We start from the raw sequence: 57,671 nt of genomic DNA, 5'->3' as shown, positions 1-57,671 counted from the left end.
GTCCACCTTCCGCGGCGATCGCGACATCGCGGTGGGCAACCTGATCGGCTCCAGCGTCTACAACCTGACCCTGATCCTCGGCGTCCCGGTGCTGGTGGCCAACGGATCCGGCCCGATCGAGACCCATCTGCTGCACATCGACCTGCCGATCATGGTGGCGGTCTGCCTGCTCTGCGTCCCGCTGTTCCTCACCGGACGCCGACTCTCCCGTCCCGAAGGCACTCTGATGGTCGCCGGCTACGTGGTCTACCTCGGCTGCCTGCTGGTCGCCCGCACCTGACCCGGCTCGCCGGCCAGCGCCGTCACCCGTCCAGCCACCTCGGACGCCGCCGCGCCGCGTCCGACCGCGACCCCGGCCAGAAACGCACTGAGCGGCGCGCCCGGACGCGACGGCCCGTGCGCCACCGCGGACACCATGGCCAGCAGGACTTCCTCGTGATCGAGGACGACGCCTGGCTCCACCCCGAGCTCGGCGGCGACATCGGTCAGCCACTCCCGCATGCGGTCCATCCGCGCCGGATCATCCCTGTGCATGGGCCTATCCTCCCCTGCCGCCACCACGCGCGGAACCTCTAACGTGGTGTCATGCCAACCGCTTCATCCGACTCACCGCAGTACCCCACGGCGACGTCCGTCGACGACTTCCGGCGCAACCTGGACGCCGTCCGAGCCCGGATCGCGGCGGCCGCCGAGCGGGCCGGACGCCCGTCCGGCGAGGTGCGGCTGCTGCCGGTCAGCAAGACCGTGCCCGAAGAGCGGGTGCGCAACGCCATCGCCGCCGGCATGCACCAGCTCGGTGAGAACAAGGTGCAAGAGGCGAAGCGCAAGCACGCCAACCTGATCGACGAAGACGTCGCCTGGTCGGTGATCGGCCACCTGCAGACCAACAAGGCCCGCGACGTCGCCGCCTTCGCCGCCGAGTTCCAGGCCCTGGACAGCCTGCGGGTCGCCGAAGCGCTGGATCGCCGCCTCCAGGCGGCCGGGCGTTCCCTCGACGTCTACGTGCAGGTGAACACCTCCGCCGAAGAGTCCAAGTACGGCCTGGCTCCCGATGAGGTGCCGGCGTTCCTCCGCCAACTGCCCCACTACGCCAGCCTCAAGGTGCAGGGCCTGATGACCCTCGCTCTGTTCAGCTCGGACGTCGCACGCGTCCGCGCCTGCTTCGTCCGGCTGCGGACGCTGCGCGACCGCGTCCGCGAGACCGATGAGGCCCTGATCGGACCCGGCGAGCTGTCGATGGGCATGTCCGGCGACTACGAGGTCGCCATCGAAGAGGGGGCCACCTGCGTCCGGGTCGGACAGGCCATCTTCGGCGCCCGCACCCTGAACGAGGATCACTATTGGCCTGTGGGGTAGACCCAGCGCCCCGGCCCGGCCGAGACGGCCGATGTCGCCGTGGTCATCGACGTGATCCGGGCGTTCACCACGGCACCCTGGTGCCTGTCCCGTGGTGCGAACCGCCTCTTGCTCGCCCCCGATATCGACACGGCAGTGGCCGCGCGAGACGAGCGATACCACGATGCCCTGCTGATCAAGGACGGCCCGCCGGATCCCCGATTCGACCTGCCGAACGCGCCCGGCCGCATCGCTCGGGAGAACCTCACCGGTCGCACCGTCGTCCAGGTGACCGGCAACGGCACCCGTGGCGCACACGCCGTCCGTTCGGTTCCGGTGGTGTTCTGCGCGTCCTTCGTCACCGCGGCCGCGACGGTGCGTGCGATCGCGGGATCGGACGCCGCACGCGTCCTGCTGGTGCCGACCGAAGGCGACGAGGACGTCGCCTTGGCCGACTACCTCACCAGGTTGCTCACCGCAGACCGTCCTGACCGGATCGATCCGGCGCCGTACCTGGACCGCGTCCGGCGATCCACCGCAGGACGGGAGACCTTGGCCCGCGGCGGCGACCCGGCCTATCCGGGCGTGGACGCCGACGACCTGGACCGTTGCCTCGACGTCGACGCCTTCGACCGCGCCCTGCGAGCGACCGTGCACGAGGACCTGTTGGCCGTCACCCTCTGCTGACGCCGACGACGTCGCCCTGCTTCGGTGTCCTTCACCGGGTTTGAACCACGGAAAGGACGCCGAACCAGGGCGATGTCGCGAGGTGTGATCACGCCGGGCGATGCCAGCGCTGAGCCGATCCGCATCGTCGGCTCCGATCCTTCGGTTGATTTGATCACGGAAAATGCACCAAAAAATGGCAGGGCATCGCGCCTGCAACTGTGCATTGCTGAAGGTTCAGCGAGTATTTTCGGCTGTGACCGAACTCGCAGTACATACCCGAACAGGAGGCAATGGTGCAGGTCGGCTCGGATCGCGCCCGACGCACGTTGGCGTTCCTGCGGCATCGGATCTCGTCGGGAGAGTGGCCGATCAACTCCAAGATTCCGACCGAACCCGAACTGATGCAGCTGATCGGGGTCGGCAAGACCACCGTGCGCGAGGCCGTCCGTTCGCTGGCCAGCGTCGGCATGCTCGAACCGATGCCGGGCATCGGCACCTTCGTCCGCTCCCGGATGCCGGTGAGCTCGGTGCTGACCGACTACCTCTCCGAGTTCGGCGCCGCCGACCTGCTCGGCTATCGGCGGGCGCTCGAACTGGAGGCGGCCCAGCAGGCGGCCCGGCATCGCACCGACGAGCAGTTGGCGGCGATGCGGCACGCGCTCGACAACCCGGCGACGGCACCCGAGCAACCGTTCGGACGCGACCATGGCAAGGCTCCTGGACAGTTCCATTTCCTGGTGATGGAGGCCAGCGGCAACACGCTGCTGGTCGGGTTGTATGCGGGGGTGGTCACCGCGCTGCGCCAGGCGCTCCACTCCGGCACCGTCGTCCATGCCACGGACGCCGAGACCCGGCTGAGCGAGCATCGGGTGCTGTTGGCCGCCTTGGAGGCCGGCGACATCGCCGCCGCCGCGCACGCCATGGCGCAGCACATCGAGCGCGATCTGGTCCCGGCCGAGCAGGCCTGACTCAACCAGCGGTGGCCGGCGGGAGCACGGCCCGCAGCCCGTCCACGATTCCGTCCCGCCAGCAGGCGTAGTCGTGGCCGCCGTTGAACTCGGCGTAGTCGTGCCGGACGTCGGCCGCAGCGAGCCGGTGGTGCAGTTCCCGGTTCGGCCCGAGCAGCACCCACTCCTGGCGTCCGACCTCGAGATAGCCGCGCGCCGACGCCGGCATGGCACCGGCCCGCTCGGCCAGGCCCTCCTGCCACAGGGACGCCGACTGGGCCACGAAGCCGCCCACGGCGTCCGGGCGTTCGGCGGCGGTGAGCAACGCGACCGCACCACCCAGGCTCTGCCCGGCGACGACCCGGTCGGCGGCGTCCGTTCCGGCGTCATGGCCGGCTACAGCCCAGGGCAGCAGGACGTCGGCGAGCCAGTCCGGCATGCCCCCCGACCCGTTCAGCTCGGCCCAGCGCCGCAGCCGGTCGCCGCCCGGCACCAGCAGCACCAGCGGGGGCCGGATCAGCCCGTCGGCGATCACGTTGTCGATCATCGCCGGCAGGCTCTGCTCGCCCACCCACATCTCGCCGTCCAACGCGATCAGCACCGGACCGCCGGCGACGAACTCGGCCGGCCGGTAGACCCAGGGACGGCGTCCGTCCAGTTCATGCTCGGTGAGCACTCCGCGCAGCGGTCCGCGCGGCTTCAGCCAGCGCTGCGCCGGGGCGTCGGGCAGCTCGACCACCGACACCGTGTTGCCCACCCGGTTGCGCATCGTGGACGGGTTGAGCGGGTCGGGCAGTCCCCGGTCGAGCGCCGCCCGCAGCGACACCTGTTCGGCCAGGTCACGCCAGGGCGCCGGACGGCCCGGACGCTTCGGCACAACGGCGTACGAGGCACGCCAATCGCCCGGCATCCGGTAGCTCAGGTGCCACAGATCGGTGCCGCGTAGCCGCTCCATCAGGCTGCGGTCCAGGTCGCGCTCGTCGGTGAGCCGGTTGACGAACAGCAGCACCTCGTCGGCGTCGGCGTCGGCCCACCAGAAGGTGACGAGCCACTCGTCGCCGTCGCGTTCGATCATCGGTGAGCGCGGCTCGGCCTGGAACGCCGCGACCACGCCGGCCGGGGTAGGCACCCGCGGTGCCGGTGCCGGACGCCGCACCTTCGGCGGCGTCCGAGGCGCCCCCGGCGCGGGCATGGCGCTCATTCGTCACCCGCCGGAATCACCAGCGGACGGCCGGTCTCCGGGTCGGCCAGCACCCGGCAAGGCAGCCCGTAGACGTCCTCGATGAGCTGCGCGGTGACGATCTCGGTCGGCTCACCCTGCGCCACGATCCGGCCGTCCTTCATCACCAGCAGCTGGGTGGCGTACCGGAACGCCAAGTGCAGATCGTGCAGCACCACCACCACCGTGTAGCCGTCGCGCTGCAGGCTGCGGGTGAGCCGCAGCACCTCCACCTGGTGCGCGACGTCGAGATAGGTGGTGGGCTCGTCGAGCAGCAGGATCGGGGTCTGCTGGGCGAGCGCCATCGCGATCCACACCCGCTGCCGCTGCCCGCCGGACAGCTGGCTGACCTGACGGTCGGCCAGGTCGGTGACTCCGGCCCGGCGCATCGCCTCGTCGACCGCGGCCGCGTCGGTGTCGCTCCACTGCCGGAAGATGCCCTGGTGCGGGTAGCGTCCGCGGGCCACCAGGTCGGTGACGGTGATGCCGTCCGGGGCGACCGGAGACTGGGGCAGCAGCCCGAGCCGGCGGGCCACCTGCCGGGTCGGGTAGTGGCCGATCGGCTTGCCGTCCAGCTCGACCGTGCCGGCCCGGGCCGGCACCATCCGGGCCAGGGCCCGCAGCAGCGTCGACTTGCCGCAGCCGTTGGGGCCGACGATGACCGTCAGCTCGCCGGCCGGCAGGTCGACGTCCAGCCCCTCGATCACCAGGCGTTCGCCGTAGCCGACGCCCAGATTGCGGGCGCGCAGCGGTGCCGGCGCGGTGATCGGCTCGACCATGCTCACGGAGGTCATCGTGCTCCCTTTCGCCACTGGCTGCCCAGCAGCCAGATCAGGTATCCGCCGCCCAGCACGCCGGTGACCACCCCGACGGCCAGCTGGGTGGGGGCGAACAGACGTTGCGCGACCAGATCGGACGCCAGCACCAGCATCGCGCCCAGCAACGCCGCCGTGCCCAGGCCGATGCCCGACGTCCGGGTCAGCCGACGGGCGATCTGCGGCGCGGCGAGCGCGATGAAGTTGATCGGGCCGGCCGCCGCGGTCGCGACCGCGACCAGCGCCACCCCGACCACCACCAGCAGGGCGCGGACCCATTCCACCCGGACGCCGAGCGCGGCCGCCAGGTCGTCGCCCAGCACCAGCGCCCCCAGCGGCCGGGCCAGCAGGCCGGCGGCCGGCAGCAGCAACGCCAGCGCCCCCCCGACCAGCAGCACCCGCGGCCAGGTGGTGGCGTTGAACGATCCGGCCAGCCACTGCCCGGCCGTCTGCGCGGAGGTCAGCGAGGCCCGCACCAGCAGCAGGTTGTTCACCCCCTGCAGCACGGCGGCGATGCCGATGCCGACCAGGATCAGGCGTCCGCCGGTCAGCCCGCGCCGCCAGGCCAGCAGGTAGACGACCGCGGCCGTGATCGCGCCACCGACCAGCGCACCGACGGCGGTCTGTGCCGGCCCGGCCCCGATCACGATGATCGCGATCAGCGCCCCGGTGGCCGACCCGGTGGTGAAGCCGATCACGTCCGGACTGCCCAGCGGGTTGTCCGACAGCGACTGGAAGATGGCGCCCGAGACGGCGAGGGCCGCGCCGACCAGCATCGCCGCCAGCACCCGCGGCGCCCGCTGGCCACGGACGAAGAACTGGGCCAGCGGATCGCCGCCGACGCCGAACAAGGCCCGCAGGGCCTGGCCCAGATTCAGCGGATAGTCGCCGATCAGCAGCCCGACCGCACCCAGCGCCAGCAGCGCGGCGACCGCGCCCAGCGCGACCGCGATCGTCCGGCGTTCGACCAGCATCGTGGCCGACCCGAACTGCAGCCGGCGATAGCCGGGACGTCGGCCCTGCGCCAGCCCCGTCGTACTCATAGCGCCTCGATCCGGGGACGCCGGACGATCAGCACGAAGGCCGGTCCGCCCAGGATGGCGGCGACCACGCCGACCGGCACCTCGCCCGGCAGCACCACCAGCCGGGCCACGATGTCGGCGACCAGCAGCAGCACCGGCGCGGCCAGTGCGGTGCCGGGCAGCACCAGCCGCTGGTCGGGGCCGAACACGGCCCTGGCCAGGTAGGGAACCCCGAGTCCGACGAACATGATCGGACCGGCCGCCGCGGTGGCGGCACCGGCCAACGCGGTCACCGCCACCACCGCCAGACCCCGGACCAGCCCGACCCGGACGCCGAGCGCGCGCCCCGCGTCCTCACCCAACGCCAGCACGTTGAGCGCGGGCGCCAGGCAGCAGGCCAGCACCAGGCCGGCGGCGATGAATCCGCCGGTGGTCAGCAGCACCGGAAAGCCTCGGCCCTCGACCGACCCGGCCGCCCAGAACCGGAACTCGTTGAAGGCGTTCGCGTTGGCGAGAATGACGGTCTGCACCAGCGACGCCACCGTCATGCTGATCGCCACCCCGGCCAGCGCCAGCCGCACCGGCGACGGCGAGGCGTGCCCGGCCATCCCGAGCAGATAGACGCCGACCGCGGCGACGGCGGCCCCGGCGAACGCGAACCACAGATAGAAGCCGATCCCGCTGACCCCGGTGACGGCCACCGCGAGCACCACCGCCAGGGACGCCCCAGCGTTGATCCCGAGAATGCCGGGGTCGGCGAGCGGGTTGCGGGTGAGCGACTGCATAAGCGCCCCGGCCACGCCCAGCGCGGCACCGACCACCACCAGCACCAGGGTGCGGGGCAGCCGCTGGTCGAGGACGACGACGGCGTCGAAGCTGCCGTCCGGCTGCCTCAGCAACTCCCAGACCCGGCCGGGCGGGATCGGGTTCGAACCCACCCCCAGCGAGAACAGCATGCCGAGGGCGAGCAGACCGGCGGCCACCACGAAGGCGAGACCGGCCCGTGCGGCGCCGGCGGGGGCGCTCGCCGGACGGGTGCGCACGATGGTGCTCGACAAGGCTCAGGCCTGGGACGCCGCGCGGCGCCTCCGGAGCAGCACGATCGCCAGGCCCGCGGCCACCACCACCACCGCACCGGCCAACGCCCAGATTCCGATGCTCGGCCCGGAGCCGGCAGCCGCCGGTGTCGCCGACGGAGTCGACGAGGGCGTGGCAGCCGGCGACGAGGCGCCGACGGCGGCAGCCGTCCAACCGAGCAGCACACCGTCGGCGTCCAGGACGGCGAACCGGTGCTCGCCGGCGGCCAACCCGGTGGTGGCGACGTTCACGGTGCCGTTCGCGGCGACCTGCTGCCAGCCGAGCGGGGTCGGCTCGGAGTAGGCATAGACGAACGCCCATTCGCCGGCGTAGTCGGTGCCGACGGTGAGCACCGCCTGCTCGCCGTTCACCGCGACGGTCACCTTTCCAGCCTTGTCAGCGGCCAGCGTGTCGGCCGCGGGGGCTCTGGGTGCGGTGGCCGGCTGATTGGCGGCACCGGAGGTCGGCGCGACCACCACGCCCGGCGACGTCGTCGAGGTGGTGCCACCGGTCGTCCCCGGCTTGGTGGTGGACGAGGAGTTGGTCGTGCCGCCGCTGTTGCCGTTGTTGCCGGTCTGCTTCGAACCGGACGAGGCGGCCACGACGGTGAAGCTCGGGCTGCGGTTGGTGTAGCCCTTGGTGCCCTTGCCCGGATTCTTCGGATCGATGTATGCCGAGGCCAGGAACCGCAGCGAGTGGGTGCCCTTCTTCAGGTTGCTGGGCAGCCGAAACGACCCGCTCACCACCCCCGAAGCGGGGATCTTCTGGGTGTGGTACACGCAGGCACCGTGCGAGGTGCTGCCGCAGGCACGTCCATCGTCGATCTTGACGTAGAGCGTCTCGCCCTTGGGGAACCCGCGGACGGTGAACCGGATCACCTCGCCGGCTTTCAGACTGCGCGGCGAGACGCTGGAACTGGTGCCCGGCGTGTTCGAGCCGGGGCCACCGGGCGGGACGGCCTCGGCGGCCGGCACGCTTGGCAGTGCCAGCGCGACGCCGAACAGCAGCGCGACGCCCCAGCGCAGACCTCGGATCATCGGGTTCGTCATCGGGCCACTCTCCTTGGCTTGGTCGCCAGTCGTCGGACGGCGAGCCCGCCCGCGGTCAGCACCGCGATCGCGGCCCCGATCAGCACCGCTTCCAGCGAACCGCCGGCGGTCTGCGCGGGCGCGGCTTGCGGGTTGACGGCACCCGCGCCGGCTCCGGTGTCGGTCGGGGGGTTCGGGACGCCGTCGATCGGGGCGGGTAGCGGTGTGGTGGCCACGGTGCCCTTGCTGGCTTCCACCCAACCGAGGACGGCGCCGTCGGCGTTCACCGCGACGATCCGGTGCCGGCCGTCCGCCAGATCTTTCAGGTCCACGGTGAACGCCTTCGCCGAGTTCAGCTGCACCCAGCCGGCGCGGGCGATGCTGGCCCCGCTATAGAGATAGACGTACACCCAGCGTTTGGCCGCACTCTTCGGCACGGTGACGGTGATCTTGGTGCCGTCGGCGGTCGCCGTGGCGTCCCCGTTGCTCAGCGCGGTCAGCTGACTGGCCCGCGCCACCGGCGCCTCAGGGATGGTGGTGGGCGCCGACGAGCTGTCGTCGGTCTCCGTCGTGGTCGTCGTGGTGGTGGTCGTCGTCACGTTCTGGACGGCCGTCACCGGCGTGGGCGTGGCGGTCTTCGGTCCGGCCACGGTCAGCGACGTCCAGCCGAGCAGCTTCCCGTACTCGCCGTCATTGCCGGACTGGACCGACAGCTTGCTGGTGCCGGTCGGCAGCGTCACCCCGGTCAGGCTGGCCACCGCGCGTCCGTCGGCGTCGGTACGGAACCAGGTCGTTCCCCACGGGCTGGTCGGCGATCCGTCGGCGTAGGTGTTCAGATACACCCAGTCTCCGGCGCCGGCGCCCGGAACGGTCACCGTCAGGCGCTTCGCAGTCTTGGTCACCGTCACCCCGTTGCGGGACGACGAGGTCAGGTCCTCGGTGGCTTCGACCGGATCGGGCATCCCGGTCGGCCGGTAGTCGCCGACCACGAACTCCGACGACGGCACGGTGCGCGTGACGTCCCCGTCCTTCAGCGATCCGGTCAGGAAGCGCAAGGTGTGCGCGCCTTGGGGGAAGGCAGGGGTGGAGCCGTTCGGGGCACTGGTGGTGCCGTCCGGCAGTTGCAGGTCGATGTCGAAGGTGCCGTCGGACGCCTTGGCCTCGATGATCGTCCAGATCGTCCGGTTGCTGTGGATGGCATCGTTCACCCGGCTGTAGTTGCCATCGTCGATCTTGATCGCGATGGTCGAGCCGCCACGCTTCTGATCGGGGTGGCAGAAGCCGCTCCCGGTCACATGCAGGGTGCCGCCGACGGCGACCCGTGGCTCGGCGATGGTCACCACCGGGCTGACGGACGTCGGGGTGCAGGTGACCTCTTCGTCCGGTTGCTCGACGTAGGGGACGCCGCCGACCACCAGCGGCGCGGAGGTCACGTTGCGGACGGTGTCGTTGACCCCGAACTTCCCGGTCAGGAACTGCACGGTCAGCAGCTGGCCGGCCCGCAGACCCGCAGGGGCGTCCATCTCGATCTCGAAGTCGCCGTCGGCGCCCGGCTCGATCAGGTTCGGGTGGGACGCCGTCCCGGCCGGGGCGAGCAGCTTCCAGATGGTCGGATCGTCCTTGCCGCCGGGAGCGACGACGCCGGCACCGGTGCGGGCGTATTGACCGCCGGCATGGTTCAGCTTCAGGGCGATCGTGGAGGCACCGGTGCCGGCCTGGTCGGTCCAGTGGATGCCCTTGATCCTGATCGTAGACCCGGACGCCGTGGCCACCTCGCTCTGCACCCAGGCGATGGCACCACCGGCGGTCACCGTGCTGTGCGCCCAACTCGGCGGCTGCCTTGCCGGGTCGTCCGGGGTCGAGTCGGCGGCCACGGTGATGTCGCCGGCACCTGAGCGGATGACGTCCTCATCGAGCATCGACCCGGTCAGCAGCCGGACGTTGTGGTTCTGTCCGACTGCCCAGGACGCGTTGCTGTTGGCGGTCGTCGGGTACGGCACGCGCAGCGTCCATTCCCCGTTGGCGTCGGCCTGGACGACCGCGTAGATCGTCTTGTTGAGCTGTACCACACCGGTCACCGGATGCTTCACCTCGACAGTGGTGGAAACACCGCCATCGTCGAGCTTGACCGCGATGATCGAGCCGGCGTCGCCGGCCTTGTTCCGCCATCCGGTGCCGCTGATCACCAGCGGCTCGCCGACCACCCAGGTCGTCGGCACCCAGTAGACGGCGCCGGGATCGGACGCCACCTCGTACCGGGTGCCCTCCTTGGCCGCCGTCGCGTCCAGGTCGGTCAGGGCGGCGGCGACCCGCTTCGCGGTCGGCTCCGCGGACGCCGTCGGCACCGGTTTCGCCGAGGCACTCGGTGTGGCCGACGCACTCGCGCTGGCGGTGGCGGACGGCTCGGGATCGGCTGGTGCCGAGATCTCGGCGGACGGGGTGGGTTCCGGCGTCTCGTCAGCCAGCGCCGACGATGCGAGGATGGACTGCCCCAGGCCCAGCATGGTCAGCGCCAGCGCCGCCGCGAGCCAACTCCGGGCCCGCCGAGCGGGCTTCGGGGGCGTATGCATCGACTTCCTGCTGCTCATCCGAGCGCCTTGCGAACGTCGTCGACCAGGTGGTTCATCAGCAGCGGTCCCCCGGTGGAGGTCCAGGCCGAGCCGTCGACGAGAATGATCTGCTTCTTCCGGTAGGCGTTGAGCTGGGTGAAGCCGGGCACCTGCTCGGCAGCCTGCAGCGCCTTCCGGGCGCCCTCCAGGTCGGCCGTGCCGCCGGCCTTGGGATTGCTCACGCTGGAACCGCCGAGCGTGCCGAAGAACATGTAGTCGGCGTCGATCCGCTGCAGGTTCTCCAGCGAGACCGGTTCGGTGTGACCGCGCCCGAAGGCGTCCTGGGTGGGCGGACGCCGCAGCCCCAGGTCGACCAACGCCTGCCCAGGCGGCAGTTCCTTCAAGATCAGCGCGGGGGCCGTCCCCTGCCAGCGGACGATCGAGAACGTCTTGTCGGCCATCGCACCGAGCGTCGCCTTGGTGGCCTCCACCTTGGCCCGATAGTCGGCGATCACCTGTTCGCCCTGGTCGACCATGCCCAGCGCGGCCGCGACGTTGCGGAAGTTGGTCTGCCATTCGCCGCCCGCGTAGCCGGTGTAGACGACCGGGGCGATCTGTTCGAGCGCGTCGACCACGTCTGGGTTGTTGTTGACGCTGGTGCCGTCGACCAGGATCAGGTCGGGCCGCGCCGCCCCGATCGCCTCGAAGTTGGGCTGTCCGATGCCACCCAGCAACGGCAGGTCGCCGGCCACGTCGACCAGATAGTTGGGGACGCCGGACTGACCGCGACCGGACACCGTGCCGATCGGCGTCACGCCGAGTGCCAGGACGCCGTCCAGGGTGGGTTCGCTGAGCGGCACCACCCGTTGCGGCCGCGCCGGCACCTCGACCTGCGCGCCGGTGACGTCGGTCACGGTACGGGCCTGCACCACTGTCGGGGTCGGCTCCGGGGCACCGGCACAGCCGACAACCGCGACCGCAAGCACGGTCAGCAGGCACACCACACCGACCACGCGGGCAGCGGTCGAACCGAACGTCAAGGCGCACACATCCTGGTCTACGAAAGGGATTTACCAGCTGTTAGCAAGGTAAGGCTTACCTAAATCTACAAAACATCCGATCTTCGTGCCCAGTCGCCCCGGAGGCTGAGACGTCCACGCCGCATGACGTCGACCTCGACCGCGGCGGTGGCGACGCCCCGGCCGGAACGCTAAGCGAAGCTGGTCCGCTTCGGCACCCCCGACGAGTTGGTGATCGCCTGGCAGCACGACGACGGCACGGCCGGCACCATGCAACGCAAATCCGAGGACTGACCCCGTCGCACCGGGTGCCGCCGGCGGAAGCTGTGACACCATCGGGCGATGACGCGAGACCTGGACGCGTTGCCGAAGGCGCACCTCCACCTGCATTTCACCGGGTCAATGAGCGTCTCCTCGCTGCACCAGCTCGCCGAACTGGCCCAGATCGGGCTGCATGACTCTCTGGTGGACGCCGGGGGCGTGCTGGTTCCGCGCGATCAGCGGGGCTGGTTCCGGTTCCAGCGGCTGTACGAGATGGCTCGCGACGTCGTCCGCAGCGAGGACGCGATGCGTTTCATCGTCGCCCAGGCTGCCCGCGACGACGCGGCCGAGGGTTCGCGCCGGCTCGAGCTTCAGGTCGATCCGTCCAGCTATGCGCCGCACGTGGGCGGGCTGGCCGCGGCCCTGGAGATCGTCCTGGACGAGGCCCGCCGGGCCTCCGCCGAGACCGGGGTCCAGGTGGCGATCGTGGTGGCCGCGAGCCGCGTCCGGCACCCGTTGGACGCCCGCACCATCGCCCGGCTGGCCGCCCGGCACGCCGGCGAGAACGGGGTGATCGCCTTCGGCCTGAGCAACAACGAGCGGTCCGGGGTGACCGCCGACTGGGAGCCGGCCTTCCGGATCGCCCGCAACGCGGGCCTGCCCGGCGTCCCGCACGGCGGCGAGCTGCGGGGACCCCGGCATCTGCGGCAGGTGGTGGAGCATCTGCGTCCGGCCCGGATCGGTCACGGCGTACGGAGCGCCGAGGACCCGGCGCTGCTCGACGACCTGATCGCGGCCGGAATCGCGCTGGAGGTGTGCCCGGCGTCGAATGTGCATCTCGGCATCTACCCGGAGATCGGCGACGTGCCGCTGCGCCGTCTGGTGGACGCCGGCGCCACCGTCGCGCTGGGTGCCGACGACCCGCTGCTGTTCCGCTCCCGGCTCACCGACCAGTACCGGCTGGCCCGGGAACGGCTCGGATTCAGCGATTCCGAACTGGCCGAGCTGGCCCGCGGCAGCATCCGCGCCAGCCTCGCTGCCGATGCCGACAAGGCGCGCTGGCTGGCCGAGGTGGACGACTGGCTGAACAGCCCCGAGATGTCAACGGGTGGGACTCCAGAGTAACAATCGTGGAACGCCACCTGGTTCGACTGACGGGCCGGGGTGGGTCCACAAGGCTGGGATCATGTCCACCGATGTCACCGCTGCTGCGGTCAATCTGCGTCTCGCCCTGATCGGCCTGTCTGTTCCGATGCAGGCCGAAGAGGCCACCAGCGCCCAGCTGGTCGCGCCGATCCTGGCCCGCCAGCGCGAGCTCAGCCGCCGCCTCTCCGACCGACTATGTGCCGTCGACCAGCGCATTCAGGCCTTTCTGGACGACTATCTGACCGACGTTCCGCCGACCGGCGACGACCCTGACAGCACCGGCCCGAAGTTGCCCCGGCGCACCCTGGTGCTCGATCAGCCGGGTCTGGCCAGGGCCCTGTCGCTGCCCGTCAACGGGGACTCGTTCAGTTCTCCGCTGCTGTCCAGCTACCGGCTCGCCAACGGCGTCCTGCACAACCCGGCCAACGACCGCCGGACCACCGCCGGCGTCTTCCATCTCTCAGAGGGCGGGCTGCCCATCCCGGATGACAAGAGCGCCGTCCCCAAGGCGGTGTTCGCCCGGCTGCTCACCGAGGCGTTCCGCCCGCCCCAGACCGACCTGGTACTGCCCTATCTGTCGAAGACCGACCATCCGGCGGCCTGCTTCGTATCGCTGCTGCTGCGGCCGCTGGTCTCGCCCGGCGTCCCCGGCTACGCCACCGAGCGCCGGATGGAGACCCGGTTCATCGTGCCCGGCGGCCTGGTGGCCAACCTCGACTTCGTCGAAGGCATCTTCGGCAACGGCGGCGACCCCTATCTGCCCGAGCACGACGCCTCGCTCGACCCCGGGACCTGGACCGGCACCACCGGCTGCGTGATCCTCGCCCCGCACCTGACCACGCTCACCAAGAAGAGCCTCGGCCTGCCGCACGTCGACGAGGCCACCGACCGTCAGAAGCGGGACGGCATGTGCTGGTCGAGCCCCGACGAGCGGTACAACGGCGGCCAGGCCTTCAAGGTGTGCGCGCGGGACGCCCGCGGCGTGATGGTCACGGTGATCGCCGACAACTACTTCGGGTACTGCAAGAAGGAGGTCAAGACCCAGATCTCCTACTCGGCGAACCTGTTCGGCAACGTAGAGGAAGAGCACGCCGGCGGCGCCCTGGTCTTCCCCTCCTACAACCTGGGCGGCGGCTACACCGACGAGTCCGCAAGCGACGACTACCGGCTGGAGGACGTGCTGGCCCGCAACCCGAAGCGTTTCGCCCGGCAGCCCGAGGGTCACGCGATCGACCTGGAACATCCGCAGCATGTCCTGGTGCCGGCCCGGCCCCGGTACTCGCTGAGCACCATGACGGTGTCCTGGAACACCCCGGCCGGCGAGCGCTCCATCCGGCTGCGCGCCGACAAGGTCTACTTCGGCCCCAACGGCTACCGGGTGCAGTTGGCCCAGTCGCCGTCCGACCCGAAGCACTGGGATCTGAAGGCCACCGTGGCCACGGCGACCTCGTGCCACAAGCCGTGCACCGTCTCGGGCGGCGGCAAATCGGAGATCTCCAAGGCGATCACCGACGCCTTCATCTTCGGCAACGCCTATGTCGCCGACTACGAGGCCGATCTGGAGACCGTCGAGGCGATCCTGGCCCGCGACTACTCCGACCGGTTCGCCGATCCGGCGCTGCGCGGCACCGACACCCGCGCGATCCTGTCCAACCGGCGCTCGATGGGCAGCGTGATCAAGCTGCTCACCCCGTCCGAGACCGACTTCACCGCCGAGTACAACGAATGGCTGGAGAGCATTCCGCCGCACGTGAAAGAGCTCGTCTTCGTCGTGAAGCGGTTCCATCGCCCGAAGTGGGGCAATGATTGGCGGAGCCATTTCACCGTCGGCATCATGAACGGCCGGCAGGGCAACGCGTTGCGGCTGAACGGCGAGCGGATCAACGTCAACATGCTGCGGGTCGGCTTCGACACCGACGGCTCGTGGCGCCTGTTCGGGCTGCGGCACGACTTCAACCCGGCCGTGAAGGTGCAGACCGAGGACGACATCACCGCCTCGATCGTCGGCCCGGCGCATCTGACCGGACGTCCGGGGCCGGTGGTCGGGTTGTCCCGCAAGTACGTCCAGAACTGCGAGAACCTGCTGTTCCAGCGTCCGGACGACGCCATTCACCGCGGCTACGACAAGCAGACCGAGCGCGACATCGCCGGGCCGGACAACTTCCTGTCCAATTTCGAGCCGCTGACCCGGTTCGACGCCCGCGAGATGCGGGACGAGGCGGTGGCGTTCAGCGCCTTCACCGCCCCGATGGCGCAGCTGCTGGCCCGCTTCGCCGACGAGCCGGACGACGCCAGCCCCGGCTATGTGGTGTCGTCGGCCAACCCCCGGCTGGTGAAGGGCAAGCCGTCGAAGAACCCGCGCTACCTGCAGCGGCGTCCGGACGTGACGAACGCCGCCGCCACCGCGGCCGCCGACCTGGCTATGCATCTGGCCGCCAAGCTGCCCGCCGACGCCCCACTGCCGGTGCCGGTCGACGTGGTCGCCGCCGGACGCCGCAACAACCCGCCGGACGACGGGGTGCCGCCGCTGTGCTCGTTCAACCCGCTGCACTACCTGGAGCTGCCCGAGCTGTTCATGGAGTACATCAGCTCGATGACCGGCAAGTCGCCGTCCACCACGGGCGCCGGCTCGGAAGGGGCGCTGACCAAAGGCCCGTTCAACGCGATGCCGGCGATCATCGACCTGAACGCGGCGCTGTTGTCCTACGTGCTGACCGGCTACGACGGCTGGGTGTCCTGCGCCGGCTATGTCGGCCCGAACGTCCGGGTCGATCACGACATCTCGATGCTGGTGCCCGAGCTGTTCTCCCGGATGACCGACGAGGAGCGGTCGGCGCGCAATCTGATCGCCGAGGGCCACCTGGAGCGGGTGGAGGACTTCGAGCACAACGGCCACCTGGTCCGGGCCAGCCGGCTCGGCTACCGGATGACGCAGAACTTCGCCCGCACGTACTTCGGCCGGATCTTCCTGCACCCGCATGTGGTGTTCACGCCGGAGATGCTGCGCCCCGAGCTGCAAGATCTGGACATCTACGCCCAGAGCATGGATGTGATCGTCGAGACCCACCGCCGGGTCGCGCAGGCCTACTTCGACGACGGCACCGTGTCGATGGCGATCCCGCCGCTGCGGGCGCTGCTGGAGATCATGGCGTTCGGGAAGACCGCCGACGGACACGAGCTCGACTCCCCCGAGGTGCGCGGGCTGTTCGATCGGGGGACCGTGCTGGCGTCCGATTGGTACGCGGCCCGGCTGGATTCCAAGCAGCAGTGGGCGGTCCGGCGGGCCCAGGCCGTGGTCGACCGGCTGGAGGGCTTCGCCGCCCACCCGGAGAACACCGAGGCCTGCGAGCGGCTGGACATCGCGACCCGGATCGACGCGGCGCACGCCGAGCTGGCCCGGTTCTCCAGCGACGACTACCGCGCCGCCCTGGTCGGCGCGCTGGGACGCCAGCCACTCGACTGACCCAATCCCCCGCTGGTCGAGCGTGTCGAGACTCTCGTCCGCGATTTCAGCGAAAGGGCCGCGTCGGTACCCGCTCCGACGTGGCCCGGTCGCTACATTTCGCCCTAGAAGTCGGGTTCCCCTGGGAGTGACATGAGCTACCAACTGGCGTTCTGGGCCTATCCGGACGGCCGGCGCAGCAACCGCGTGGCGGATCGGCGCACCTACCTGAAGCTGATCAAGGGCCGCCGGGTCACCGATGTGGCACCGCTGGACACCGACCGGGTGCTCGATGAGTTGGCGATCGTCTACGGCACCTGGCGGCGCACCGACACCTACCACTTCTCGCACCCCACCCACGGCTCGTTCGACGTCTGGATCGCCGGCGGCACCTTCGTGGTGCTGACCTTCCACAACGTCAAGGACCTGACCGTGATGGACCCCGCGATCCAGACCCTGGACGCCCTCGGCGTCCCGCTCTACGACCCGCAGGTCGACCGTCGCTTCCCCTGGGTCGCCCGCACCGTCTGAGCTCACTCGCCCGACGTCATCCCGTCGAACGCCGGGATCTCCGCGCCGAGCTAGGGCCGTTTCCGCCATCCAATAGCAGATTTGCTATACTTTCTCCATGAAGGGCATCGGTGCGCAGCTCGTCCGCGAAGGGCGCAAGCGTCGCGGAATAACCCAGGCTCAATTGGCGGCGCTGGCCGGAACCACGCAGTCGGCGATCGCTCGCCTCGAGTCCGGAGGCACCGCTCCCAGCCTCGACGACGTCATTCGCTACCTTCGGCTGATGGATCTCGATCTCGACCTCATGCTGGTCGAGCGCGACGAATCCGACTGGAGCCTCACCTTCCCGTTGCTCGAACTCACCCCCGAGCAACGGCTCGCCCACCACGACAGCGTCGTGCGGGGCTTCGAGGAATTGCGGGCCGCCCGTGTCACGGCATAACCAGGATTCGCCGGGCGTCCTGAGGGTTCTCGCCGAGCATGACGTCCGCTTCGTGCTGATCGGTGGTCTGGCCGCCGTCCTGCAAGGCTCGCCGTACCCCACCGAGGACGTCGACATCACACCCGAACAGACCATTCGGAATCTGGAACGGCTCTCGGCAGCGCTCACCGCGCTCGGCGCCCGGGTCTACACGCAGAGCGAGCCGGACGGCCTGCCGTTCTCTCACGACGCCGAGTCACTGGCCGGAAGCTCGGTCTGGAACCTGGTCACGAACCTCGGACGTCTCGACATCTCCTTCGTCCCCGACGGCACCACCGGCTTTGCCGATCTGACCCGCAGCGCATTGACGATCGCCATTCGGGGAACCGACGTCCGGGTCGCTGATCTCGCCGATGTCATTCGCTCCAAGCAGGCCGCGAACCGTCCGAAAGACCAGCGCGTGCTGATGACCCTGCGCGAAATCCTGGCCCACCGCAAAGCCGACTGAGCACTGCCGGTCTCCCCTCTTGCCGGTCAGGGCCGCTGCTGGCTCGCCGGCGCCGGTCGCAGCAGGTAGCAGGCGTCCGCGTAGCCGCTGCCGTTCCAGCCGTGACAAGCCAGGACGGCGTCCAGGCCGGTGGCGATCACCGGGTCCTGCGCTGGCACCGGGAGGGCCGGGGTCGCCGACCACAGCCCGTTGCGTGGGTCGTACAGGTGCCCGCCGAGCGAGATCATGCCAGCGGTGACGATCGGCAGGTTCCGCTGGTAGGCGCCGGCCTTGACCCAGAACGGGCCCGGCTCGGCGTCCGTCTCCACCTTCGTCGCCTCCTCGGTTGCCGGGTCGAACACCCAGTTCACGGACGCATCCCGCGGCCACGCTGCCCGGTCACCGACCGCGACGGGTACTGGGCGCTGCTCAATCGCCAGGCTCGTTCGGACGCCGACCACGCCGCTGGCCAGGTCGACGGTCGCGACGCCGACACCCTGGCCCTCGTCCGGCCAGGAGACCACCAGCTTCCCGCCGGCCACGACGGCTCCGTAGACGGTGCTCGACATGGCCAGGCGGGTGACGTGGGTCGCCCAGGTCGCGGCGTCCGGGTCGTAGCTGTAGAACCTCGCCCGATCGGTGCCGACGCAACTGCTGGCCGTACCGGGACAGACCGACCAGGGGTAGGCCACGACCCGGTTCCCGATCACGCCGGCGACGGACGCCGAGTCAGGAGGCGCCGGCAGTGTCCGCCAGCGGTCGGCGTCCGCGTCGTAGCCGAGGAATGCGTCGCCCTGCAGCAGATAGACGGTGTGCCCGAGGGTGACGGACGCCGGGTACGGGCCGGCCTGGCCGAACCCCTGGCGCAACGGGATGGGGGCGGCGGCGATCGGCGTCCAGCTGTCGGAGGCCGGACGATACCGGGCGCCATCGCGCAGCCGGACGTCGTCGTCAGGGCAATCGGACGCGTCGGCGCAGGGCGGCGCGGTGGTGCCACCCAGCAGCAGGAACGAGTCGTCCACCCAGGCGGTGATCGCGTCGCGGCGTCCCGGCAAGGGGTCGGACGCTGTCGGCGTCCACTCCCCGGTCGCGCCGGCGACGCCGCTGGTGACTGCCGGTGACACGGTGGGCACCCCCTGGGTGTGGTACTGCAGCAGCAGGCTGGCCAGGACGGCGACAGTGGCCAGCGCGGCACCGCTCGCCACCAGCACCCTTCGGGAGCCGGGCCGACGCACCCGGACATCGGGGACGCCGGGGGCGGCGGTCGCCGGCTCGGGCCCGATCAGGGCACGCAGTTCCGCCCGCGCCCGTGGCGACAACCCCTCCTCGGCGTCCCGCAGGGGGTCGGCCCGCCGTAGCAGTGTGGTCAGTCGCATGTCATTCACCCTTCAGCTTGTCGAATTCGATCCGGAGCGCGGTGCGAGCCCGGTGCAGCCGCACCCAGACTGCGCCGACCGAACAGCCGGCCAGGGCCGCGCATTCGGCACCGCTCAGGCCGTCCCAGTAGTGGCTGGTCAGCAGTTCGCGTTGCGCCGGCGGCAGGGCGTCCAAGGCCGCCTCGATCTGCTCGCCCCATCGCTCGTGGGGTTCGTCCAGACGCCCGAGACCGGCGTCTATCAGGCGTTTCCGGACGTCCGCCGACCGCTGCGTGGCGCGGTGATGGGCCATGGTGAGGTTCCGGGCGGTGACAAACAGCCAGGCTGAATCCGGCACCCCTGCGCCGACCCGCTCCCAGGCGATCCGGAACACCTCGGCGGTGACGTCCTCGGCGACGCCGCGGTCGCCGGTTCGGCGCAGCACGAACGCAACCAGCCGCGGATGCTCCTGGGTATACACGGCGACGAACCGCGCCCGCGTCCGGTCGTCGACCGACCGCCGCCGGCTCACCGAGCGGTCCACCGCGTCCGGACCGGCCGGCTCGACGATTGCTTCCACACCCTCTACATGTCGCTCAGCGGCGAAACCTTACGCACCCCGCCACTCACCGATCGCGCGATCCGTGACCGATGACAGGAAACGTCCACCACTTTCGGGAAATAGCCCGAAAGTCGTCATCGATCCCGAAACCAGTCACCGATCGCGCGATCGGTGACCCAGGGTGGCCGGTGGCCGGTGGCCGGTGAACCCAGGGTGGCGCGTGGCAGCTACCCAGGGTGGCCGGCGACCCCGGAAAGTGGCGGGTCGACGCTCAGACCCGCGGCGGCAGTGCGGCGGCTGTGGCCAGGGCGGCCGGGTCGTCGGCGCCGTCGATGATCGCGGTCACCGCTTGCAGCAGCGGCAGCCGGTCGATCAGGCCCTCGCGCTGCTGCACCAGGGTCAGCGCCAGGCCGGCGGCCGGGACGCCTTCGACGGTCTGCTCGGCCGCCTCCATCGCCGCCAGCGCCTCTTTGGCACCCTCGCCTCGACCGATCCGGACGCCGTACACCTTGTTCCGTCCGGACAGCCCGGTGACCTCCAGGTCGCCGACGCCGGCCAGTCCGAATGCGGTCTCCGGACGCGCACCCAGCTCGGTGGACACGATCGACATCTCCCGCACCGCCTGAGCGAAGATCGCCGACTTCAGGTTGTGATGCGGGAAGCCGGTGCCCTCTTCCAACCCGTCGGCCAGACCGAGCGCGATCGCGTAGACGTTCTTCATCGGCGCGCACACCTCGACGCCGACCTCATCGGTGGTCGGCTCGATCCGGTACACGTCGGTGGAGATCTCCCGTGCCATCCGTACCGCCGTCGCCTCGTCCAACGAGCCGTAGATGGTCGCGGTCGGCTTGCCCTGCGCCACCTCGTTGGCCTTGCACGGCCCGCCCACCCCGACGATCGGCGGCAGCGCGACACCCTTGCCGGCGGCGATGGCGCGAATGGCGTCCGGGAGAAGCTGGATCCGGCCGGACGGGTCGGTCCAGAACCCCTTCGAGGTACACAGCAGCACCGACGCCTTCGAGATCGCCCCGAGGGCCATCTCGGTGACCTTCGGCACACCGACCGATGCCACCGCGACGAACACCGCGTCGGCACCCTCCAGGGCCTCGTCCAACTGCGCGGACCGGTACAGCTTGGTGCCCGGCGCCAGCGGGACGTTGGTCCGCGGGTGCGGCTTGCCCGCCTCGCAGGCGTCCAGCAGATGATCGTCCAGCCAGGTGCCCCACAGCCGGGTCTCCCAGCCGGCCTGGGTGAGCGGGGTGGCCAGCGCCGACCCCATCGCTCCGGCACCGAGAATCGTGATGACCGCCATGGTCAGCCTTCCTTTCGTGGTTGTTGGCCGTAGGTGGCCATGTCCTTCACCGCCGACGCCATCTCCGGTGCGGACACCAGTCTGATCGGCGCGCCGGTGGCCATGGCCCGCAGGTGGATCTCGCAGATGTATTCCAGGTAAGGCAACAACGACAAGGACTTCTGCAGTGTCGCTCCGATGGTGATGGCGCCGTGGTTGGCCATCAGCGCCCCCGAACGCCCGTCGAGCGCGGCGGCCACATTGGCCGCCAGCTGGTCGGTGCCGAACAGCGCGAACGGAGCCACCCGCACCGATCCGCCGAACAACGCCGAGTAGGCGTGCGACGGCGGAATCTCGTCCACCACCACACCGAGCGCGCTCGAGGCGGGGGCGTGATTGTGGGTGATCGCACCGGCACCGGTGGCGGCGTACACGGCCAGGTGCAGCGGCAGCTCGCTGGACGGCTGCAGCGCGCCGTCCAGCACCGTCCCGGCCAGGTCGGTGACCACGACGTCCGCCGCGGTCATCGATTCGTACGCCACCCCGCTGGGCGAGATCGCCACCCGGTCGCCGACCCGGACCGACACGTTGCCGGCGGTGCCGACCACCAGCCGCTCGCGCTGCAGGAACAGGCAGCCCTCGACGATCTGTGCCCGCTCGTCCGCCATCAGCATCCGGGTCACCTCACGGCCTCAGGATGTACTTGCTGCCCACGCCGCGGGACATGTCCTCCAGCGATTCCACCAGCGCCTCCAGCGGCCGCACCTCGGTGCACAGCGTCATGCCGTCGAATTTGCCGGACGACAGCAGATGGACGGCGGTCTGCACATAGCGCGGGGTGTGGTGATAGACGCCGATCAGTTTGTATTCCAGGTAGTGCATCGCGCCGGCGTCCACCGAGAACATCGCACCCACCTTGGGGCCGCCGAACAGCACCGCGGTGCCGCCGGGACGCAGGCATTGCACGGTCTGCTCCCACACCTCGGGCAGTCCGACGGCCTCGATCGCGACGTCGGCGCCGCGTCCGTGCGGGGTGACCGCGCGGATCGCCGCGGCCTTGTCGGCGATGCTCTCACAGCCGTCCAGATTGACCGTGACGGACGCCCCGGCCGCCTCGGCCTGCGCCAGGCGTCCGGCCGACATGTCCGCCGAGATCACCGTCGCCCCGCGCAACTGAGCGAGCCGGATGTACATCTGGCCGATCGGGCCGGCGCCGTTGACCACCACGGTGTCGCCCAGCGCGATGCCGCTCTCGGCCATGCCGTGCACCACCGTCGACAGCGGCTCCAGCGGCGCGGCCGCCTCGAACGGCAGCGAGTCGGGAATCTCGTAGGTGTTCCGCTCGACGATCGCCTTCGGAATCACGATCTGCTCGGCGAAGGCGCCGTTGAGGTATTGCAGGTTCTCGCACAGCGACTCGCGTCCGATGGTGCAGGCCCAGCAAGAGCCGCACGGACAGGTGTTGGCCGCCACCACCCGCTGGCCGGGCGCGAATGTGGTGACCCCCTCGCCGACCTCGGTGACCACCCCGGCGAACTCGTGACCGAACCGGGCCGGCAGGGTGCCGGTCGGGAACAGCGTCGGGTGGCCGCGCCGGTAGCTCTTCAGATCGGTGCCGCAGGTGGCGGCCGCCTTGATCTCGACCGCGACCTCGCCGGGGCCGGGACGGCCGGGTTCGACGTCCTCCAACCGCAGGTCGCCGGGTCCGTGGAACATGTAGGCACGCACTGTGCGGCTCCTTGAGCACTCGTGCGGGAGGCGCCGAGACCGGCGCCTCCCGCGATTGTGGTTCTCAGCCGGGATGCCGCTCCATGAAGGCGTGGATGTCCTCGTTCACCTCACGCAGCGCCGGGTAGAGCTTCTTCTGGATGTCGGCCACCTCACCGTACAGCTCGTAGTTGGCCTGGTCGGGCTCGGTGGTGTCGCCGAACTGCGCCATCTTCTCGGCGTAGACGGCGATGTCCGGCTCGCCGTGGACGCCGGTCACCGACATCGCCGCCACCGCCGCACCCATGGCGGAGATCTCGTCCTCCAGGCAGGCGGTGATCGGGACGCCCATCGCGTCGGTCATGATCTGCCGCCACAGCGGGCTGCGGGTGCCGCCGCCCATCGCCCGGATCTGGGTGACCTTGGTGCCGGTATCGGCCTCCAGACCCTCCAGGCCGTTGCGCATCTCGATGCCGATCGCCTCAAGGATGGAGCGGTACATGGCCGAACGCTTGTGGATGCCGCGCCAGCCGACGACGGCACCGCGGGCGACCGGATCCCAGTGCGGGGTCTGCACGGCGTTCCAGTACGGCATCGTGATCAGGCCCAGCGAACCCACCGGCAGCGCAACCGCGCCGGCCTCCAGCTCCGGGTCGGGTGCCGCGCCAAGCGCCGGGTTGCCCAGCGCCTCCCGGAACCAGGTGGCCAGGTAGGCGCCCGAACTGACCAGCAGCTCGAAGTCGTACCAGTCCGGGATGCCCGCGGCCAACGTCCGATAGGCCTTGCCGTAGGCGTAATTGGGGCCGTGCACGCCGGCCACCACGGCCGTGCCCAGGTTGAGGTACATGGTGTCGGCGGACACCGCCGCCGCACCCACACCGGCCGCCTGGCCGTCGCCCATGCCGGCGACCAGCGGAATCGTGTGATCCAGGCCCCAGCTGTGGGCGATCGCCGGATCGACCTCGGCGATGATCTCGCCCGGCTTCTTCAGCTCGCTCATCTGGTCGCGGCGGACGCCGGCGATCTCCAGCAGACCGGGGTCGTAGTCCTGCTTGGCGATGTCGAACAGGCCGAGGGAATCGGCACAGGCCACCGAGCTCACCCATTGGCCGGTCAGCTTGAAGACCAGGTAGCCGTGGACGTCGACGACCTTGTACGCCTCGGGCAGGATCTCGGGCTGGTTCTCCTTCACCCAGGCCAGCTTGTACAGCGCCGGGGTGATGTCGGCGGGCTTGCCGGAGAGGGCATGGATCTCGGGGGTGCCGTAGCGGCGGATCTGGTCGGCGGCCCGGCCGTCCATCCAGATGATGCCGGAACGCAGCGGCACGCCATCTTCGTCGAAGGGTGCGAAGGTCTCGCGCTGATGGGTCATCGCCATGGCAGCGATCCGCTTGCGCTGCTTCTTCTTCAGCCCGGCGATCGCCGTGCCGACGGTCGCGTTGGTGGTGTTCCACCAGTCCAGGGGATCGTGCTCGTAGAAGCTGGTCCGCGGGTTGCTCAGCGGGAACTCCAGCTTGGCCTGGGACAGCACATTGCCGTTCGGGTCGACGATGATCGCCTTGGTGGACGTCGTCGAGGTATCGATCGCAATGACCAACGGGTCGCTATTGCTCATCTGGTGCTCCCTGTCCCGGCTCAACACTGAGCCGACCGTGTTCCCGGACGCCCGACGCTCGTTGTCGGGACGCCTCTGCTGGCACCAATCTAGGTGCGGGCCCGTTCCTCACGTAAGGGTGTTCTCAGCAAACCCATACTGAAAGGTTTTTCACATATCCGATGTGAAAACCCGCGGCGAACAGCCGTGGCGGCCGGCTCAGCTCGCAGCCAGCCGGAGCAGCCGTCCGCCGGGACCGTCGGTCAGCACCCAGATCGACCCGTCGGCGTCTGCGCGACCTCGCGGACGCGGTCGCAGAAATCCCATGCGTCGGCCTTGGCCGCCGTCGCGCCGATGAAGGCGTCCCCCTTCCACTGGATGAACTGGCTGCCGGAGTAGATCGTCAGGCGGCGTCCGCCTCGGCGTCGAGGTGCGCGGCGAGCGCGCGTCCGGCCTCGCGGGAGGCCTGCTCGGCCTGCTGCTGCAGGCTGTCGGCCAGCTCGACCAGACCGGCCATCGCCGGGCTGACCCGTGCCAAAGTCAGTTCCCGCTCGATCACGGTCAGGTCGGCACCCCACACCTCGCCGACGATCCGGCGCAGGTAGCCGATGCTGTGGTCCCAGCCCTCCTTCGGCGTCCCCGGCCCGTAGCCGCCGCCACGGGTGACCACCAGCACGGTCGGCGTGCCGTCCAGCAGCCGGGTGCCGGTCGGGGCACCGGCGATCGCCAGGTCGATCCAGGTCTTGACGTGCTGCGAGACGCCCCAGTTGTACAGCGGCAGGGCGAGCACCACGGCGTCGGCCGCAACCAGTTCGCCGGCGAGCTCCTTGGCCAGCGCCTGCGCGGCGACCTGTTCGGGAGTCCGGGACGCCTCGGGGGTGAAGTTGGCGCCCACCGCGGTCGCCCACACGTCGGAGGGCAGCGGATCGGCACCGATGTGCCGGGTGCGAATCGCCTCGTCGGGGCGGCCCGCGGCGAACTCGGCGACCACGAGGTCGGCCAGCGCGCTGCTGGCCGAACGCGGGCCCTGGATGCTGGCGTCGATACGGAGAAGGGTCATCGGAGCCTCCTGGTGGAACAGTGGATTTGAAGATTCAAATCCACTGTAGCCGCTACGATTTGAATGTTCAAATGAGTACCCTGTGCGCATGTCCGAGCAGACGCCGCAGGAGCCGCCGTGGCTCACCGACGATCAGCTGCGCGACTGGCAGTCGGTGGTGGCGCTGATGATGACCCTGCCGCCAGCATTGGACGCCCAGCTGAAACGCGATTCGGGCCTGAACAGCTTCGAGTACCACATCCTCGCCGGCCTCAACGATCGTCCGGGTGGAGCACTCGGGATGACCGAGTTGGCCGTCCACGCCCAGGGCTCGCCGTCGCGGCTGTCGCACGCCGTCGCGCGCCTGGAACGCGCGGGCTGGATCGAGCGGCGCAGCGGCCAGGCCCGCTGTGTGAACGCCCACATCACCCCCGCCGGACGTCGCAAGCTGGTCGAGGCGGCACCGGCACATGTGCGCGAGGTGCGCCGACTGGTCATCGACGTCCTCACACCGGAGGAATTGATCTGCCTCGGCGAGGCGGCCAGGCGGGTTGCCGGACAGGTGGCGCCGGCCTGGGTGGACGCCATCGCCCGCCGTCACGTGCCTGATTGCTGAACCCGGCACGATCGGAGGGCTCCCGTCGCCAAATCTCGCCTTCGGGCCGATTGTGCTCGCCGTAACGTCGGTTGGCTACGGTATCCCCCATGTCTGAGTCACGCGCGCCCGAGTCAGCCCCATCGCCGCTCACCCCGGCAGACGAGACGCCCGCCATCGGGCCGCACCGTCAGGGAGTCGAATTCCCGCAGACCCACCCGCTCGCGTTGGCGCCGGTGACCGCGCCTCCGCACACCGTCGACGGGTTCGTGAAGGAGTTCCTGCACGAACTGAACACCGACCTCGGCGTCGCGCTGTCCCGCTCGTCGATCAACGACCAGTACACCGCACTGGCCCACACCGTCCGCAATTACCTGACCGCCCGCTGGCTGGAGACCAGCCGCAAGCAGCGTGAGAACCACCCCAAGTCGGTGGCCTACCTGTCGGCGGAATACCTGCTGGGCCGCCAGCTGGGCAACAACCTGCTGGCCGCCAACCTCAACGACGTCGCAGAGAAGGCCCTGCACGCCTGCGGCCTCAGCCTGACCCGGCTGCGCGCCCAAGAGGTGGAGCCTGGTCTCGGCAACGGCGGCCTGGGACGCCTCGCGGCCTGCTTCATCGATTCGCTGGCCACCATGAACGTGCCCTGCATCGGCTACGGCATCCGCTATGAGTACGGCATCTTCCGGCAGACCTTCGTCGACGGCGAACAGGTCGAGCAGCCCGACTCGTGGCTGGCCCTGGGCAACCCCTGGGAGATCGCCCACCCCGAGTCGGCCGTCCAGGTCAACTTCGGCGGGCACACCGAGACCTACGACGACAACGGCGTCGAGCGGACCCGCTGGGTTCCGGCCTGGAACGTGCTCGGCGTCCCCTACAACTACATGGTTCCCGGCTACCTCAACGGCCGGGTGAACACCCTGCGGCTGTGGAGCGCGCAGGCCACCCAGGCCTTCGACCTGAACATCTTCAACGCCGGCGACTACGCCCAGGCGGTGCGCGCCCAGACCTTCGCCGAAAACATCTCCAAGGTGCTGTACCCGGAGGACTCCACCCCGCAGGGCAAGGAGCTGCGGCTGCAGCAGCAGTACTTCTTCGTCGCCTGTTCGCTGCGCGATTTCATCGACGGTCAGGGCCGCGGTTTCGACCTCCACGACCTGCCCGAGCGAGTGGTCTTCCAGCTCAACGACACCCACCCGGTGATCGCGGTGCCCGAGTTGATGCGCATTCTGATCGACGAGCGCGGCCTGGACTGGGACGAGGCCTGGGCGATCACCTCGAAGTGCTTCGCCTATACCTGTCACACCCTGCTGCCGGAAGCGCTGGAGGTGTGGTCGGTCGATCTGCTCGGACGGCTGCTGCCGCGGCATCTGGAGATCATCTACAAGATCAACGAGGAGTTCCTCGACGTGGTCCGGGAGACCTGGCCGGACGACTACCTGCGGCTGGGCCGGATGTCGATCATCGCCGAGTACCCCGACCGCGGTGTCCGGATGGCCTACTTGGCCACCGTCGCCGGCATCAAGGTCAACGGCGTCGCCGAACTGCACTCGCAGCTGCTGCGCGACAACGTGCTGAACGACTTCGCCGAGCTGTGGCCGGACAAATTCATCAACGTGACCAACGGCGTGACGCCGCGACGGTTCATGAAGCTGGCCAACCCGCACCTGTCCGACCTGATCACCGACGCGATCGGCTCGGGCTGGGTGACCGATCTGGAGCGGCTGCACGAGCTGGCGCCGCTGGCCGACGATCCGGAGTTCCGCGCGGCATTCGCGCAGGCGAAGCACACCAACAAGATCCGGCTGCGCGACCGGCTGCGGGTGCGGGACGGCATCGAGCTGCCCACCGACGCGATGCTCGACGTGATGGTGAAGCGGCTGCATGAGTACAAGCGGCAGACCCTGAAGCTGCTGCACATCGTGTCGACCTACGAGCAGATCATCTCGGGCAAGGTGAAGGCCTCGGACGTCACCGCGCGCACCTTCGTGTTCGGCGCCAAGGCCGCCCCCGGCTACCGGATGGCGAAGCAGATCATCCACCTGATCAACGCGGTCGGTTCGGTGGTGAACGACGATCCGCGGGTGCAGGGCCGGCTGAAGGTCTTCTTCCCGGCGAACTACAACGTCACCCTGGCCGAGCGGCTGATCCCGGCCGCCGACCTGAGCGAGCAGATCTCGCTGGCCGGCATGGAGGCGTCCGGCACCGGCAACATGAAATTCGCCCTGAACGGCGCGCTGACCGTCGGCACCGACGACGGCGCGAACGTCGAGATCCGGCAGTTGGTCGGCGACGACAACTTCTTCCTGTTCGGCATGTCCGAGCCCGACGTCGCCGCGCTGGGCGCCAAAGGCTACCACCCCGGCGAGTACTACGAGTCGAACCCGCAGCTGAAGGCCACCCTCGACCTGATCGCGTCCGGGCATTTCTCCGGCGGCGACCCGATGACCTTCGAGCCGGTGGTCTCCAACTTGGTGCACCACGACCGGTTCATGGCACTGGCCGACTTCGCCTCCTACATCGAGGCGCAGCAGCGCGTGGACGCCCTCTACGCCGACCCGGACGCCTGGACTCGCTCGGCGATCCTGAATGTGGCCCGCTGCGGCTACTTCTCCTCCGACCGGTCGATGAAGGACTACATCAAGCGGATCTGGGGCACCCACCCGGTGCTCTGAGCCATGAAGCGCGAGTCGAAGCACTGGTGGCGCAGGGTCGCCGGGTACCTGATCGGGACGATCCTGCCGTGGTCCCTGCTCGCACAGCTGCTCGGGACCATCGTCGTGGGCCGTTCGTCGCCGGACAGCGACACCGGCCAGTGGCTGGGCAGGATCGCGTTCCTGGTGGTGATCGTGGCGTCCGCGCTGCTCTCCAAGAACGGGCAGTCGCCCGCCCACCGGCTGCTGAGGCTGCAGGTGCTCGACCCGATGGGGGCACCGGCGTCGCAGACCCGGATGGGTTTGCGCGCCCTGGCCCATCTGGCCGACGTCGCCACCCTCGGGCTGGGGTTCCTCTGGCCGCTGTGGGACCGGGAGGGCCAGACCTTCGGCGACAAGCTCGCCGGCACGACCGTGCGGTACTCCGAACGGGCCCAAACCGGAGCCTAGACTCTCGGTCGTGCCTGTTACCCCTCGCCACGTCCGTCGTCCCCTGCTCGGTCTCGCCGTCGCCGGTGTGGTCGGCGGCCTCACGCTGACCGCCTGTACCGCCCCGGACGTCTTCGTCGAGTCGCCGCGCCCGAACTCGCCGACGGCGAGCGCACCGGCGTCGGTCAATCCGCAGACCGATCCGGCCAAGCTGGAACTGCCGCTCAGCTCGCTGCCGGGCTGGACGGCGCCCACCGCGCTGGGCGGCGGCACGTTCAGCCGTGGTTTCCAGCCGGACGGCACGGTCACCTGGCAACTGTTCAACGGCGACAACCAGCAGATCGCGAACTACACCCCGGCCGGTCCGGTGGCGTTCGGCGACCCGGCGACCTACACCAAGGTCCCCGGCGTCCTCACCTTCCGTGGCAACAACTACCGCAACGCGCCGGCCTACGGCACCGCCGACGTGACCGACAAGAAGCTGGAGATCGCCTGGACGCACGACACCGGCGACGTGGAGGCCGAGGGCTCCTACTGGGCGGGCGCCGGCTGGACCGGCCAGCCGCTGATGGTGAACTGGCCGGAGCAGACCAAGCAGGCGATGGGCCTCGACCCGGCGCAGGTGCAGGACGAGAACTTCGTCGAGGTGCTCTACCCGGTGGTCGACGGCAAGGTGTACCGGATGGATCTGGCCACCGGCAAGGACACCAAGCCGCCGATCGACACCGGCTTCGCCTTCAAGGGCACCGGCTCGGTCGATCCGCGGGGCTACCCGCTGCTCTATTCGGGGATGGGCCTGAACGAGAACGGCGACAAGACCGGTGAATGGCGGTACCGGATATTCGACCTGATCCAGAACAAGGAGGTCAACGGCTGGAGCGGCACCGACCCGTCCGGGCCGGCTCGGAAGCCGGCCGGGTGGGGTGCCTTCGACTCCTCCGCCCTGGTCAACGCGGCGTCCGACACCTTGATGGAACCGGCCGAGAACGGGCTGATCTACAAGGTGAAGCTGAACGCCACATTCGACCCGGACGCCAAGACGGTCAGCGTGAACCCGGAGTTCGTCAAGCTCAAATACGACACCGGCGATCCGAACGCCCGGTACGGCATCGAAGGTTCGGCGGCCGCCTACCGCAACTTGATCTACGCCCCCGACAACGACGGCAACATCATCTGCTGGGACGCCACCACCATGCAGGTGGTCTGGGTGTTCCCGACCGGCGACGACACCGACGCCAGCATCGTGCTGGAGGACACCCCAGACGGCCCGTTCATCTACACCGGCAACGAATACGACAAGCGTGGCGAGGCCGGCGGCAAGTCCGGCCCGGTCACCTTCCGCAAGATCGACGCGCTGACCGGCAAAGAGGTCTGGAAGTGGGAGATCGACGCCCAGTACAACGCCGTCAACGGCGGCATGATGGCCACCCCGGCGCTGGGCTTCGGTGAGGTCTCCGACCTGGTCTTCGTCACCATGGCGCGGACGGCGTCGGAGAAGCAGGGCGACCTGGTGGCGCTGGACTCCAAAACCGGCCAGGTGGTCTGGCAGCGCACCATGGGCGCCTTCTCGTGGAGTTCGCCCTTGCTGATCCAGGGCTCCGACGGCCACGTCTACGGCATCCAGGGCGACTCCGGTGGCCTGCTGCATCTGTTCGACCCGAACACCGGCAAGGACTTCTCGACGCTGCAACTGGAGAAGAACATCGAGGCCTCGCCCGCGGTCTACGGCAACATGCTGGTGGTCGGCACCTACGCCAAGAAGCTGTACGGCATCAGAATCTCCTGACGCCCGGCGGTATCAGGACCGGCCCGGACGGCTCCTGTGGGGCATTCCGTCCCGACAGGAGTCCTCCCATGGCGAAGCAGACGAAGAAGTTCGCGAAAGTCGTCCGCGACCTCGAATCGGCAATTGGAGTCGCGGTGGTCACCGGGCGTAGTGACACCGGCGAGGTGTCGCCGCTGTTCGTGGCGGTCTTCGGCACAGCGAACGGCGCCACCACCCCGTCGGTGCTGGGCAGCGGCGAGTTGGTCCAGGAACGGCTGGTGCTGGTCGACCTGGACGTCGCCGCCGCGCTCCGCGCCGGCGCCACGCCGACCTCGGTCGGCATCGCCTGGCTGACCGGCAGCACCCCGCACACCCAGGCCCGCGCGGTCGGTGCGTTCGGCCACCGCAAGGACGAGGTGACGACCCAGGCGACGATGTGGATGCTGGAGCTGGCCACCCCGAGCACGGCCCCGTTGGGCTTCGAGATGCCGCCCGATGTGAGCCCGGCCAGCGCCTGGTGCTTCTGGATGCCGTGGCTCTCGATGTGCCACAAGAACTGATGTCTGCCACCCTGCGCAGCCTGCTGGTGGTCGCCGTGGCGATCACCGCGGACCTGTTCTTCTGGGACGGCCAACAGCGGCTCGCCTCCGGGGGCGCCATCCCGCTGTGGGCGCCCGTGGTCGCCACCGCCGCAGCCCACGTCACCCTGCTGTGGCGGCGCAGCCACCCGGTGCCGGTGCTCGCCGTCCAGGTCGCGTTCGCGATGGTCACCCTGCTGGTGCCGCTGTGGCAACCGGTCGCCGGGTTGCTGGTGGCCACCTTCGCCGTCGCAGCGAACTCCCCGGCGGCCAGGGCCCGCTGGGGCTGGTTAGCGGCGGTCCCGCTGGTCACCCACTCGTTCGCGCTGTCGGCCTGGTTCGACAGCAAATGGATCGGTCTCACCCAGGGCCTGCTGCTCAACCTGGCCTCCGGGCTGGCCGTCTGGGTCGCCGGACGCCGCGCCTTGCGGCGGAGTGAGCGGCTGCGCGCCTGGCAGGCCGACCAGGAGCGGTTGCGGGCCGAGGCAGCCCACAACGAGCGGGTCGAACTGGCCCGCGAACTGCACGACGGGGTCGCGAACACCATCACCACCGTACTGGTCCAGGCGGCGTCCGCACGGGCCGCGTCCGGCGGCGATCCGGCGACGCTGCGCGGCATCGAGACCACCGCGCGGCGTGCCATGGAGGAGATCCAGGCCACCCTGCGGCTGATGCCCCGCGACCGGATGACCGCGTCCGCACCGCTGCTGGACGACCTGCCCGAGCTGCTGTCGCTGGCGTCCGAGGCCGGGCTCGACGTCACCTTCGCCGAGACCGGACGCCGCCGCGAGCTGCCGGACGCCGCCCAGACCGCCGTCTACCGGGCCATCCAGGAGGGCATCACCAACACGCTCAAATACGCGCCGTCCGGCACCCGCTGCCGGGTCATGCTGGCCTGGCACGACACCGAGCTCGAGGTCGACATCGTCGACTCGGCCGCCCGCGCCGTGGGCACACCGCCACCGCTGCCAGCCACCGGCGGACGAGGACTGGAAGGCCTGAGCGACCGGCTGCGGACCTTCGGCGGCGTTCTCGAATCGGGGGTGCACAAGGACGGTTACCGGCTCGCCGCGCGACTTCCGGTGGGCGTCCGATGATCCGGGTGGCGATCGTCGAGGACGATCCGCTGATCCGCGCCGGCGTGGCCGCGGTGCTGAACGCCCAACCCGACCTGGAGGTGGTCGGGCAGGCCGCCGACGGAGACGAGGCGGTCGCGCTGGTGTTCGACTGCCGTCCCGATGTGTTGGTGATGGACATCCGGATGCCGCGGCTGGACGGGGTGGAGGCGACCCGTGCGGTCTGCGCCGCCGACGACGCCCCGCCGGTGCTGGTGCTGACCACCTTCGACGGCGACCCGGACGTCGTCCGCGCCCTGCGCGCGGGGGCCGCCGGCTACGTGCTCAAGCGGCATCCCGACGATCTCGCCCCGTCGATTCGCCGGGTGGCCGACGGCGAGGTGTGGCTCGATCCGGCGGTGGCCGGCCAGGTGCTGGCCGCCCTGACGGCGCTGCCCACCCTGGGCGCCCCCAGCACGGTGGTCGCCGGGCTCACCGCACGGGAGCGCGAGGTGTTGGCCTTGCTGGCCGAGGGGCTGAGCAACGCCGAGCTGGCTCGGCGGCTGTTCGTCGGCGAGGGCACCATCAAGACCCACATCTCCAGGATCCTGTTCAAGACCGGTTGCCGCGACCGGGCCCAGGCCACGGCCTTGGCGTTCACCTCCGGACTGGTCGTCGTCCGCTGAAATTCGTGCCCCCTGTGTCGCGCCCGCTACCCTGAGGCGTCCGGACAGCGCTGTCGCCCGTAGCCCAACCGCACCAGGAGGGCCCAGTGACCGACGCCGCCGTGCCCGGCTTTCTCGACGAAGCCGACGACGCCCGCCTACGCCGCGACATCCGCCGGCTCGGCGAATTGCTCGGCGAGACCCTGGCCCGCCAGGAATCGCCTGAACTGGTCGACCAGATCGAAGAGATCCGGCAGCTCTCGCGCAAGGCGCTGGCCGGTGACCGGCGGGCGCAGCAGCGGCTCACCAAGCGGCTGAGCACCGCCGACCTGCCCACCGCGGTCAACCTGATCCGGGCCTTCCGGACCTATTTCCACCTGGCCAACATCGCTGAGCAGGTGGCCCGCATCCGCACTTTCGACGACCGGCCCGAGGGCACCGGCTGGCTGTCCCGCGCGGTCGAACAGGTCGCCGACGAGCTGGGCGCCCCGGCGTTGACCACGGCGCTGGCCAAGCTGCAGGTGCGGCCGGTATTCACCGCGCACCCGACCGAGGCCAGCCGGCGGACCACCCTGGTGCAGTTGCGCCAGATCGGCGACGCGCTGCTGGCCGCCCCCGAGGCGCTGACCCCGCGCACCGAGAGGGTCCGCGACCGGGAGCTGACCCGGGTGATCGAAACCCTGTGGCAGACCGACGAACTCCGGGTCGACCAGCCGACGGTCGAGGACGAGGCCCGCAACGTGCTGTTCTACGCGGGCGCGCTGATGGCCGGCGCCGTCCCTCAGCTGCTCGACGACCTGGCCGACGAGGTCGCCCAGCAGGGCGGCTACCTGCCGCTGACCGCGGCCCCGCTGGCGCTCGGCAACTGGATCGGCGGCGACCGGGACGGCAATCCCAACGTGACTCCCGAGACCACCCTGCAGGTGCTGGAGCGGCAGCATCTGGTCGGCATCGGGGTGCTGATCGCCGAGTTGGACGCCGTCATCGCCGAAGTCTCCACCTCGAGCCGGCTGCGCCGGATCAGCCCCGATCTGCAGGCCAGCCTGAAGGCCGACCTGGCGGCGCTGCCCGAGCTCGACCAGCACGTGCAGCGGATCCACGTCGAGGAGCCCTACCGGCTGAAGCTGCACTGCATCCGGCAGAAGCTGCTGAACACCCGGCGGCAGATCACCGAGGGCCTACCGCACCGTCCGGGCCATGACTACCGAGGCAGTACCCGGCTGCTGGCCGATCTGGAGCTGGTCCGCGACTCGCTGATCGCCCACCGTGCCGAGCTGCTGGCCGGCGGACGGCTCACCCGGCTGATCCGGACGGTGAGCGCCTTCGGCCTAGGCGTCGCCACGATGGACGTCCGCGAGCATTCCGAGAAGCACCATCACGCGGTCGGCCAGCTGGTCGACCGGGTCGGCGAACTGGACGTCCCCTACGCCACCTTGGACGCCGACGAGCGGTATGTGCTGCTCTGCGGGGAACTCGCCCAGCGGCGTCCGTTGGCCCCCTCCCCGCCCACCCTGGACGCCGACGGCGCCCGCACCTACGGCACCTTCGAGGCGATCCGCGAGGCCCACGCCCGGTTCGGCCCGAGCTGCATCGAGAGCTACATCGTCTCGATGACCAGGGGTGCCGACGATCTGCTGGCGGCCGTCCTGCTGGCCCGGCAGGCCCGGCTGGTCGACGTCACCGAGAACATCGCCGCGATCGGCTTCGTGCCGCTGCTGGAGACCGTCACCGAGCTGCGCACCGCCGGCGAGATCCTGGAGAAGCTGCTGGCCGACCCGTCCTACCGGGCGCTGGTCAGGCTGCGCGGCAACGTCCAAGAGGTCATGCTCGGCTACTCCGACTCCAACAAGGACGCCGGCATCGCCACCAGCCAGTGGGAGATCCACCGGGCCCAACGGGTGCTGCGCGACGTGGCAGCCAGGCACGGCATTCAGCTGCGGCTGTTCCACGGCCGGGGCGGCACCGTCGGCCGCGGCGGCGGCCCCACCCACGAGGCGATCCTGGCTCAGCCGTACGGCTCGCTCAGCGGGCAGATCAAGGTCACCGAGCAGGGCGAGGTGATCTCCGACAAGTACACCCTGCCGGCGCTCGCCCGAGAGAACCTGGAACTGACCCTGGCCGCCGTCCTCGAGGCGAGCACGCTGCATCTGACCTCCCGGCAGAGCCCCGAGCAGCTGGCCGAGTGGGACGCCACCATGCAGGCCATCTCCGATTCGGCGTTCGTCGCCTACCGGCGGCTGGTCGAGGACCCGGACCTGCCGGCCTACTTCTGGGAGTCCACCCCGGTCGACCAACTGGGTGCGCTGAAACTGGGCTCCCGGCCGTCCAAGCGTCCCGACAGCGGGACCGGCCTGGAGGGGCTGCGGGCCATTCCGTGGGTGTTCGGCTGGACCCAGTCCCGGCAGATCGTGCCCGGCTGGTTCGGCGTCGGCAGCGGGCTGGAGGCCGCGGTGGCCGCCGGGCACGGGGAACAGCTGGCCGTCATGTACGAGCAATGGCACTTCTTCCGGACGTTCATCTCCAACGTCGAGATGATGCTCACCAAGACCCGGCTGGACGTGGCCCGGCACTATGTCACCTCGCTGGTCGACCCGAAGCTGCACCATGTCTTCGACCGGATCTCCGACGAATACCGGCGAACCGTGGCGGCCGTGCTGGCGATCACCGGCGAGGACGAGCTGCTGGACAGCCAGCCGATCCTGAAGCGCACCCTGAGCGTCCGGGACGCCTATCTCGACCCGGTCAGCTACCTGCAAGTCGCGATGCTGGCCCGGCTGCGCGCCGGCGACCACGACCCACAACTGCAGCGCGCCCTCCTGCTCGCGGTGAACGGAGTCGCCGCCGGCCTGCGCAACACCGGATAGCCCACCGCTGATCGAGCGTGTCGAGGTCCCCGGTTGCGACACGCTCAACCGATGAGTGACGCGCTCAATCACCAGGGCCGGGCGGGATGATCCCCGCACCGATGAAGTAGTCCTTCAGCCCCGCGGTCAGCGGCAGCTCGTCCAGTTCCGCCGCGGTCACCCAGCGGGCATCCGCGGCGTCGTCTCCAGGGGTCAAGGTGCCGTCGATCACGGTGGCGGCGAAGTCGTGCACCTCGTACAGCCGCCCGTCGGCGGTGGGCAGCGTCACCGTCCACAGCTCGCGTCCGATCCGGACCCGGACGCCGGTCTCCTCGAATGCCTCCCGTGCCGCGGTCTCTTCCAGCGTCTCGCCCGGCTCCGCGCTCCCACCGGGGACAGACCAGCGGCCCTTCTGCGGTTCATGGCCGCGCAACACCAGCAGCACCCGGCCCTGGTCGTCGACGATCACGGCGCTCGCCGCGGGCACGATCTCCATGGCCCGCAGGCTAGCGGTGCGGCCGAGGCCGGCACCGGTCGCGAGATTACGTCCGATCCGGGCCCTCAGTGAGGCGTCCGAGGCGAAACGACCCGCACATCGGACGTAATCTGACGAGGTCCGAACGGCGCCGGCTCTAGGGCAACGCCAAGACTCGGGGAATCGTCGCCCGACAGCGTGGCGTCCCCGTCGACAACGGGTTGAGCGCGTTGGGGCCGATATTGACCGGACCATCAACTCGGGCTGGGGGAGACGCTGGCGCCACCGCCGGGATCACGCACGACCGGATGCGACCCTGCCGAGCCTCCGATCGCATGCTGGCGGTCCGGCGATGGCGGTCCGCCCGGATCCTTGCGCTGGCGCTCGGGCATGTCCGTTACGCCTGGCAACTCCTCAATCGCCGAGTGGCGATCTGGTCCTCGGCCTAGGCCTTCTGGACGTCGAGGACCTGCTCAACCTCGAAAACCTCGACCTTGCCGTGGCGCAGCTCGAACGGGATTCGGGCAGGCCCCTGGCCGCGGACTAGGGTCGGCGCTGCGCTGGATCTTGTAACCGCGTAGTACTTGGCATGCCTGGCCACTTCCCTCAACGGCATAGGCTCAGATGGCTCGGAGGGGTCGTCGTGGCGCGTCGAAAGGTGTTGGGTTCCCGTCTCGCGTGCCGATGAGGAACTGGATTTCCTGTTGGGTGAGCCCGGCGTGATCGAGTTGTCGGCCGACCGAGGCGGCAAGTTCCGGGTTCTCTGCGGGTAGTAGGTCACTGCCGGGTTCGCGGGTTTTCCAGCCTCGGCTGTTCAGTTGTCGGTAGAACTTTTGGCGTGCTTCTGCGGTTGCCTTGCCCAGACGATAGGCACGCTCGAAGATCGCTTGCATCGACACGCCCCACTCCGTCTTGAGGTCGGACAGCTTGCCGAGCGTGAGATTCGTCAGTTCCGGTGCGATGACGTGCGCAGGCATGAGGAACTCGGCGGCGAACTGGTTCGCCTGATCCTCCGCATCGAGGTCGATGTACTGGCTGTGGAGGACCAGGTGCCCGAGTTCGTGCGCGACCGTGAGGCGCTTTCGATCCGTGGGCAGCACGGCATTGAGCACGATCACCGCGTGCTCGCCTGCCCACTGCGACATTCCATCGATGCGATGGGTTCCGAAGTCCTCTTCCACGACGATGACACCTGCTGACTCGACCCAGCGGATGACGTTTCGTACCGGTCCGATCGGCATCCGCCACGCGGCGCGGACCATTGCTGCCGCCTGCGCGGGCGTGTGTTCGTCGGGATCAACCTGGATGACGTGGTTCTGTGGCCGTAGCGGGACCCTCTCCAGCAAGTAGGACGAATGCATCCGCAGCATGTTCACGCGCGCCTCGACGCGCTTCCAGTCCGAAGGCTTGGCGGTCTTCTGCCGACGCATATGAGCATCTGCAGCGATAGCACCCTGCATCCGGAACTCGTGCCGGATGAACTCCGGAGTAACCCCAAGAGCCTCACCCAGCTTCTCCACCATCTCGTCGTCAGGCTCACGCAGATTGTTCTCATACCGAGAAAGCGCGGCCTGGGTGATGCCGAGATGGTCGGCAAGTTCTTCCTGTGTGATGTCTGCGGCCCGCCGGAGAACGAGCAGAACGTCACCGACTGCGCGGCTCATGATTCCGACTCCTCCTCGGCATCGCGGACGACACCGCTGAGATCGACCTCGGGCAGATCGGGTGCGACCGGCGTCCAGGAGAAACCAGCGGGGCTGCTGGCGTTGCGGCGCAACTGGATCGCCCAAATTGGGTTGTCTTTGCCATCGCGGAAGGACGTGATCGCCTCCCCGACAATGCGCCGTTCAGAATCCCAGTAGTAGCCGAGGGCAAGGCTGAGCGGCTCAAGCCCTTCAAGAGCCACGACGTTGTTCGACCAGAACGCGCGAGACGCATCGGTCGGATACGCAGAGATGCGGTCACCGGGATGATGCCGCTTGATCCGGATGGAGTACGAGGTCCCGCTGTGCAACTCCCGTGTCGGCTCCACGTCATGGACGTGGATGCCATCCATGCTCTCGACAAGGCGGACCAACCGATCCCAGATCCGTTCATGGAGGAAGTTCGCGGTGAAGCGGGCAGTGAAGTTGGGGAACCACCCGGGCTGCCACTCCTTGAACGCGGCGAAGTCCTCCCGAGCGCCGTCGACTGCGTCGATGAAGGCCTGCACGAAGGGAGCTCCCAAGTCGGCGAGAACCCGGTCACACTCTGGGTATCCGGCTGAAATCATGCCAGAAAATATACCGCGCGGGCCTTGCGCCACCGCTCAACACGCTGCATCGGCGAGACGGATCTTCCTCCTCACCGATCGAACCCGACTCCCGCACCAGGCTCCGGACCCAAAGTGGTCAGACCGTAACTCGGCGGTTACCACGGGCGCCGGTCGCCGTAACAACGCGGGAGTGGAGTGTTCACAACGATTCGACACTCCCAGAAGGAGGCCGCCGTGGCCCACTCGAAGACGGTCGAGGGACTCTACGAGGTAGGGCCCGACCAGAAGCTCAAGGTCAAACAGCCGATCTGGAAGTCGCTGTTCTTCCAGATCGGCGTCGCGATCGTCCTGGGCATCGCCATCGGCGCCCTGTGGCCGACCATCGGAGCCCAGCTGAAGCCGATCGGCGACGGCTTCATCCGGCTGATCAAGATGGTGATCGCGCCGATCATCTTCCTGGTGATCGTGACCGGCATCGCCCATGTCGGCGATGTGAAGTCGGTCGGCCGGGTGGGGGTCAAGGCACTCGGCTACTTCCTGGCCGCGTCCACCTTCGCCCTGGCCTTCGGCATGCTGGTCGCCAACGTGGTCCGGCCCGGTGCCGGTCTGCAGATCGATCCGGCCACCCTGGACGGCTCCGCGGTCGCCGCGAAGACCGCCGGCGGTTCGATTCCGGACGCCGCCACCTTCCTGCTGCACGTCATTCCAGAGAGCGTGATCCAGGCGTTCGCCGAGAACAGCCTGCTGCAGGTGCTCTTCTTCGCCGTCTTCTTCGGCGCGGCGATGGTGGTGCTCGGCCCCGAGAAGACCAAGCCAGTGATGGACTTCCTGAGCGCCGCCCTCGACATCGTGTTCAAGATCATGGGTTGGATCATGCGGGTCTCGCCGCTCGGCGCCTTCGGAGCGATGGCGTTCATCATCGGCCAGTACGGCCTGGCCACGCTGGGCACCTACGCCATGCTGATCGCCGCCTGTTACGGCGCGGCCGTGGTCTTCATCGGCCTGCTCTTCCTGATCTCCTGGGGCTTCGCCCGGGTCCCCCTGTGGGAGTTCATCAAATTCGCCCGTTCGGAGTTCCTGCTGGCCCTGGGCACCGCGTCCACCGAGGCCGTCCTGCCCCGGATCATGACCAAGCTGACCCAGGCCGGCAACCCGCGCTCGATCGCCGGCCTGGTGGTACCGACCGGCTACTCGTTCAACCTGGACGGCGCCGCGATCTACCTGTCCATCTCGTTGCTGTTCCTGGCCCAGGCCTTCGGCATCGAGCTGTCGATGGGTCAGCAGCTAGCCGCCCTCGGTGTCCTGCTGCTGACCTCGAAGGGCATGGCGGGGGTTCCCGGCTCGTCCTTCCTGGCCCTGTCGGCGACCGCTACCGCGCTGGGCATCTTCCCGGTCGCCGGGGTGGCGCTGCTGCTCGGCGCCGACCGGCTGATGGACTCGATGCGCGTCTCGGTGAACCTTCTCGGCAACTGCGTCGCCACCTTCATCGTGTCGAAATGGGAAGGAAAGCTCGACTACGCCCAGATGCGTGCGACGTTCGCCGCCTCCGACACCGATCTCGACAGCGTCGGGGAGCCCGCACTCCAGTCGGCCTGACGAGTCCACGATGACAAGATGGGGCGAGCGGCGAGTGCCCTCGCCCCAGCGTCATCGGCACACGGACGGACCCGCATATGACATCGGACGACGGTCGCGCGAGCGCGCTGCCCCGATCCGGAGCGACGGTGGCCGAAGAGATCGTCCGGCACATCGAACGAGACATCGTCACCGGCGTCTATGCGCCCGGCGACCGGCTGCCGGCGGAACGATCGCTGGCGACCGAGCTGGCCGTCTCGCGGACCGCGCTGCGCGAGGCACTCAGCCGGCTGGAGGCGTCCGGGCTGATCGTCCGACGGCATGGCAGCGGCACCCGAGTCACCCGCGAGGTGCCGCTGAGCGCTTCGTTGGCGGCCCGCTTAGAGCGGGCCAGCGACGACTTCGAGCACTCCGCCGAGTTCCGCGAACTGGTCGAGCCCCAGCTGGCCCGGCTGGCCACCGGACGGATCACCGCCCATGAGCGGGCCGAACTGCACGCCGTTCTGGACGCCTCCGCCGCGGACGTCGACGCCGACGAATCGCTGCGGCTCGACGTGGCCTTCCACACCACGATCGCCCGTGCGTCCCGGAACCCGCTGCTCGCCTCGCTCGGCGAACTCGCCGCTACCTGGACGGTGGAGGCCCGTGTCTACTCCCACCTGGGCGGCGACGGGCGGCGCATATCGCACGCCGGGCACGTCCGGATCCTGGCCGCATTGGACGCCCGCGACCCCGACGCGGTGGCCCAGGCAATGGGCCAGCATCTGCGCGAAATTCGTGCGGTCATCGATCGGGTTCGTGGCTCGGACACCACCGCGCACTGATCCTGGCGTTTCCCTCAATTGCCTGGGGGAAGTTCCGAGGCACGCAAAATTCCTCGGGTCTCGCATTCGGAGCACGCGTTACGCAACCGTCACATCGGCGATACAAGACATACAAAATGGCCCTATAGCGTCGACTTCGTTCAAGTGGTCAGACCAACCCGCGACGAGGAGCGCTGATGACGATCGAGGAGTTCAACCGGCTCGATCCGGTGGCGGCGGCGAGTGTGCTGGCCAGCTGCGCCGAGGTCGAGAGTTGGGTGAATGCGGTGCTGGCGCACCGCCCCTTCGACTCCCGCGAGGCGTTGCTGGACAGTGCGTCAGCCGCGGCTGACGGCTGGACGCCGAGCGAGGTTGCCACCGCCCTGGCCAGCCATCCGCGGATCGGCGAGCGACCCAAGGCGAGCGCCATCGGTGCCGCCAACGCCGCGCACTCAGCCGCGGAACAGGCTGCTGTCAGCGCTGCAGGGGCAGCCGTCCATGAGGCTTTGGCAACGGGTAACGCAGCCTACGAGGAGCGCTTCGGGCGGGTCTTCCTGATCCGCGCGGCCGGCCGCTCGCCGGAGCAGATCCTGGCCGCGCTGACCGCCCGGCTCGACAACGACGACGCCACCGAGGAGGCCGTGGTGGCCCGTGAGCTGAGCGAGATCGCGCTGCTGCGGCTGGAGCAGGCGGTGACCCGATGAGCTTCGTCACCACCCATGTGCTGGACGGCTCGCGCGGCGTCCCGGCGTCCGGCGTCACCGTCACGATGACCGACGCCGACCACGCCGTGGTCGCCCAGGGTGTGACCGACGACGACGGCCGGGTGCCGTCCTTCGGCCCCGACCAGCTGCCCAGCGGTACCTACCACGTCACTTTCGGTACCGGGGACTATTTCTCCGCGGCCGGAATACCGACCTTCTATCCGAGCGTCACCATCACGGTCGCCATCGATTCCAGCGCAGCCCATTACCACGTCCCGCTGCTGCTCTCACCTTTCGCTTATTCCACCTATCGAGGGAGTTGAAGTACATGTCCGTCACCGTCAGCCTTGGCGACAACAAATACGGCAAGGCCGAGAACCGGGTCGTCAAGATCACCCGCGACACGGCTCGCCACGAGATCGAGGATCTCAACGTCACCAGTCAGTTGCGCGGCGCCAAGCTGGTCGACTCGTACCTGGTCGGCGACAACGCACTGGTGGTCGCCACCGACACCCAGAAGAACACCATCTTCGCGTTCGCCAAAGAGCACGGCATCGGGTCGCCCGAGGAGTTCCTGCTGACCCTGGGCGATCACTTCGTCTCGTCCTTCGAGTGGATCGAAGGCGGCCTGTGGCAGGCCGAGATGTACGAGTGGGAGCGCATTCAGGTCGACGGCGCTGGGCACGATCACTCCTTCGTCCGCAAGGGCCAGGCCACCCGGCTGGCCGCAGTGCAGAAGATCGACGGCAAGACCCACGTCCTGGCCGGCCTGAAGGACCTGACCGTGCTGAAGTCGACCGGCAGCGAGTTCGCCGGCTTCCCGCGGGACAAGTACACCACGCTGGTCGAGACCAATGACCGGATCATGGCGACCTCGGTCACCGGACGCTGGCGCTACCTGCCGGAAGCCGTCGAGGCCGGCATCGACTACAACGCCGTCTACGAGGGCGTTTCGGCCATCTTCATGTCCACCTTCGCCACCGTCCATTCGCTGGCTCTGCAGCAGACGCTGTGGGAGATGGGCAAGGCCGCGATCGAGGCCTACCCGGAGATCGCCGAGGTGAAGTTCGCCATGCCGAACAAGCATCACTTCGTCTACGACCTCAGCCCGTTCGGCCTGGAGAACCCCAACGAGGTGTTCTGGGCCGCCGACCGACCCTACGGCCTGATCGAGGGAACCATCATCCGCGACGGGATCACCGCCGAGCCGGACGCCTGGACCGACGTCCCGACCTTCGTCTGAGCCGCCGCTCGTACAGCACTCACCACCAGAGAGGCCCCGGCCATGATCGACACCGACACCCCAGTCAAAGAAGTAGAACTCCCCGACCTCCCGGTCGGCAGCCGTCCCGAGGACGAGAAGCTCGGCATCGGCCCCACCATCGGCTACGGCGTCCAGCACATCCTGGCGATGTTCGGCGGCGTCATCGCCGTTCCCCTGATCGTCGGCGGTGCCGCCGGTCTGGACACCGCCGAGAAGGCGCTGCTGGTCGCCTGCGGCCTGTTCGTCAGCGGCGTCTCGACGCTGCTGCAGACGTTGGGTGTCCGCTTTTTCGGCGCCCAGCTGCCGCTCGTCCAGGGCACCTCGTTCGCAGCGGTCTCGACGATCCTGGCGATCATCGGCGACCGTGCCGGCGTTGGCCTGCAGTCTGCCTACGGCGCCGTCATCGCGGCGGCCGCGATCGGCCTGATCATCACGCCGTTCTTCGCCCGGATCGTCCGGTTCTTCCCCGCTGTGGTCACCGGCTCGATCATCACCGTGATCGGCCTGTCGCTGATGCCGGTGGCCGCCGGCTGGATCACCGGCAACGCCACCATCACCGTCAACGGCGAGAGCGTCGAGAACCCGAACTTCGCCTCGCTGGCGAGCGTCGGTCTGGCCCTGTTCACCTTCGCCGTGGTGATCGTGCTCAGCAAGATCGAGGTCCTGTCCCGGATGGCGGTGCTGCTCGGTCTTGCCATCGGCACTATCGTCGCCCTGTTCACCGGCCAGACCAGCCTGGCCCCGGTGGCCAGCGCCGCTCCGTTCGCCTTCCCGCAGCCGTTCGCGTTCGGCGGGCCGATCTTCGAGATCGGTGCCATCATCTCGATGTTCATCGTGATCCTGGTGATCATGGTCGAGACCACCGCAGACCTGCTGGCGGTCGGCGAGGTCGTCGGCACCAAGGTCGACTCCCGCCGGGTCGGCGACGGCCTGCGCGCCGACATGGCCTCGTCGATGATCGCCCCGATCTTCAACTCGTTCCCGGCGACCGCGTTCGCCCAGAACGTCGGTCTGGTGGCACTGTCGGGCATCAAGAGCCGCTTCGCGGTGGCCGCCGGCGGTGGCCTGCTGATCGTTCTCGGTCTGTCCCCGATGGCTGCCGCCCTGTTCAGCATCATCCCGGGCCCGGTGCTCGGCGGTGCCGGCATCGTGCTGTTCGGCACGGTCGCCGCCTCCGGCGTCCGCACCCTGTCGAAGGTGAACTACGCCGGCAACAACAACCTGGTGATCGTGGCCGCATCGGTGGGCTTCGGCCTGATCCCGGTGGTGTCGTCCAGCTTCTGGCACAGCTTCCCGGACTGGTTCGTGACCATCTTCCACTCCGGCATCAGCTCCGCCGCGATCATGTCGGTGATCTTGAACCTGTTCTTCAACGTGTTCCTGCCGGGCACCCCCGACGAGCCCCTGGATCTGGCCGCGGCACCGGCCCTGCAGGTGCAAGAGAACGAGGCCCGCGTCCTCGAAAGCGGTGGCACCCTGGGCCCGGACTCCTACGAGCCCGACATTCACATCGACGGCACGCGCGCCAAGGAACCCTCCGAGCACTGACTCGCGCTTACCGGCCTCGAGCCGACCAGCGGGCCGCCCGATCCGGGCGGCCCGCTGGCGTATGCCTGGAGACGTACTCGGCGATCTCACTCCACCGGGGGACGCATCACCCCTGGCCGGACGGCGAGTCTTGGGTCACACGGGGATCACCCCGAAAGGGAATCAGGCATTACGCACTCGCGAAAGGAGTCGCCATGACCCTCACCAAGAACGCCCGCCGAATCGCCGCCGGAGCCCTCGCCGCCGCCGCGCTGCCGGTGGCCCTCGCCACCAGCGCCCAGGCGCACACCACGTCCGGTTGCACGGTCGAACCGCTGACGCCGACCTATGCGTACACCCAGTCCAACGGGGTCAAGGTGCTCAACTACCGCATCTCGGTGAACTGCCAGTCCGGCCGGACGGCCTACATCACCCAAGAGCGCTACGAGGAGGACGGCTTCCTGAACCCCGACGACCACGTCGGCACCAGCTACTTCTCGGCGCGAGGCGTGCAGACGCTGAACAACTACCGCACCCTGGTCGACACTGAGTCGGGCCAGGAGGAGATGTACCAGAAGATCCGGTTCTACGTCCGTAGCGACAACGGCGTGGTCTCTGCCTGGACCGGCTGGCACACCTCCGCCGTCCGCTCCTTCTACAACTGACCGGCCCACAACTGAATAGCTGTTCCCACCACGATCGCCCCGCCCACCGGCGGGGCGATCGTGCGGGTGTGGCCCGACACCCGCTCAGATCAACTCCCGCAGCGAGTCGGCCAGCTGCTCCCAGGCGTCGTGGACGTCCTCGCGCATCCTTCCCCACGAGCGGTCCGGCACGTGAGAGTGGGTAGTCCCGGAACGTCCGCGCGAACGAGCTGTGGGTGTCGACCGACCCGCTGACGGCGCTCAGGGGCCAGGCAGAGCTTCTCGTCCCAGAGGTCCAGATGATCGAGACCTCAATCCCCGACGACATCCGACAAGTCCTCGCCGAGATCCACCCAGAAATTGCGCACTAACTCGGCCCAACTCAGGTCCAGATAGCGACCGATCTGCGGCGCGGTTGAGGCATGTGAGGCGAGTCGATGCTCAAATCGGTCGCTATCTGACGAACTCAAGACGACCCGCACACCGTCCGGGGACGCGGCTCAGCGGTCCCCTGTCAGGTTCATCAGCCACTCGTAGGCCGCCATCTTGTCTCCGGTAGCGCCGCCGTTGAGGATCTCGTCCAGTTCATCGGCTCCCAAGGGAAAGTCGACTTCACCGTCTCGCTGCGCCCACAACTCCGCAAACAACGTCTGGGAACCGACCTCGGCGGCGAGCGCCCGCGTAACCGATGTCAGGCGCGCCTCCACACAGTCCTGGCCGAGCTGATAGGCACTCTCCGGGATCTCCGTGGCGTAGATCCCGTGCCGCTCCGCGTAGCGGCCCAGAGTGATGTCGTCCAGCCCATACGCACCCCCGGTGATCTCGGGCGGTTCGACGTTGCTCAGGTCGTTGATCACCAGGCCTGCCAGGTAGGCGAGAGCCGCCAGGGTGACCAGGTGGTCGGCGTAGTTGGGGTGCTCGGGATCTGGATCACCCGGAACCAGTCCAGCAGCAGCCAGGACGCCCCACGCGTGCTGAACCCACTCCGGCTGCCCCACGAGTTGATCGCTGAGCTGATTCGCGAGTTCGGGCAGATTGGTCATCTCGTCACTTCCCTTCCGCCAACCTCGGCGCCAGGCCCTCCATCTGCTCGATCACCAGCCTGATCGCCTCCGGTTGCTTGTCGGGCGGGTACTTGTACTTCACCAGCAACCGCTTCACTGACGAGCGCAGCTTTGCCCGGACATCGTCGCGCGCAGTCCAGTCGGTCTTCGCGTCACGGCGGACGATCACCCACAACTCACGTGCGATCTGGGCTAGGACGCCCTCACCTTGGACCGTGAGGGCCGATTCATTGGAGGCCAACGAATCGTAGAGGGCGAGTTCGTACGAAGTGAGCGGTGGCTTGTAGCGAGCACCGCGGTTGCCCTCGGCCATGACCTCCTTGGCAAGCTCAACAAGCTCAGCGATCACTTCGGCCGAGGTCAACTGCTGATTGGTGTAGCGGTTCATCAGTTCCTTGAGCTTCTGCGAGAACGCCCGCTGCCGCACCAAGTTGTGGCCCGCAGCACGAGCCGACTCCTCGGTGAGCAGGTCACGGAGCGCCTCGACGCCAAGATCGACAGCGGGTGCACGACGATCAGCACGTCCATCCACCGTCTGCTGGACGAGGCGCTCACCGCACTCGGCGGAGCCCACCGCGCCGCAATCGAACGCAAGGCCGCACACCCCGGCGAGGTGACCGGCGCGGCGTGATTGGCGGTCCGGCCCGAAGGGTAGGAGGGAGCCCTTCGGGCCACTCGCATGATCGAGTGCGGCCGCGAGATTACGTCCGATCAGTGCCCCCAGTGAGGCATGCGAGGCGAATCCAGCCGCACATCGGACGTAATCTGACGAAGCCCGGACGGGATCAGGACTCAGATCAGCTCCGGCAACGACTCGGCCAGCCGCTCCCAGGCGTCGTGGACGTCCTCGCCGACGATGCCGAACTGGGAGATCAGCGCCACCCGGCGATCCGCCGCGTCGTAGAGCTCCAGGGACGAGGTGGGGCCGTGCGGTCCGTGCAGCCGCAGCATCAGGCAGTGCTGCACGGCCGACGGCCGGAGTTCCAGGATCGCCTCCTCGGTGCCGACCGCCATGATCCCGGCGGCGTGCGCCACCGATTGCACGGTGTCCTGAATGGCGTGCATGGCGGCGTCGGAGAACACCGCAATGCCGAGCGGCAGGCCGACGGAGCAGGCGTGCTCGATGACATCCACGAGCACGTTCGACTCGATGTGCCAGTGCGGCAGGTAGGGCGTCCGCGCCGTCGTCCAGGTGAGCAGATCGTCCATCCGCTGCAGCTGATCCGGGACGTCGGAGCCCACCGAGGCGCTGCCCGGATAGGCGTCGAACTGCGACCCCGGCAACTGTCCGTCGAGGCGGGCCAACCCGTCGATCACCAGCCGGTCCTCCGGCAGCAGCGGATGGCAGCGGTGCACCGGACGTCCGTCCGCGCCGCACAGCCGGAGCTCCGGCATCGGGGCCTCGCCGGGCAGCGCGTGGGGCGGGTCGACCAGCATCGCGCCGGTCAGCGCCTCCGGATGCAGTCGCAGCGACACCCAGCCCGGCTCCACCTGGAACGGCCCGTCGGGCACCCCGGCGTCCGCGTACGCCGCCACCTGGGTGAGCCGGGCCACCCGGTTCTCGGTGATCGCCGCCGGATGGTCCAGCAGGGTCAGCGCGCGCAACACGTCGCCGATGCTCGCCGGCAGGCGTCGCACCGAGCATCGGTGCTCGCACCGTCCCGCGGCGCATGGCGACAGCTGCCCCTCGTCCTCGGGGGTTGCAGCGTCAGTCATCTCAGTACACGTCCCTCAGGTATCGCTTGTCTCTCTTGAGCGTGGCCAGGTACTCGGCCGCGTCGTCGTCGCCACGACCCCGTTGCCCGGCGATCAGTTCCATCAGTGCCCGGTCCACGTCGCGCGCCATCCGGGACGCGTCGCCGCAGACGTAGACGTGGCCGCCGTCCTCCAGCCAGCCGTAGAACTCGGACGCCTGCTCGCGCATCCGGGTCTGGACGTAGATCTTCTGCGCCTGGTCGCGAGAGAAGGCCAGGTCGAGCCGGGTCAGCAGCCCACTCGCCCGGTAGCTCTCGATCTCGTCGGCGTAGATGAAGTCATCGGCCCGGTGCTGGTCGCCGAAGAACAGCCAGTTCTTCCCGGACGCCCCGCGCGCTGCCCGCTCTTGCAGGAAGGCACGGAACGGGGCGATGCCGGTGCCCGGACCGATCATGATCACCGGCGCGCCGTCGTCCGCGGGCAGTCGGAAGGCCGCGTTCGGCTGCGGGAAGATGCCGAACTCGGCGTCGTCGGCCCGGTCGGCGAGGAAAGTCGAGCACACCCCGTGGTGCACCCGCGGCCCGCCATACCGGACGGCGGCGACGGTCAGGTGGATCCGGTCCGGGCTGTGCAGCGGGCTGGACGAGATGGAGTAGGCACGATGCTGCAACGGCCGGAACACCCTGGTCAGGTCGTCGAGGTCGAGGTTCACCTCGGGCAGCAGCTGCAGCAGGTCGAGGGTGTCCTTGCCCCACAGCCAGGACTCCAGCGCGTCGCGTTCGGCGCGGACGATGAGTTCGCCCAGTTCGCTGCCGGGCGCCCGTTCGGCCAGCAGCGCCAGCAGGTCCTTGGACGGGGTGGCGATCTCCCAGCCCCGGATCAACTGGTCCCGCAGGGTCGACTCGCCGACAGCGGTCTCCGGGTCGTGCCCGAGCCGCTCCAGCAGCAGCTCGACCAGCGCGGCGTCGTTGACTCCGACGACGGCCAGCGCGTCGCCGGCCTGGTAGTCGATGCCGCTGTCGCCCAGCGCGATCTCGAAGTGCCGGATCTCCTTGGCGCTGCCCGGCCCGGACAGCAGCCGGTTGGCGACCAGCCGGGTGGGGAACGGGTTCTTCCGGTTCCACCGGGAGCGTTCCCGTGCCGGCTTCGCAGTCGGTGCCGGGGTGACCGGTGCCGCACCCGCCGTGGGCGCCTCGGCCGCCAGCAGGTCGAGGACCTGCTCCATCCAGGCCGCGGCCGGCTCGTCGTAGTCGGTGTCGCAGTCCACCCGGGGCAGCATCCGGGTGGCGCCGAGCTGCTCGAAGCGCAGATCGATCAGCTTGCCGGCCTGGCAGAAGTCGTCATAGGCGGTGTCGCCGAGCGCCAGCACGGCGAAGCGGGCGTCCTCCAGCCGGGGCGCGGCCTCGCTGGAGAAGTCGTCCCAGAACAGCCCGGCGTTGTCGGGCATCTCGCCGTCGCCGTAGGTGGAGGTGATGATCAGCACCCGTTCCATCCGGGTCAGGTCGTCGAGCGAGACGTCGTCCAGCACCCGCAGGGTGGGGGCCATGCCGCGTCCCCGTGCCGCCGCGACCAAGTCTTCGGCGAGCAATTCGCTGCAACCGGTCTGGCTGCCGTAGAGGACGTCGAAGGTGAGCGTGGCGGCCGGGGACGCGCCGCCCTCGTCACGGCGGGCCGCGGCCAGGCCGGTGAGGAAGCCGTCCAGCCAGGCGCGCTGGCCAGAGTTGAACGGTGCGTCGGCGTCCACGGTGAGCTGCGCCATCATGCCGTCCGATCCAGCGATCGGACGGCGTCGGCGGCCAGATCGTCCATGGCCGCCTCTGCGAGCAGCCGGTCGAACCGGGCCCGGTCGGTGCGGGCCTCGTTCCGGGCGCGCTGGTGCAGGATCCAGCCGTAGGTGCCGGGTGCGTCCATACCGCGGACGTTCCGCAGCTCCAGCGAGCGGGTGTAGTCGCTCAGCCGGCGAGCCGAGATCAGAGTGGCCAGCTCGGCGTCGGTGAGCGGATCGAGCCGGTCGCGCAGGTACTTCATCACCTTCTGCATCACGAAGAAGTCCTCGGTGAGGATCAGCGTTCGGGCGGTGGTGTGCCCGCGCTGCTCGGCGATCTGATGGGCGATCGAGAACACCGTGTACGACGACAGCAGGCCGAACATGTCGTCGGTCTCGCCGGCCGGGACGCGTCCGTTCAGCACCGGACGTCCGTCGCGGTAGTGCCGCTTGAGCACCCGGACCTGTTCGGTCGCCACCGAGGTGGCCAGCTCGTCCAGCAGCTGCTTGCGGGTGGACGCGGCCAGGATCGCGTCGGCGTCCTGGGTGAGCAGCAGCGCCCGCGGCATGCCGCAGAAGATCTGCTCACTGGTGACTTCCCAGTCGGCGAGCAGCTGCGCCGCGAGCTTGGAGCCGGTGGCCTCGTGGTGCCAGCGGAGCAGCAGCCGGGCCGCCTCGGCGTGGAAGCCGCCGTATTCCTGGTCGGTGATGCCAAAGACCAGCAGCGAATCGTCGCTGACCCGGCTGCGCACGGTGCCGTCCGGGTCGTACTGGTAGAGGAAGCCGCCGCTCATCCCGTTGCCGAGACCCTTGCCGGCTGAGCCGAGGTTGACCACCGCGCCGTTGGTCATGTATTCGCAGCCGAAGTCGCCGATGCCCTCGACCACCGCGGTGGCGCCGGAGTTGCGGACGGCGAACCGGTCGCCCGCCTCGCCCTGCACGAAGGTCCGGCCGCCGGTGGCGCCGAACAGCGCGAAATTGCCGATCAGCACGTTGCCGCCCGGCTCAATACTGCCACCGCCGGGGGTGCGCACCACGATCCGTCCGCCGCACTGGCTCTTTCCGACACCGTCGTTGGCGGTACCGGTGTGCACCAACTCGATGCCGTCGTTGCAGAAGGCGCCGAACGACTGGCCCGCCGAGCCCTTGGTGCGGACCCGCACCGCGCCGTCGTCGAGGTAGCTGCGACCGCGCTCGTCGGTGAACACCGCCGGCAGGCCGGCCAGCGTCGCGGCGTCCAGCTCGTGGTTGAGCATCCGTTCGACGTCGACCGACAGCTGACCGCCGACCGACTTGTCGCTGTTGTGCAGCGTGCCGGCGTCCAGTTCGACGCTCGGCTCGGCACGGTCGATCAATGCGGCTCTGACCAGGTCGATCACGGCGTCGTCGACCGCGTAGCTCTTCTCCAGGTAGACCGGGTCGTCAACCCGACGCTCCGGTACCCGGGCCAGCATCGCCCGGACGTCGAGGCGCCCGACACTGGCCGGATGGTCGAGCAGCTGGGCCAGGTCGGAGCGTCCGCGGGCCTCCCGCAGCGAACGCAGGCCCAGCCTGGCCAACAGCTCCCGGACGTCGTGGGCGACGTTGAGCAGGTACTGGGCGAGCGCCCGCGGGTCACCGTCGAAGACCTCGGGGTTGGTGGTCAGCCCGGCGGGGCATTTGATGTTGCAGTTCTTCGCCATCACGCACTTGAGCATCATCAGCGCGGTGGTGCCGAACTCGAAGCTGTCGCCGCCCAGCAGCGCCGACATCAGCACATCGCGGCCGGTCTGGTGCGCGCCGGAGCAGCGCAGCACGATCTTGTCGCGCAGCCCGTTGGCCACCAGCGCCTGGTGCACCTCGGCGACGCCGATCTCGGCGGACCGGCCGGCGTACTTCAGGCTGGTCACCGCCGCCGCGCCGGTGCCGCCGGTGTTGCCGGCGACGTTGATCACGTCGGCGCCCGCCTTCGCGACGCCGACCGCGATGGTGCCGATGCCCTCGGACGACACCAGCTTGACGATCACCCGCACCCGGGCCGCCTTGCAGTCGTGGATCAGCTGCGCCAGGTCTTCGATCGAGTAGGTGTCGTGGTGCGGCGGCGGCGAGATCAGCTCGACGCCCGGCGTCCCACCGCGGGCAGCGGCGATCTCGACGGTCACCTTGGCAGCCGGCAGCTGACCGCCCTCGCCCGGCTTGGCGCCCTGGCCGATCTTGATCTCCAGCTCTTCGAGCATCGGGTCGGCCAGGTAGCCGGCCCAGATGCCGAACCGGCCGGACGCGAACTGCTTGATCCGGGAGCCGCGGATGGTGCCGTAGCGGGAGAGGTGCTCGCCGCCCTCGCCGCAGTTCGACATGCCGCCGACCATGTTGGTGCCGTGCGCGACCGCCTCGTGCGCGGTGGCGACCAGGGCGCCATGGCTCATCGCGCCGGACGCCAGCGTCCGGGTGATCTGATGGGCGGGCTGGACCTCGTGCAGCGGAATGCTCGCCGGGGCCGGGGCGAGCAGCGCCAGGAAGTCGGCCGTCCGGCCGCGCACCTGAACCTCGAGTCCGTCGGTGCCGACCCGGGTGCTCAGCACCCCGTCCGGGTCGTGACCGGTCAGGAAGTCGGTGAACGCGGCGTACCGGGCCGGGTCGCCGCCGCTGACATCGGTGAACCGGATCCGGTAACGGTCGGCGTCCAACCGTTTGGTCTCCAGCCCGCGGACCAGGATGCTGGCGTTGCCGTCGACCGAGAAGCGGGCCAGTTCGTGCTCGAAGTCGGACGCCGTGTGCAAACCCGCGACGTCCGCGGGCAGCGCCAACACGTCCCGCAAGGCGGAGGGCCGCCGGGCCCGTTCGGCCCGGGTCGCGGCCAGGAACTCGCGGTAGCCGGGGGTGATCCGGAAGGCGTCGATCTGCTCCGGTGTGAGCGCGGCCAGGCCGTTGTTGACGTACGCCTCGTCGCTGATCCCGAAGGCGCCTTCCAGCTGGTCGAGGGTGAGCCGGGCGAGAGTCGCGTCCGCCTCGGCACCGTCGTCGAAGCGCCGCGGCTCCTCGGTCATGCCCGCGAAGCCGCGCACCGCGGTGGTCCCGAACGAGTGCCCGGCACCCTCGGAGCGCTCCTTGAACAGGCCCAACAGCGGCACCTGCGACTCGGCCCCCACCACGCAGCCGCGGGCGTGCCACTGGGCTGCCGCATGCGCGATCCGGCTGAAGCCGACGCCGCCGACCGGGGCGGCCATGTGCGGGAAGCAGCGGGCCAGCACGGGATCGGAGGTGTCCAGATAGTTGGGCTCGAAGAACTCGCCGCCGATGTAACTCTCCACGGTGCACAGCCCGACCCGGCCCATGGTCTTGCCGAGCGCCTTCTCGGCGGCCTTGCGGAACCGGGCGAAGGCCCGGTCGGTCTCGGTCTGCTCGCCGGCCGGCGCCGGCGCGGACGGATACTTCTCCTCGGCCCGCAGCCGGGCGCTCAGGCTGTACACCGCGGACGCCCCGAAGCCCAAAGCCGCGGCGATGTGGTGCGAGGACGGCAGCTGACCGCTCTCGGCGACCAGCGAAACCCGTAGCCGCAGACCGTCGTCGATCAGCCGCTGGTTGACCGCCGCGATGGCCAGCAGCAGCGGCAACGGCGCCCGGGTGGTGGAGATGGCGCGGTCGGTGAGCACCGCGATCCCGCCCTCGTCCCTGGCGAACGCCGCGACCGCGTCGCACAGCTCGTCCAGGGCGTCCACCAGCGAAGCAGCGTTCCGGTCCGCGTCGGACGCGTGCGGCTCGAAGAGCAGGTCGAATCGGCGCAGCGGGGTGATCCGCTGCTCGCGCAGCTGCACCATGTCGAGGTGCCCGAGGATCGGCGAGGACACCACCAGCTGCTTGCGGTGCTGCTCGCCGCCGTCCGGCTTGGCGCCGAGGGCGACCCGCATGCTCATCCCGTCCGCCTCGCGCAACGAGTCCAGCGGCGGGTTGGTGACCTGGGCGAAGCGTTGCGAGAAGTACTTCGCCATGCCACCCTCCTGGTCGGACAGCGCGTTGATCGCGTTGCCGTAGCCCATCGCGCTGATCCGCTCGGCGCCGTCGGCGAGCATCGGGTCCATCATGAACCGGAAGCTCTCCTGGTTGAGCGAGTAGGCGACGTAGCGTCCGGCCAGGGTGAGGTCGCCGGTGTAGCCCAGGGTCGTGGTGCCGCGCTCGAAGGTCGGCGCCGGCAGGGCGGCGACGTCGACACGGGCGTCGTCCAGCAGCGCGGCGTAGTCGCGGCGGGCGGCCAGCAGTTCCAGCGCCTCGCGGGTGCGGAACGTCCGGCCCAGCCGGTGGTCGTGGTACAGCATGCCGCCGGCCTCGATCCGGCCACGGCGGGTCACCTGGCCGTCCGGGAAGCCGACCTGCCCGGCCTCCGACGACACCACCAGGTACTCGTCGGTCTCCACCGTGCGCAGCGGACGCAGGCCGAGCCGGTCGAGCCGGGCGCCGATCACGTCCCCGTCGCTGAAGATCAGCGCCGCGGGGCCGTCGTTCTTCTCCTCGTACAGCGAGAAGAACTCGAACATGTCCCGGACGTCGCGGCTGAGGGTGGCGTCGTTCTCCCAGGCCGGCGGCATCAACGACACCACGGCCTCGACCAGGTCGAGGCCGTCGTCGAACACCCGGCTCTGCAGGGTCTGGTCGAGCCGGCCGGAGTCGGACTGGCCGGGCGGCCGGACGATCCGGCGGTGCCGGGTGATCGCCAGGGTCTCGTCCGAGATCCGGTTCTTCCGGTCGGTGTTCAACTCGCCGTTGTGCGCCATCAGCCGGAACGGCTGCGCCATCGTCGGGTGCGGCTCGGTGTTGGTGGAGAACCGGGTGTGGAAGTACAGCGAACGGACGGCGTGCGCCGGGTCGCGCAGGTCGGTGAAGTAGCCGATCACCTCACCGGCGTTGAGGCGTCCCTTGAGCACCTGTGTGCGGGCACTGAGCGACAGCGGATAGAGCCCGGCCAGCGCCGGGTCGGTGTACGCCTCGGCTTCGACCTGCAGCAGGGCGGCGTTGGCGGCCCGGTCGATGCGCTCCCGCTGGTCGTCACCGTCGGTGGCGTCGGCGAGCCGGAAGACCCACTGGACGATCGGCAACTGATAGCGCAGCGCCCGCGGCCGGATCACGGTGTCGTCGACCGGCACGTCCCGGACGAGCAGCGTGGCCAGCCCGGCATCGGCCAGCGCGGCGTCGATCAGCGCGCGGGCCCGGTCCCACTGTTCGCGGTCGTCGGGCATGAAGAAGTTGCCGACGCCGAAGTGGCCGCGCTCCAGCGGCTGCCCGACCAGGGCGCTGAAGAAGTCCACCGACAGGTCGATGCTGACCCCTGCACCGTCGCCGACCCCCTCGGCGGACATGCCGCCACGGTGCGGGATCGCGCACAACGCCTGCTCGCCCAGCGCGATCACGTCATGGGTCTGGACGCCGTCCTTGCGGGTGATGAAGCCCACCCCACAGGCGCTGTGTTCTGCCGTGGGCTGGTAGAGCCCCAAGCGTTGACCCATAGCGCCTCCTGTCTGGTCATCCCGGCCATGCCGGCGAGACGCTGCGACGGTGGAGGACTCGCTTGTTCGGTGTCGCGAGGTCCGCGACACCAACGATGGTAAGCCTTACCTAAGTTGATCGGGAGGGGTCTTCCCCACTGAACAGTGCGTGAGGCGCAAGACGCGTCAAGCGGACGCAGACCTGATACCCAAGTTCACGCAGAAGTGATAACAAGGCGTGCGCAAAGATGATAGTTTCATTGTGTGTCCGCCTACCGTGAACGGATCGCCGAGCATGTCATCCGCGACTCCCTGAGCACCTTCGGGGCCGTGGTGATCGAGGGTGCCCGCGCCGTGGGAAAGACGACGCTGGGGCGACAGGTCACCGCCAGTTCGGTGCGCCTTGACTCCTCGCCGCAGCTGGCGGAACTCGCCGAGGTGTCGCCGGAAGCGGTACTGCGTGGCCCGCCCCCTCGGCTCGTCGACGAGTGGCAGCTCGCCCCGTCCCTGTGGAACGCGGTGCGCCATGAAGTCGATGAGCGAGGCACACCTGGACAGTTCGTCCTGACCGGATCGGCGACGCCGGCCGATGATGTCACGCGCCACAGCGGGGCCGGACGCTTCCGTCGCGTGACGCTCCGCCCGATGGCCTTGGCCGAGAGCGGGGAGAGCACCGCGACCGTGTCGTTGCGGGCGCTGCTCGACGGCGAGAAGGTCGCCGGGGTGGGTGGTCCGACGGTTCCCGAACTGGTGGGGTCTATGGTCCGCGGAGGTTGGCCCGCCTTGGTAACACAGCCAACGCGTTCTGCTGCGCAGTACCTCGGCGCGTACCTCGACGACATCGCCCGAGTCGATCTGCCTGGCGCGGATCTGAAGGTTGACCCTGCGCGGATGCGTGAGCTCATTCGAGCACTGGCGAGGAACGTGTCGACCGAGGCAAAGGCGACGCTGCTCGCGCGTGAGTCGGGGCTGGACGGAAACGGGCCCGCCGTCTCGGCACAGTCGGTTCGCCGCTACCTCGATGCCCTGACCCGCGTGTTCGTCGTAGAACCCCAGCCCGCCTGGACTCCGCATCTGCGCTCCTCGGTGAGGCTACGGGTCACTCCGAAGTGGCACTTCACCGACCCGTCGCTCGCCTGCGCGGCACTGGGCGCGAGCGATGAGGCACTGCTGACCGATCCGGAGACTCTCGGGCTGCTGTTCGAGTCGATGTGCGTGCGGGACCTGCGGGTCTACGGGCAGGTTCTGGATGCCTCGGTATGTCACTATCGCGATGACGCTGGCCTGGAAGTGGACGCGATCGTCGAGCTGCGTGACGGTCGTTGGGCGGCCTTCGAGATCAAACTAGGCGGAGAGCGTGCCATCGACCGCGCAGCGGGCAACCTGCGCCAACTGGCGCGCAAGGTAGCCCCGACCCGGTCCGCGCAACTCTGCTCGCTCGCCGTACTCACCGGCGGCGCCCTCAGCTACACGAGGTCTGACGGCGTCAATGTCGTGGCGCTGGGACACCTCGGCCCCTGAGGATTCCCAGAACACGCGAAGCTCATGCTGCCCGGCCACCGAGTCACTATCGCGCATGGCATTCCGGCCTTCCGAAGAGGTGCCGGGACGTCACCCGCGCATGGAGACGCCGCGTCGCCAGTAGCCCATGAAAGCGACCTGTGAACGGTCGATGCCGAGGTCGTTGACCAGGTGCCTGCGCAGCGTGGTGACCACCTTGCTTTCCCCGGCTATCCAGACATACACACCGGGGATGCCGCCGGCGGACGGAGCGTCGAGGTCGTCCTCGGAGGATGAGTAGGTCGAGGTTTCCCAGAGGTCGGGGTCGACTTCGTCGTCGGGGACGCTCTGGTGTTGTTGGGTGCCGAGGTGGTCCAGGACGGCCGGAATCAGCCTTTCGCCGTGCCCGGCGCCGTCGCGTGGTAGCCAGCTGACCAGGATGCTGGCGGGAGCGGCGATGTCGAGTATGTCGGCGCTGACGGGAACCTCCAGGAAGACGTGGCCGCGGACGTCGTCAGCGATGTCGCCGAGGATGCGGGAGATGGCGGGTACGGCGGTTTCGTCACCCGCGAGCACGACACGGTCGTCCGCTCCGGGAGCGTACTCGATGCCGCCCCAGTCGGCGCCGATGCGCGGCCCCACGACGATGAGGTTGTCGGCGGGCTTGGCCGCGGCAGCCCAACTCGCGGCCGGCCCGGTGGCCCCCGGTTCCAGATGCAGCACGAAATCCACCAACAGCCGCTTATCCCTGCCTTCGCCGCGCACTTCCCGCACCGAGTAGACGCGAATGTGGCACTGCTCACCCTCGGGTAGTTCCGCCAGGACCGAGTACCAGTTGTCGCCGGCGGCACGGAGGTCGGGAAGCG

48 protein-coding genes and 1 pseudogene (2 of these 49 running past the window's edge) are annotated in these 57,671 nt (G+C 69.3%); 25 read left to right on the top strand and 24 right to left on the bottom strand.

Going from position 1 to position 57,671, the window contains the following annotated elements; genetic code table 11:
• A protein-coding gene (locus QM619_RS10355) for a calcium/sodium antiporter (RefSeq protein WP_415107847.1) crosses the window boundary here: on the top strand, positions 1–280 show its final stretch. The gene continues 707 nt to the left of window position 1, outside the view; 280 of the gene's 987 nt are visible here — the last part of the coding sequence; its start codon lies beyond the left edge, outside the window; the stop codon is at positions 278–280.
• On the opposite strand, the gene QM619_RS10350 is transcribed toward QM619_RS10355, so the two are convergent.
• Complete coding sequence (locus tag QM619_RS10350; RefSeq protein ID WP_415107845.1) at positions 247–534, bottom strand: DUF6457 domain-containing protein; 288 nt, start codon at positions 532–534, stop codon at positions 247–249. The two genes, QM619_RS10355 and QM619_RS10350, sit on opposite strands and share 34 nt — an antisense overlap.
• Before the next feature lie 51 nt (positions 535–585).
• On the opposite strand from QM619_RS10350, the gene QM619_RS10345 reads away from it, so the two are divergent.
• The 3 genes and pseudogenes from QM619_RS10345 to QM619_RS10335 all read left to right on the top strand — a co-directional run bounded on the left by QM619_RS10345 (position 586) and on the right by QM619_RS10335 (position 2,972).
• Entirely contained in the window at positions 586–1,356 is a 771-nt protein-coding gene (locus QM619_RS10345) for a YggS family pyridoxal phosphate-dependent enzyme (RefSeq protein WP_415107842.1), read from the top strand.
• 33 nt (positions 1,357–1,389) lie between these two features.
• A pseudogene (locus QM619_RS10340) lies at positions 1,390–2,022 on the top strand (2-phosphosulfolactate phosphatase); the annotation flags it as partial.
• A 275-nt stretch (positions 2,023–2,297) separates the two neighbouring features.
• The gene (locus QM619_RS10335; protein ID WP_415107839.1) at positions 2,298–2,972 is read left to right on the top strand and encodes a FadR/GntR family transcriptional regulator; all 675 of its coding nucleotides are present in this window, start codon (positions 2,298–2,300) and stop codon (positions 2,970–2,972) included.
• A 1-nt stretch (position 2,973) separates the two neighbouring features.
• Here the strand turns inward: QM619_RS10335 and QM619_RS10330 are convergent, their stop codons facing one another.
• The 7 genes from QM619_RS10330 to QM619_RS10300 are packed head-to-tail and all read right to left on the bottom strand — an operon-like array spanning position 2,974 to position 11,701.
• Positions 2,974–4,152 carry an enterochelin esterase domain-containing protein gene (locus tag QM619_RS10330; RefSeq protein ID WP_415107837.1) on the bottom strand — a complete coding sequence of 393 codons (1,179 nt, stop codon included), beginning with the start codon at positions 4,150–4,152 and terminating at the stop codon, positions 2,974–2,976.
• Positions 4,149–4,964, bottom strand: coding sequence for an ABC transporter ATP-binding protein (locus tag QM619_RS10325; RefSeq protein ID WP_415107834.1), 816 nt, complete (start codon positions 4,962–4,964; stop codon positions 4,149–4,151). The genes QM619_RS10330 and QM619_RS10325 overlap by 4 nt, the downstream gene beginning before the upstream one ends.
• Positions 4,961–6,028 (bottom strand): FecCD family ABC transporter permease, encoded by a 1,068-nt coding sequence (locus QM619_RS10320; RefSeq protein WP_415107831.1) that lies wholly within the window; start codon positions 6,026–6,028, stop codon positions 4,961–4,963. The genes QM619_RS10325 and QM619_RS10320 overlap by 4 nt, the downstream gene beginning before the upstream one ends.
• On the bottom strand, positions 6,025–7,065 hold the full coding sequence (locus QM619_RS10315; protein ID WP_415107828.1) for a FecCD family ABC transporter permease: 1,041 nt from the start codon (positions 7,063–7,065) through the stop codon (positions 6,025–6,027). Before QM619_RS10315 ends, QM619_RS10320 begins: the two co-directional genes overlap by 4 nt.
• 3 nt (positions 7,066–7,068) lie before the next feature.
• Complete coding sequence (locus tag QM619_RS10310; protein ID WP_415107825.1) at positions 7,069–8,133, bottom strand: hypothetical protein; 1,065 nt, start codon at positions 8,131–8,133, stop codon at positions 7,069–7,071.
• On the bottom strand, positions 8,130–10,700 hold the full coding sequence (locus QM619_RS10305) for a hypothetical protein (RefSeq protein WP_415107822.1): 2,571 nt from the start codon (positions 10,698–10,700) through the stop codon (positions 8,130–8,132). Before QM619_RS10305 ends, QM619_RS10310 begins: the two co-directional genes overlap by 4 nt.
• The gene (locus QM619_RS10300) at positions 10,697–11,701 is read right to left on the bottom strand and encodes an ABC transporter substrate-binding protein (protein WP_415107819.1); all 1,005 of its coding nucleotides are present in this window, start codon (positions 11,699–11,701) and stop codon (positions 10,697–10,699) included. The genes QM619_RS10305 and QM619_RS10300 overlap by 4 nt, the downstream gene beginning before the upstream one ends.
• Before the next feature lie 321 nt (positions 11,702–12,022).
• On the opposite strand from QM619_RS10300, the gene QM619_RS10295 reads away from it, so the two are divergent.
• The 5 genes from QM619_RS10295 (at position 12,023) to QM619_RS10275 (ending at position 17,968) form a co-directional block, all read left to right on the top strand.
• Positions 12,023–13,066: an adenosine deaminase gene (locus tag QM619_RS10295; RefSeq protein ID WP_415107816.1), complete on the top strand. Its 1,044-nt coding sequence runs from the start codon at positions 12,023–12,025 to the stop codon at positions 13,064–13,066.
• 61 nt (positions 13,067–13,127) lie between these two features.
• The gene (locus tag QM619_RS10290) at positions 13,128–16,550 is read left to right on the top strand and encodes a hypothetical protein (RefSeq protein WP_415107813.1); all 3,423 of its coding nucleotides are present in this window, start codon (positions 13,128–13,130) and stop codon (positions 16,548–16,550) included.
• Between the two features lie 132 nt (positions 16,551–16,682).
• Positions 16,683–17,060 (top strand): hypothetical protein, encoded by a 378-nt coding sequence (locus QM619_RS10285; protein WP_415107810.1) that lies wholly within the window; start codon positions 16,683–16,685, stop codon positions 17,058–17,060.
• A gap of 97 nt (positions 17,061–17,157) precedes the next feature.
• Complete coding sequence (locus QM619_RS10280; protein WP_415107807.1) at positions 17,158–17,481, top strand: helix-turn-helix transcriptional regulator; 324 nt, start codon at positions 17,158–17,160, stop codon at positions 17,479–17,481.
• Positions 17,468–17,968, top strand: coding sequence for a hypothetical protein (locus QM619_RS10275; RefSeq protein ID WP_415107804.1), 501 nt, complete (start codon positions 17,468–17,470; stop codon positions 17,966–17,968). Before QM619_RS10280 ends, QM619_RS10275 begins: the two co-directional genes overlap by 14 nt.
• A gap of 26 nt (positions 17,969–17,994) precedes the next feature.
• Here QM619_RS10275 and QM619_RS10270 read toward each other — a convergent pair whose 3' ends face one another.
• The 7 genes from QM619_RS10270 to QM619_RS10240 all read right to left on the bottom strand — a co-directional run bounded on the left by QM619_RS10270 (position 17,995) and on the right by QM619_RS10240 (position 25,516).
• Entirely contained in the window at positions 17,995–19,323 is a 1,329-nt protein-coding gene (locus QM619_RS10270; protein ID WP_415107801.1) for a hypothetical protein, read from the bottom strand.
• Between the two features lies 1 nt (position 19,324).
• Positions 19,325–19,882: an RNA polymerase sigma factor gene (locus tag QM619_RS10265; RefSeq protein ID WP_415107799.1), complete on the bottom strand. Its 558-nt coding sequence runs from the start codon at positions 19,880–19,882 to the stop codon at positions 19,325–19,327.
• Between the two features lie 253 nt (positions 19,883–20,135).
• Complete coding sequence (locus QM619_RS10260) at positions 20,136–21,176, bottom strand: NAD(P)H-dependent glycerol-3-phosphate dehydrogenase (RefSeq protein ID WP_415107796.1); 1,041 nt, start codon at positions 21,174–21,176, stop codon at positions 20,136–20,138.
• A gap of 2 nt (positions 21,177–21,178) precedes the next feature.
• Positions 21,179–21,829 (bottom strand): class II aldolase/adducin family protein, encoded by a 651-nt coding sequence (locus QM619_RS10255; protein WP_415107794.1) that lies wholly within the window; start codon positions 21,827–21,829, stop codon positions 21,179–21,181.
• 10 nt (positions 21,830–21,839) lie between these two features.
• Positions 21,840–22,883 carry a zinc-dependent alcohol dehydrogenase gene (locus QM619_RS10250; protein WP_415107791.1) on the bottom strand — a complete coding sequence of 348 codons (1,044 nt, stop codon included), beginning with the start codon at positions 22,881–22,883 and terminating at the stop codon, positions 21,840–21,842.
• A 64-nt stretch (positions 22,884–22,947) separates the two neighbouring features.
• Positions 22,948–24,477 (bottom strand): xylulokinase, encoded by a 1,530-nt coding sequence (locus QM619_RS10245; protein ID WP_415107788.1) that lies wholly within the window; start codon positions 24,475–24,477, stop codon positions 22,948–22,950.
• Positions 24,478–24,859: 382 nt separating this feature from the next.
• Positions 24,860–25,516 (bottom strand): FMN-dependent NADH-azoreductase, encoded by a 657-nt coding sequence (locus QM619_RS10240; RefSeq protein WP_415107785.1) that lies wholly within the window; start codon positions 25,514–25,516, stop codon positions 24,860–24,862.
• Between the two features lie 88 nt (positions 25,517–25,604).
• On the opposite strand from QM619_RS10240, the gene QM619_RS10235 reads away from it, so the two are divergent.
• From QM619_RS10235 to ppc, 8 genes are all read left to right on the top strand, one after another.
• A complete protein-coding gene (locus QM619_RS10235; protein ID WP_415107782.1) occupies positions 25,605–26,111 on the top strand; it encodes a MarR family winged helix-turn-helix transcriptional regulator in 507 nt (168 codons plus the stop codon).
• An 89-nt stretch (positions 26,112–26,200) separates the two neighbouring features.
• Entirely contained in the window at positions 26,201–28,765 is a 2,565-nt protein-coding gene (locus QM619_RS10230; RefSeq protein ID WP_415107779.1) for a glycogen/starch/alpha-glucan phosphorylase, read from the top strand.
• Between the two features lie 3 nt (positions 28,766–28,768).
• Positions 28,769–29,194: an RDD family protein gene (locus QM619_RS10225; protein ID WP_415107776.1), complete on the top strand. Its 426-nt coding sequence runs from the start codon at positions 28,769–28,771 to the stop codon at positions 29,192–29,194.
• A 10-nt stretch (positions 29,195–29,204) separates the two neighbouring features.
• On the top strand, positions 29,205–30,959 hold the full coding sequence (locus QM619_RS10220) for a PQQ-binding-like beta-propeller repeat protein (RefSeq protein WP_415107773.1): 1,755 nt from the start codon (positions 29,205–29,207) through the stop codon (positions 30,957–30,959).
• A 68-nt stretch (positions 30,960–31,027) separates the two neighbouring features.
• Positions 31,028–31,498, top strand: a complete 471-nt coding sequence (locus QM619_RS10215) for a hypothetical protein (protein WP_415107771.1) — start codon at positions 31,028–31,030, stop codon at positions 31,496–31,498.
• Entirely contained in the window at positions 31,498–32,613 is a 1,116-nt protein-coding gene (locus QM619_RS10210; protein ID WP_415107768.1) for a sensor histidine kinase, read from the top strand. The genes QM619_RS10215 and QM619_RS10210 overlap by 1 nt, the downstream gene beginning before the upstream one ends.
• Positions 32,610–33,257, top strand: coding sequence for a response regulator (locus QM619_RS10205; protein WP_415107765.1), 648 nt, complete (start codon positions 32,610–32,612; stop codon positions 33,255–33,257). The genes QM619_RS10210 and QM619_RS10205 overlap by 4 nt, the downstream gene beginning before the upstream one ends.
• Positions 33,258–33,343: 86 nt before the next feature.
• On the top strand, positions 33,344–36,100 hold the full coding sequence (gene ppc / locus QM619_RS10200; RefSeq protein WP_415107762.1) for a phosphoenolpyruvate carboxylase: 2,757 nt from the start codon (positions 33,344–33,346) through the stop codon (positions 36,098–36,100).
• Positions 36,101–36,164: 64 nt separating this feature from the next.
• On the opposite strand, the gene QM619_RS10195 is transcribed toward ppc, so the two are convergent.
• The 3 genes from QM619_RS10195 to QM619_RS10185 form a co-directional block, all read right to left on the bottom strand.
• On the bottom strand, positions 36,165–36,575 hold the full coding sequence (locus tag QM619_RS10195) for an NUDIX hydrolase (protein ID WP_415107759.1): 411 nt from the start codon (positions 36,573–36,575) through the stop codon (positions 36,165–36,167).
• A 599-nt stretch (positions 36,576–37,174) separates the two neighbouring features.
• Entirely contained in the window at positions 37,175–38,218 is a 1,044-nt protein-coding gene (locus tag QM619_RS10190; protein ID WP_415107756.1) for a helix-turn-helix domain-containing protein, read from the bottom strand.
• Positions 38,215–38,826 carry a hypothetical protein gene (locus QM619_RS10185; RefSeq protein WP_415107753.1) on the bottom strand — a complete coding sequence of 204 codons (612 nt, stop codon included), beginning with the start codon at positions 38,824–38,826 and terminating at the stop codon, positions 38,215–38,217. The genes QM619_RS10190 and QM619_RS10185 overlap by 4 nt, the downstream gene beginning before the upstream one ends.
• 216 nt (positions 38,827–39,042) lie before the next feature.
• Here QM619_RS10185 and QM619_RS10180 point away from each other — a divergent pair, with 216 nt between their 5' ends.
• The 7 genes from QM619_RS10180 (at position 39,043) to QM619_RS10150 (ending at position 45,346) form a co-directional block, all read left to right on the top strand.
• Complete coding sequence (locus QM619_RS10180; RefSeq protein ID WP_415107750.1) at positions 39,043–40,404, top strand: cation:dicarboxylate symporter family transporter; 1,362 nt, start codon at positions 39,043–39,045, stop codon at positions 40,402–40,404.
• A gap of 77 nt (positions 40,405–40,481) precedes the next feature.
• Positions 40,482–41,207, top strand: a complete 726-nt coding sequence (locus tag QM619_RS10175; RefSeq protein WP_415107747.1) for a FadR/GntR family transcriptional regulator — start codon at positions 40,482–40,484, stop codon at positions 41,205–41,207.
• 176 nt (positions 41,208–41,383) lie between these two features.
• Positions 41,384–41,890 carry a 2-oxo-4-hydroxy-4-carboxy-5-ureidoimidazoline decarboxylase gene (gene uraD / locus QM619_RS10170; protein ID WP_415107744.1) on the top strand — a complete coding sequence of 169 codons (507 nt, stop codon included), beginning with the start codon at positions 41,384–41,386 and terminating at the stop codon, positions 41,888–41,890.
• Positions 41,887–42,213 (top strand): hydroxyisourate hydrolase, encoded by a 327-nt coding sequence (uraH, locus tag QM619_RS10165; protein ID WP_415107741.1) that lies wholly within the window; start codon positions 41,887–41,889, stop codon positions 42,211–42,213. The genes uraD and uraH overlap by 4 nt, the downstream gene beginning before the upstream one ends.
• 5 nt (positions 42,214–42,218) lie before the next feature.
• Complete coding sequence (pucL, locus tag QM619_RS10160) at positions 42,219–43,133, top strand: factor-independent urate hydroxylase (protein ID WP_415107738.1); 915 nt, start codon at positions 42,219–42,221, stop codon at positions 43,131–43,133.
• A 42-nt stretch (positions 43,134–43,175) separates the two neighbouring features.
• Positions 43,176–44,702 carry a nucleobase:cation symporter-2 family protein gene (locus tag QM619_RS10155; RefSeq protein ID WP_415107735.1) on the top strand — a complete coding sequence of 509 codons (1,527 nt, stop codon included), beginning with the start codon at positions 43,176–43,178 and terminating at the stop codon, positions 44,700–44,702.
• A gap of 194 nt (positions 44,703–44,896) precedes the next feature.
• On the top strand, positions 44,897–45,346 hold the full coding sequence (locus QM619_RS10150; protein WP_415107732.1) for a hypothetical protein: 450 nt from the start codon (positions 44,897–44,899) through the stop codon (positions 45,344–45,346).
• Positions 45,347–45,825: 479 nt separating this feature from the next.
• On the opposite strand, the gene QM619_RS10145 is transcribed toward QM619_RS10150, so the two are convergent.
• The 5 genes from QM619_RS10145 to QM619_RS10125 form a co-directional block, all read right to left on the bottom strand.
• The gene (locus QM619_RS10145) at positions 45,826–46,368 is read right to left on the bottom strand and encodes a hypothetical protein (RefSeq protein WP_415107730.1); all 543 of its coding nucleotides are present in this window, start codon (positions 46,366–46,368) and stop codon (positions 45,826–45,828) included.
• A 4-nt stretch (positions 46,369–46,372) separates the two neighbouring features.
• Positions 46,373–46,993: a type I restriction enzyme endonuclease domain-containing protein gene (locus tag QM619_RS10140; RefSeq protein WP_415107727.1), complete on the bottom strand. Its 621-nt coding sequence runs from the start codon at positions 46,991–46,993 to the stop codon at positions 46,373–46,375.
• A gap of 188 nt (positions 46,994–47,181) precedes the next feature.
• Positions 47,182–48,105 (bottom strand): hypothetical protein, encoded by a 924-nt coding sequence (locus QM619_RS10135; RefSeq protein ID WP_415107724.1) that lies wholly within the window; start codon positions 48,103–48,105, stop codon positions 47,182–47,184.
• A 1-nt stretch (position 48,106) separates the two neighbouring features.
• Positions 48,107–49,843, bottom strand: a complete 1,737-nt coding sequence (locus QM619_RS10130; protein WP_415107721.1) for a sulfite reductase flavoprotein subunit alpha — start codon at positions 49,841–49,843, stop codon at positions 48,107–48,109.
• Entirely contained in the window at positions 49,843–55,326 is a 5,484-nt protein-coding gene (locus QM619_RS10125; protein ID WP_415107718.1) for a glutamate synthase-related protein, read from the bottom strand. Before QM619_RS10125 ends, QM619_RS10130 begins: the two co-directional genes overlap by 1 nt.
• 243 nt (positions 55,327–55,569) lie before the next feature.
• Here QM619_RS10125 and QM619_RS10120 point away from each other — a divergent pair, with 243 nt between their 5' ends.
• Positions 55,570–56,826 carry an ATP-binding protein gene (locus tag QM619_RS10120; RefSeq protein WP_415107716.1) on the top strand — a complete coding sequence of 419 codons (1,257 nt, stop codon included), beginning with the start codon at positions 55,570–55,572 and terminating at the stop codon, positions 56,824–56,826.
• Between the two features lie 90 nt (positions 56,827–56,916).
• On the opposite strand, the gene QM619_RS10115 is transcribed toward QM619_RS10120, so the two are convergent.
• Positions 56,917–57,671 carry the 3' portion of a siderophore-interacting protein gene (locus tag QM619_RS10115; RefSeq protein WP_415107713.1) on the bottom strand. Its footprint extends 169 nt past the window's final position, so the window shows 755 of its 924 coding nt (coding positions 170–924); its start codon lies beyond the right edge, outside the window; the stop codon is at positions 56,917–56,919.

The sequence above is a fragment of the Micropruina sp. genome (assembly GCF_047606665.1).
In the GTDB taxonomy this organism is placed as follows: domain Bacteria; phylum Actinomycetota; class Actinomycetes; order Propionibacteriales; family Propionibacteriaceae; genus Micropruina.
This window is presented reverse-complemented; position numbering and strand designations above follow the sequence as displayed.

Bases quoted from the DNA above. Each gene is read 5' to 3' on its own strand.
- QM619_RS10350 (WP_415107845.1), bottom strand. From the start codon at position 534: ATGCACAGGGATGATCCGGCGCGGATGGACCGCATGCGGGAGTGGCTG.
- QM619_RS10345 (WP_415107842.1), top strand. From the start codon at position 586: ATGCCAACCGCTTCATCCGACTCACCGCAGTACCCCACGGCGACGTCC.
- QM619_RS10330 (WP_415107837.1), bottom strand. From the start codon at position 4,152: ATGAGCGCCATGCCCGCGCCGGGGGCGCCTCGGACGCCGCCGAAGGTG.
- QM619_RS10325 (WP_415107834.1), bottom strand. From the start codon at position 4,964: ATGACCTCCGTGAGCATGGTCGAGCCGATCACCGCGCCGGCACCGCTG.
- QM619_RS10320 (WP_415107831.1), bottom strand. From the start codon at position 6,028: ATGAGTACGACGGGGCTGGCGCAGGGCCGACGTCCCGGCTATCGCCGG.
- QM619_RS10310 (WP_415107825.1), bottom strand. From the start codon at position 8,133: ATGACGAACCCGATGATCCGAGGTCTGCGCTGGGGCGTCGCGCTGCTG.
- QM619_RS10305 (WP_415107822.1), bottom strand. From the start codon at position 10,700: ATGAGCAGCAGGAAGTCGATGCATACGCCCCCGAAGCCCGCTCGGCGG.
- QM619_RS10295 (WP_415107816.1), top strand. From the start codon at position 12,023: ATGACGCGAGACCTGGACGCGTTGCCGAAGGCGCACCTCCACCTGCAT.
- QM619_RS10290 (WP_415107813.1), top strand. From the start codon at position 13,128: ATGTCCACCGATGTCACCGCTGCTGCGGTCAATCTGCGTCTCGCCCTG.
- QM619_RS10285 (WP_415107810.1), top strand. From the start codon at position 16,683: ATGAGCTACCAACTGGCGTTCTGGGCCTATCCGGACGGCCGGCGCAGC.
- QM619_RS10280 (WP_415107807.1), top strand. From the start codon at position 17,158: ATGAAGGGCATCGGTGCGCAGCTCGTCCGCGAAGGGCGCAAGCGTCGC.
- QM619_RS10270 (WP_415107801.1), bottom strand. From the start codon at position 19,323: ATGCGACTGACCACACTGCTACGGCGGGCCGACCCCCTGCGGGACGCC.
- QM619_RS10260 (WP_415107796.1), bottom strand. From the start codon at position 21,176: ATGGCGGTCATCACGATTCTCGGTGCCGGAGCGATGGGGTCGGCGCTG.
- QM619_RS10255 (WP_415107794.1), bottom strand. From the start codon at position 21,829: ATGCTGATGGCGGACGAGCGGGCACAGATCGTCGAGGGCTGCCTGTTC.
- QM619_RS10245 (WP_415107788.1), bottom strand. From the start codon at position 24,477: ATGAGCAATAGCGACCCGTTGGTCATTGCGATCGATACCTCGACGACG.
- QM619_RS10240 (WP_415107785.1), bottom strand. From the start codon at position 25,516: ATGACCCTTCTCCGTATCGACGCCAGCATCCAGGGCCCGCGTTCGGCC.
- QM619_RS10235 (WP_415107782.1), top strand. From the start codon at position 25,605: ATGTCCGAGCAGACGCCGCAGGAGCCGCCGTGGCTCACCGACGATCAG.
- QM619_RS10230 (WP_415107779.1), top strand. From the start codon at position 26,201: ATGTCTGAGTCACGCGCGCCCGAGTCAGCCCCATCGCCGCTCACCCCG.
- QM619_RS10225 (WP_415107776.1), top strand. From the start codon at position 28,769: ATGAAGCGCGAGTCGAAGCACTGGTGGCGCAGGGTCGCCGGGTACCTG.
- QM619_RS10215 (WP_415107771.1), top strand. From the start codon at position 31,028: ATGGCGAAGCAGACGAAGAAGTTCGCGAAAGTCGTCCGCGACCTCGAA.
- QM619_RS10210 (WP_415107768.1), top strand. From the start codon at position 31,498: ATGTCTGCCACCCTGCGCAGCCTGCTGGTGGTCGCCGTGGCGATCACC.
- QM619_RS10205 (WP_415107765.1), top strand. From the start codon at position 32,610: ATGATCCGGGTGGCGATCGTCGAGGACGATCCGCTGATCCGCGCCGGC.
- QM619_RS10195 (WP_415107759.1), bottom strand. From the start codon at position 36,575: ATGGAGATCGTGCCCGCGGCGAGCGCCGTGATCGTCGACGACCAGGGC.
- QM619_RS10190 (WP_415107756.1), bottom strand. From the start codon at position 38,218: ATGAGCCGCGCAGTCGGTGACGTTCTGCTCGTTCTCCGGCGGGCCGCA.
- QM619_RS10185 (WP_415107753.1), bottom strand. From the start codon at position 38,826: ATGATTTCAGCCGGATACCCAGAGTGTGACCGGGTTCTCGCCGACTTG.
- QM619_RS10175 (WP_415107747.1), top strand. From the start codon at position 40,482: ATGACATCGGACGACGGTCGCGCGAGCGCGCTGCCCCGATCCGGAGCG.
- uraD (WP_415107744.1), top strand. From the start codon at position 41,384: ATGACGATCGAGGAGTTCAACCGGCTCGATCCGGTGGCGGCGGCGAGT.
- uraH (WP_415107741.1), top strand. From the start codon at position 41,887: ATGAGCTTCGTCACCACCCATGTGCTGGACGGCTCGCGCGGCGTCCCG.
- pucL (WP_415107738.1), top strand. From the start codon at position 42,219: ATGTCCGTCACCGTCAGCCTTGGCGACAACAAATACGGCAAGGCCGAG.
- QM619_RS10155 (WP_415107735.1), top strand. From the start codon at position 43,176: ATGATCGACACCGACACCCCAGTCAAAGAAGTAGAACTCCCCGACCTC.
- QM619_RS10150 (WP_415107732.1), top strand. From the start codon at position 44,897: ATGACCCTCACCAAGAACGCCCGCCGAATCGCCGCCGGAGCCCTCGCC.
- QM619_RS10145 (WP_415107730.1), bottom strand. From the start codon at position 46,368: ATGACCAATCTGCCCGAACTCGCGAATCAGCTCAGCGATCAACTCGTG.
- QM619_RS10135 (WP_415107724.1), bottom strand. From the start codon at position 48,105: ATGACTGACGCTGCAACCCCCGAGGACGAGGGGCAGCTGTCGCCATGC.
- QM619_RS10130 (WP_415107721.1), bottom strand. From the start codon at position 49,843: ATGGCGCAGCTCACCGTGGACGCCGACGCACCGTTCAACTCTGGCCAG.
- QM619_RS10125 (WP_415107718.1), bottom strand. From the start codon at position 55,326: ATGGGTCAACGCTTGGGGCTCTACCAGCCCACGGCAGAACACAGCGCC.